Origin of the sequence: Labrys sp. KB_33_2, assembly GCF_052114505.1 — a bacterium.
Lineage (GTDB): Bacteria > Pseudomonadota > Alphaproteobacteria > Rhizobiales > Labraceae > Labrys.
Genome location: NZ_JBFREW010000021.1, coordinates 57672 through 113767, shown reverse-complemented (window position 1 = coordinate 113767; position 56096 = coordinate 57672). Strand labels below are relative to the sequence as shown.

Genomic DNA, 56096 nt, shown 5'->3' with positions numbered 1-56096 from the left:
GGATTGTCGCGGCACGAATCCAGGATCACGATCTTCACCTTCGGCGCCGCGCTGTCGACCAGTTCCAGAAGCTTGTCCAAGGACAGGGTCTGGGTATCCAGATCGAGCTCGTCCGAGATCTTGGCCGAGACCGGGACGAGGTAATTGCGCCCCTTCACCTGCACGCCATGGCCCGAATAGAACACCACCACGCTGTCGGCATGATCGGCATCGCGCAGGAACGCCCTGAGCCCGTCATTCATCGCCGACAGGTCGCCATCCTTGACCAGGGTCACCGCATAGCCGATCCGCCCCAGCGACGCCGCCATGTCGTTGGCGTCATTGGCCGGATTCACCAGCGGCGTCACCGAGCGATAGGCACTGTTGCCGATCACCAAGGCCGCCTTCTGGGCCGCCAGAGCCTCGCCCCCAACGAGCAAGCCGGCGAGCAAAAAAAGACTCCACATAAAACGTCGCATCATCATGGTCCGACCGGTCCTGCCCCACCTTGGCAGAGTATCACTTTTTGTTAACACATCGAACGCGCGAAAAGGCACATCGAGATGTGCCGGTTCCCGCCGCACAATTTTTCGGACAGATGCCTGTGGCAGGATTGTCACGCCCTCCAACCGTCTCATGATTCAAGGCAATTTCGCCGATTTCATCCTTGCAACGAAGCAGCGCTTGCGGCCATGAAGGCTGCCACCCAAGTGTTGTGTACGGGATCGGAGAGGCCGTGGATTTGCGCCAGGCAGCCGCCATTGCGAAACAATTCATGCCACGGTCGGGCAAGCCGGCCAGCCTCGCGGTTCTCGCCTTATTTGCAGCGACCGGCACGGTTCAGGCGGGCGATGAGTCCCAGCCCATGCAATTCAGCATCGTCGCTTCTGGCAAATCCTGCCCGGGATGCGTGGTGATCAACGCCTCGGGCCAGGTCGTTGACGAAACTTCGCGAAATTTCTCTGTCTTCCTCTCGCAGAACCGCCTGAGCGGCGTCCTGCCGGCGGAACCTGCGGACGGGCAATTGCCGCCCGCCGATGCGCCGAAGGTGGTCATTGCCTTCGAATCGATCGGCGGCAAGGTGCAGCCTGCCTTGATCATGGGACGCCGCATCCGCAAGGCCGGGTGGACGACCGTGATCGGCCAGGCACGCCTTCAGCGCGGTCAGGCTATCTTCAATCAGGCGGGCTGCTTCTCAGCCTGCACCATGGTGATGCTTGGCGGCACGGCGCGTTTCGTCGTGCCCGGCTCGAAGGTGGGCGTGCATCAATTCTCGCCGCAATTCACCGACGGCGAGAGCTTTGATGCCCGCGAAATGGGGCAGATCGTGCGCGACTATGGCCGAGAGGTCGTCAGCGTCTATGATTTCGTCAAGAATATGGGGGTGAACGAAGCCTTCTTCACCACCACCCTGCGCACCCCGTTCAACAGCCTCGACGTCCTGCCCGAAAGCCAGTGGATCCCGGTCGGGGTCGCCACGGCTCTGCTGCCGGCCTCCGATGAACCTGTCACGACTTCCAGCCTCCTTGGTGGCGGCGGGACCGACCAGCCCATGGCCGCCGTCGCCAAGCCGAGCGTGGGGCTCAAGACCTCGCCCGGCACCCCGTCGGCCAACCATGGCCGCTGGACCCTCATCCAGGCCGTGGGCCTGCCGGCAACCGCGGAATTTGCCAGCGAGCAATTCCGTGTCGCCCTCGCCTGCCGCGACAACAAGACGGCACGTCTCGAACTCTCCTTCAAGGCGCTGGCGCCACTCGATCTCGAGCGCATGCGTGCCGCTGCCGTGTCGGCCCGCTCGCTGAGGATTGCCGGACGCCAGATTGCAATCGACAGCGTTGGGGCCGCCGGAAATGGCGAACAGAGCGTTGCCGCTCTGCTCGCCGCCAAGGATGTCAAGGATCTGCCTAGAAGCGGCAATCTCACCGTTGCCGTGCTCAACAAGGCCGGTGAGCCCGTCGGCCGTTCCGAGGCAGTCCCCACCGAGGGCGCCTCGAAGACGCTCGACGACGCCATGGCTGCCTGCGGCGCTTGAATAGCGATGCGCGGACGCATGGGCGCCCGCTATCTCAGGACGCCAAATCCTCTCGGAGCCTCGGCTCAAGCTTCAATGTAGCTTGTCGGCATCCCAGGCTGCCCGCATGGCATCGTCAACCGAGGCGAAATGCGACGGTACGTCGGCAGTCTCCTGGGCGGTCTCCTCGGCATGCGGCTTCTCTTCACGAATGACCAGCACCGAGCAACCGGAATGGCGGACGATGGCGCTCGCATTGCAGCCGAGCAGGTAGGTCGCCACACTGGGTTGATGCGAACCGACCACCACGAGATCGGCATGCTGCTCCTCGGCAATTGCCAGCACTTCGTGATAGATACCGCCGATCCGCACAACGCTCTGCACCTGGCCACCCGGCAGCAACACCGTGCGGGCCAGATCGGCGAGGGATCCCTTTGCCTTTTCGGCGACTTCGCCTTCAAAGCTCACGGGCACCGTATCCAGCATCATCAAGGGCATGATCGGCACGACATGGACCAGGGTCAGCGTCGCGCCGGCGGTATCGGCAAGTTTCACTGCACTGTCGATGGCGAGTCTGGCCAATTTCAGATCCGCAATATCGACAGGAACAACGATCGACTTGAACATCTTGTCTACTCCCGTTGGCCGAGCATGACGCACAGAACAGAATAGATGCTATGGCGTCACGCCTCAGTTGAAAGAGCACGCCCCGACCGTCATCGGACGGCTGTACCTAGAGCAAAGCGCGTTTTGGTAGAAACCCGCTTTTACTCCAGTTCTTTGGTTCGACGCGTCTTTGCGATTTGAAATGCCTCCGTCAAATAGCAAAACGCTATGAATCGATATAGCGCCCCCTGACGAAATGCAAACGCCTGGGATGCCGAAAAGTTCAGAGCACGCCGAGTTTTTTCTGCAGGGAAGAGGATGAGGTTGTGTATTGGAAGGTCAGGCGTTTCTCCGGGTAGATGTAGCGGAAGGCCTTCTGCGCCATCAACGCGCCTTCATGGAAGCCCGAGAGGATGAGCTTGAGCTTACCGGGATACCAGTTGATGTCGCCGATGGCGAAAATGCCCGGCTGCGAAGTCTCGAAGGTCTCGGTGGAGACCAGCACCAATTCCTCGTTGTGCAGGTCGAGCCCCCAATCCGACACCGGCCCGAGCTTCATGGTCAGGCCGAAGAAGGGCAGCATATGCTCGACCGGCAAGGTATAGAGGTTGCCGGTATCCTCCTTGACCACGGCGCCCGAGAGCTGGCCATCCGCCCCTTCCAGGCCAACGACCTGCCCGAATTTCAGGTCCATTGCACCGGCCGCCGCCAGGGCCCGCATCTTCTCCACCGAGTGGGGAGCGGCTCGGAAGGCGTCGCGGCGGTGCATCAGCGTCACGCGCTTGGCGATGGGCTGCAGGTTCAGCGTCCAGTCGAGGGCGGAATCGCCGCCGCCGACGATGAGCACGGAGCGGCCGCGCAAAGCCTCCATCTGCCGCACGGCATAGGAGACCGACTTGCCCTCATAGGCTTCGATGCCCTCGATCGGCGGCTTCTTGGGTTGGAAGGAGCCGCCACCGGCAGCGATCACCACGGTCTTGGTCTCGAAGACGTCGCCGGCATCGGTGGTGACCCGGAACAGCGGATCACCGATGCGCTCGATCGTCGAGATCATGCGCGAGAGATGGAAGACAGGCGAGAAAGGCTCGATCTGCTTGAGCAGATTGTCGACCAGTTCCTGTCCTGTGACGATCGGGAAGCCAGGAATGTCGTAGATCGGCTTTTCCGGATAGAGCTCGGCGCACTGGCCGCCGATCTTGTCGAGAATGTCGACCACATGCACCCTGATATCGAGCAGACCGAGTTCGAATACGGAGAACAGGCCGACAGGCCCGGCGCCGACAATGAGCACGTCGGTCTTGATAATCTCAGTCATGATCTGTCCGATGGGTGGTTTAGCGCCTGCTATGGGGCAGCAAGGCTGACCAAAGTCAACGAAGCGCATCGCCTCGTCAACTCCGCAATTGCGATCAAATCAGCGCAGCTAGGGTGAGGCCACCGGAGACAGATCATGACCCGACACGAAACCAGCCTCGCTTATGCCGCTCGTATCGAGCGGGTGATGAGCCATATCGCCGAGCATCTCGACGATCGGCTCGAACTCGACGATTTGAGCGATATTGCCTGCTTCTCGTCCTATCACTTCCACCGCATCTTCGTCGCGGTCACGGGAGAGACGGTGGCGGAGGCTGTGCGGCGGTTGCGCCTGCATCGTGCCGCCGTCGAGCTCAACCGCTCGCAGCATACGCTGGCGCGCATCGCCACGCGGGCCGGCTATGGCTCGGTGGCGGCGTTCACCCGCGCCTTCTCGACGGCCTATGGCTCGCCGCCAGCCGCCTATCGGCGTGACGGCCAGGATCTGCGCCCGGTCCTCCAGCAATCAGGATCTCAAGCCATGACCCGTGCCACCGCCTTGCGCGAAGCCCTGCATTACAACGTCGCCATCGAGGATATTCCGAAACTCAGGCTGGTCACCCTGCCCCATCGTGGCGACTATCAGAAGATCGGCGCAAGCTTCGAGCGCCTGTTCGCCTGGGCCGGCGGCAACGGCCTGCTGCGATCGGGAGCGCGGATGATCGGCATCTATTATGACGATCCCGACAGCAAGCCTCTCGCCGAATTGCGCTCCGAGGCCGGCTTGGCCGTGCCGGAAGACAGCCCGCTCGGCCCCGACATGGCCTGGCGCGAGGTCGGCGGCGGCCCGGTGGCACGGCTGGTGCACAAGGGGCCCTATGCCGATCTCGATGTCGCCTATGCCTATCTTTATCACAGCTGGCTGCCGCATTCCGGGCGTCAGCCGGGCGATGCGCCCTGCTTCGAGGAGTATCTCAACGATCCCCGCGGCGCACCGCCTTCCGAATGGCTGACGGCCGTGAACCTGCCCTTGAGATAGTGCCCTCCTGGCTCAGAGCAGCTCGAAAAGGCTGTAGACTGGCCCTCCCGGCCGCCGGTCGCCGACACCCACGGCAAGGATACGGTTGAGCCAATCGTAGTTCGGCGTAGCGGTTTCGAATGCCGCGCTGATGCGGAAATAGTAGTCGGCCGGGTCAACCCGGCCGCCCTTGGCCAGTTCAGCCATCAAGGCAGAAGGACCGTGCCGCAGCCCACGATAGGACATGCCGATCAGGGCTCCATCGGTGGTCTTGAGGATCAATCGCACGTCCAGTGTCGTGCAGCCGTCCTGCCGCATGATCTGCCAGTCGCTGCCGCCCTCGAGCACCTCACCGGACAATCGCTCGCCTTCGAAACGGCCGCCAGCGACGACACCGACACGCCGATCGCCGTTCGGCGTCGTCCCGAAACCGATCGGCTTTGCTACGTCGAGCTCGATCACGAAAAGGGGCTTGGTTCGGATGCCTTTCAGCGCATCGGGCAGTCCGTCGAAGGATGGAAAGGACATTTCGAACCACTCCTTGCCAAAGCGTCTTGCCACTTGCCGGAAGCACTTCAAATCGCAAAGACGCGTGAAAATATTGAGTTAGAGAAAAGTGGGGCTCGGAAAAACCGCGCCTCGCTCGTGGGAAGCAACGGATCGCCCGCCTTTGAGGCGTGGCCATTCTCAGGGGAGATGTCCGGCGGAAACAAGCCGTCGCCCGCTCACCCCTCGTAGCTCACGACGATCTCGCCGATCCCCTCGCAGCTGCCGCGCAGAGTGTCGCCGGGTTTCACCGAGCTGACGCCGGCGGGCGTGCCTGTCATCAGGAGGTCGCCGGGCGCCAGCGCCACATAGCGCGACAGATAGGCGATGGCCTCCGGCACCGACCAGATCATCTGCGACAGGTCTCCCGATTGCTGCACCTTGCCATTGACCGTCACCTCGATCCTGCCCTTGCCGGGGTGGCCGATGCGCGCAGCTGGCACGATGGCGCTGATCGGGCACGACTGGTCGAAGCCCTTGGCAAGTTCCCAGGGCCTGGACAGTTTCTTCGCCTCGGCCTGGATGTCCCGGCGGGTCATATCGAGGCCGACGGCATAGCCATAGACATGGTCGAGCGCCCATTCGACGGGAACGTCCCGTCCCGCCTGTCCGATGGCCACCACCAGTTCGATTTCGTGATGCAGGTCCGCGGTCTGGCTCGGAAACGGCAGCAGGCCGCCCGGATTGACGGTGTCGGCAGGCTTGGCGAAGAAGAAGGGCGGCTCGCGCGTGGGATCAGCGCCCATCTCGCGGGCATGGTCGGCGTAGTTACGCCCCACACACCAGATGCGGCGCACCGGAAAGACGGCGGTTTCACCGGAGACCGCAACGAAGGCCTGTGGTGGCGGTTCAATGACATAGTCCATTGCAAAATCTTCCTGGTTTAATGAGAAAGCTCCGGCTCATCGGGCGGACGAGCGAAAGTCAGTCGAACACTTCCCTCAACCGCTTGACGATATCGGCCACACCGAACCTGACGGGGTCCGTCGTGGGCAGCCCCTCGGCTTCGGCGATATCGGCCAGGCAGGACCTCGCAGCAGCCTCGTCCAGGGCCTGGGTGTTGACGGCGATGCCGATGCATTGAATGCCCGGATTGGTGAGGTGGCCATTGGCGATGGTAGCGTCGATGACGGCGCGAATGCTCGGCAAGGCGGCAGGCACGCCGCGCATGGTCCTGCGGGTCGGTTCATGGCAGACGACGAAGGCGTCGGGCTGGGCACCATGCAGCAGCCCAAGGGTCACACCGGCGAAGGAGGGGTGAAACAAGCTGCCCTGCCCTTCGATCACGTCCCAATGATGGGGATCGGCATCCGGACTGATCCATTCGGCGGCACCGGAGATGAAATCGGCCACCACCGCGTCCACGGCAACGCCGCGCCCTGAAATCAGGATACCGGTCTGGCCCGTAGCGCGGAAATCGGCGTCGAGCCCTTGGGCCCGCATCTCCCGCTCCAGCGCGAGGGCGGTGTACTTCTTACCCACCGAACAATCGGTACCGACGGTGAGCAGCCGCAGGCCGCTGCGCTTGGTGCCCTTGCCGGTGGCGAAACTCCGGCTCGGGATACGCACGTCGTGGAGCTGCCGGCCATGACGCCGGGCGGCTTCGGCAATCTGCGGAAACTCCTCCAGCCTGCGATGCAGGCCCGAGGCGACATCGAGCCCGGCCTCGAGCGCCTCGACGATCACGCTGATCCAGTGCTCCGGCAGGACGCCACCGGCATTGACCACGCCGATCACCAGGGTCTGGGCACCACGCCCGACGCCCTCGGCAATGCCGAGGTCCTCCAGTCCCAGATCCGCCCGGCACCCGGGCAGGCGCAACTGGCCGACACACCAATCCCGGCGCCAGTCGACGATACCCGCCGCAGTCTTGGCGGCAAGCTGATCGGCCACGTCGCCGACGAACATCAGATAGGGCTTTTCGATTTGCATGGGACGGCGACCTTCCTGAAGACCTGCGCGCAGTGGTTGCCGGGTCGCACTCTCACACGCTATCCTGTTGACTGCACAGAAATATTGGCAAAGCGACACGGGGCTTTTTGCGCATCATGCCTGAGAGATTAGTATGACCTGCAGTGATTCCCCCGCAAGAGCCCGTTTCCTAACTTGAAGCCCGAGTCGGACATAGACAACAGCGATCTGACCCAGGCGGGTCCTGCCAGGCTGGCCCCGACGGGCGCCTGGGTCGCGCGCAATTCGCGGCATCTGGAAAAGCTCTCCGCCATCATGATCAAGGCCGCGCCCGCCAATACGGTGGTGGAATTCGACCTGTCCGGCGTCTCCCAGCTCGACACGCTCGGCGGTGTCGTCATCGAGAATATCCGGGCAGCCTTCGGTGCGCGCAACTCCACACTCGAGATCACCAACGCCACTAAAGAGCAGGCGATCCTGCTGGCGGAGATCGCGGCCCAGAACATCACAGCGCTCCCCCAGCCGCCGGAAGCGCATCATCTCATCGAGCTCCTGGCCGATCTCGGCCAATCCATGCGCCGGATCATGCATGACGCCGTGAACATGAACGCGTTCCTCGGCGAGACCATGCGCGCGATCGGGCGCCTGATCGCGGCGCGTACGCGCTTTCGCGGGGCCGCGGTGGTGAACCAGATCGAGCTGATCGGCCTGCGCGGCGTGCCGATCATCGCCCTGATCTCCTTTCTGGTCGGTGCCATCCTGTCCCAGCAGATGATCCTGCAGCTGAGCTATTATGGCGCACAGCTCTACGTGGTCCCCGCCCTGGCCGCGTTGATGTTCCGCGAGGTCGGCCTGTTGCTCGCAGCCATCATGGTGGCGGGGCGCTCGGGTTCGGCGATCACGGCCGAACTCGGCTCCATGAAGATGCGCGAGGAGATCGACGCCATGCACGTCATGGGCATCGATCCCATGGAGGTCCTGGTCATTCCGCGCATCCTCGCCTTGATCATAGCCCTGCCGATGCTGACGTTTCTGGCGGCAATGGCGGGTACATTCGGCGGCGCGTTGGTGGCCTGGGGGTATGGCGGCATCACGCCGACCACCTTTCTGCAGAATTTGCGAGATTCGATGACCATGCACACTTTCCTGGTCGGCCTGATCAAGGCGCCCGTCATGGCCCTGATGATCGGCATCACCGCCTGCATCGAAGGCTTCAAGGTGCAAGGATCGGCGGAATCGCTGGGACGTCAGACCACTGCCTCGGTGGTCAAGTCGATGTTCATCGTCATCGTGGTCGACGGCATCTTCGCCATGTTCTTCACTTCGATCAACTTCTGACCATGGCCCCCCCCGATCCCCCCGGCCAGACCATCATCTCCGCCCGCGACGTGCGGGTGACCTTTGGCACCCGCTTCATCCTCGACGGCCTCAGCCTCGACGTCTATCGCGGCGAGATCCTCGGCGTCGTCGGCGCCTCGGGTACCGGCAAATCCGTGCTGATGCGCACCATCATCGGCCTGGCGCCACTCTATTCGGGCGAGATCGAGGTGTTCGGCCAGGACTATCTCGGCTTGCGCCCACGCGACCAGCAACGTATTGCCCGGCGCTGGGGGGTGCTGTTCCAGCAAGGCGCCCTGTTCTCCTCCCTGACAGTGAAGCAGAACATCCAGGTGCCGATGCGCGAATATCTCAAGCTCTCGCCCAAGCTCCTGGACGAGCTTGCCATGCTGAAGATCGCGCTGGTCGGGTTGAAGCCGGATGCCGCGGACAAAAGACCATCCGAACTATCCGGCGGCATGATCAAGCGCGCGGCGCTGGCGCGCGCCCTCGCTCTCGATCCCGATCTGGTTTTTCTCGACGAACCAACCTCCGGCCTTGATCCCATCGGCGCCGGTGAATTCGACGAATTGATCGCCACGCTCAGGCAGACACTCGGCCTCACCGTCTATATGGTGACGCACGACCTCGACAGCCTCCACACCATCTGCGATCGCATCGTGGCGGTTGGCGAGGGCCGCGTGTTGGCTCAAGGCCCGATGGAGACCATGCTCGCTTCCGACCACCCCTGGCTGCGTGCCTATTTTCATGGCCCCCGAGCCCGCGCAGCCCTGGCGACTGCCAGCAATGGCGCCAAGAATCCGAGCTGAACATGGAAACACGCGCTCACAATGCCCTGATCGGCCTGTTCACCCTGGCAGTCGTCGCCGCGGCACTCGGCTTCGTGATCTGGTTCGCCCGTATCAGCGAGAGCCAGACCGTCAGGCGTTTCCAGGTGGATTTCGCCGGCTCCGTCACCGGCCTCACCGTCGGGTCGAGCGTCACCTTCAATGGCATCCGGGTCGGACAGGTCGAAACGCTTGAGATCAACCCCAACAATCCCTCGGGTGTGATCGCCGTCATCAGCGTGCGCGACAAGACCCCGGTGAAAGTGGACACCTCGGCACGGCTGGAATTCACCGGCATCACTGGTGGCGCCAATATCCAGCTCTATGGTGGCAAGCCAGATACGGAGGATCTCAAGCCCAAGGAAGGTCAGCAATATGCCGTGATCCAGGCCCAGCGCTCGGAATTGCAGAATCTGGTGGACGGCGCGCGCGACACCATCACCCAGGCAGCTTCGACCATGAACCGGCTGGATGGCTGGATCAGCCAAAACGAGGCCAACGCCACGGCGACCATCCAGAACGTCCAGACCTTCACCAAGGCGCTTGCCGACAATTCGGCCAATGTTTCCGAATTCCTGCACAGCACCGGCGAAGCCGCCAAGAGCATCAAGCGCGTGGCTGACAATCTCAACGGCATGTCATCCGACCTGCAGGCCTTGATCAAGGCGGTCTCGCCCGAGAAGATCGATCATATCGTCACCAATATATCTCAGGCGTCCGACCAGCTGACCGCCTTCACGCGGGCCTTCGACGCCGCCAAGGCGCAGGCTGCCGTCGACAATATTACCGCCTTCACCAAGACGCTGGCCGACAGCCGCGAGCCGCTGCAGGCCTTCGCCACCAACGCCTCCTCGTTGACGGCGCAGCTCAATGCGATGGCACCCAAGCTCGATGCGGGCCTTGAGAACATCAACCGCATCACCGCTGCGGTCGACAGCGCGAAGGTCAACCAGGTGGTCGACAATGTCGCCGCCTTCACCGGCGCGCTCGGCCAGAACGCCGACGAAATCACGGCCTTCGTCAAGGATGCCCGCAGGATTTCCGGTGACCTCGCGGCGATGACACCCAAGCTCGCAGCCGCCTTCGACAGCTTCAACAGGGTCGCGACCGCTATCGATCCGGCCAAGATCGACGACGTCGTCACCAATGTGAACAAGTTTGCCGCCACTCTCGGCGATTCCAGCACCCAGGTCCGCCAGGTCGTCGCCGACGCCGGCGAGATCTCCAAGAAGCTCAACCGCGCGGCCGATCAACTCGACGGCATCATGAAGAACATCACCGCCATGACTTCGGGCCAGGGCGGCCAGGGCATGTTCGCCGAGATCACCGAAGCAGCCAAAGCCATTCGCCAATTTGCCACCAATCTCGACGCCCGTACCGCGGCATTGGCGAAGAATCTCGATCAGTTCACCGGCGCCGGCCTGCGGGATTATCGGCAATTGGCCGTTGACGGGCAGAAGACCCTGCAAAACCTGCAGCGGACCCTCAACGGCCTGCAGCGCAATCCACAACAGCTGATCTTCGGGCCGAAATCGAATATCCCTGATTACAAGGGTAAATGATATGCGTGGTGCCGGTATGCGTTCCCTCTTCGACTCACTGCCCGCTCATTCGGCGAAGGCCCTGGTCCTGTCAGCAGCCCTGCTCGCCGGAGGATGCTCCACGCTCGCTGGCTCGCCGCCGCCCGCAACCTATGACCTCAGTGCTCCCCGGGATGTCGAAGCGCGCGGCAACAGCCGTGCCCAGATCATGGTCGCCGAGCCCACCGCCCTTCAGGCCATCAACAGCGACCGCATCCTGGTGCATAGCGCCAACAGCCAGATCTCCTATCTGCCCGGGGCCCAGTGGGCCGATCGCCTGCCCCTTCTGGTTCAGGCCCGCCTGATCCAGACCTTCGAGAACGCCCACCGCATCGGCACGGTGGGACGGCCTGACGACAAGTTCACGCCGGATGCCCTGCTGGTTACGGAACTGCGTGATTTCCAGATCGATACCGGCGCTTCGCCTATTGCCGTGGTGACTGTTGCCGCTCGCGTGGTCAGCCAGAAATCGGGGCGCATCGTCGCCGCCAATCTGTTTTCCGCCCGCGTCCCCGCCGCCGGCCTGAGCGGTCAGCAGGCTTCCGGCACTCTCGATCAGGCGTTGCGCAAAGTGCTGGTCGAGATTGTGGCCTGGACGACGAGCAAGGCATCCTTGGCTTCATAATTTAAGTTAAACTTCAATCGCAACCGATTGAAATAAAAAACTTATCCAAAAATCACCCAATACTCTGCCCCCATCTCGCAACATGCGAGGGCAAGATTCAGCTGAACAGGGCCGCCTTCTTGATGAAAGGCATGGCCTCGATTTCGCCAAGGGTCACACGGGGCGCGAGTTCCCGTGGCTGCGCTGCGGCGGCGGGCTTGTGTGCGACGACCATGACTTCGTGGTCGATCGTCGCCTCCGGCTCGAGCCTGAGAGGAGCGGTGAAGATCGACTGTTCCTCCTCCACAGGTTCCTCATCGATGAAGGTCACCAGGCCAGAGGGAGGCGCCGGCTCGAGCGCTTCCTCCACTACGGCCACCATATCGAGTACCTTGTCCTGATCGCCTTCCCCTGTCGAGAAACCGGCTGCGATTTCGCTCTTGCCTGAGATCGCAGCCCATTTGTCGAGACGATGCCGGGCTGTCTCCTCCCCGGCCGCCAATTCCTTGTGCCAGCGCTGGGTGGCAAGGTGATTGGCCGGCAAGATCAGTTCCTGGCGCGGCACGTCCAGCGTCAGCAGCGCCTCGGTTGCCTCCTCGTCGAGCTCAAGGATCGGAAAGAGTTCGCCAGGCTCCGCCTCACCGACGCCGGACGCGAAAACAACCTCGCTTTGCATCGTGGCAGCGGTCGGGACCTCGGGCTCAACCTGCTCGTCGGTGACCTGCGCGAACGAGACATCCGTGCTGTCCTGGCTCGCCAGTTCCGGCGGCAGTCCCAACGCTGCGATCTCGGTCGCCGCGAGTTCGAGCCTTTCCCAACCCCGATCGATTCCGGCGACTTCAGGCTCGGCGGCATCAGACCCGACTTCGGAATCGGCTTCGATGCCGTCGTCTATTGTTGATGCATCATTCTTGCCGAAAATCGGCGTCGACATTTCGGAATGATGCTCCAGCCTCTCATCCGCCTCAATCGAACCCGGTTCGGTAGATGAAAATGCCACCGCCGCGGGGGCTGTTTCCTCGACTGTCAAGACAGGCTTGGAAGCGCCAATCCCCGGCTCACCTTGCACGGGCTCGGCAATCGTCCGGGGGGAAAGGTCGACCGCATCCGATCCGATTTGGGGCTCGGATACGTTGCCGTCGGTCATTATTGTCGCATCGTTTTCCCCGAAAATCGGGGCCCTCTTTTCGGCATGATGCTCCAGCGTTGTGGGCAAAGGTTGCGCTGACGCCGATGCCGCCTTGGAGGCGGCATCCACGGTCGCCGGTGCCGATTGGGCGGCCGCGATTGCCTGCGCGATGTCGGCCATACCACGTGTAACCTCGTCGCGCGCATCCAGAGCTACGGAGCTCTGGACAAGGCGTTCGAGACGGCGGATTGCCGTCAGCACGGCTTCGGTGTCGGCGTTGCGGTTGCGGCGAGCATATTCGGCCAGGAACCAGCGCCCCCGCGCTGTCTCCATCACGGCCGCTTCGATGGCGCCGTAATCCTCTTCGCTGAGCAGCGGTTCGGGCGAAAGCGATTGCATCAAATGGCCCTCGTCAACTGGCACAGGCGGGCGTAAGAGAATCAACGAATCGTCGTTCTCTTGATTCTTCCCCCATATAAGCCAAAGCGCCCGCCGGGAGCCAATCCTGAGCGGTGTTTTCCCCCGATGTCGCTGATTTCCTTCAAGGATTGGAGCGCCTCACGCAAATCTGCGATTGCAGCCAGCGTGACCTACGCTCTCTTGCTCGCCGGACCTGGCGTCTACACGCCCTTCTTTCCGCTCTGGCTGGTCGAGCGCGGCTTCAATGCCAGCGATATGGGCCTGCTTCTGGCCATCCCCATGCTGATGCGGGTGAGCTCGGCTCCCTTCGCCTGGATCGGCGATGGCCCGCTTGGCCCGCGCCGCACCTTTCTGTTCATGGTCTGCTGCGCGGCCTTCGGCTATGCCGGCCTCACCTTCGCCGAAAGCTTCACCGCGGTTGCCATCAATCTGGCCATCGCCTTTGCCTTCGTCGCCGCCACCACGCCTTTGCTCGACACCATCGTTCTCGGCGGCGTCAGCCTGCATGGCCATAAATATGGCCAGATCCGGCAATGGGGCTCACTCGCCTGGCTCGTCTCCGGCCTCACCGCCGGCCTGGTGCTGAAACATCTGCCGATCACTACCGTGCCGCCGATCCTGGCGATCCTGGCGGCGCTCACGGTTTTCGCGGGCCTGTCGCTACCGGACGACCGTAGCCGCGGTCGGCGGCTGATCATGCGCCCTGCGTCCGATGGGACATCGCCGCCGCTCCAGTTGATGATCGTCTTCGTCGCCGGCATCGCCTGCCTGCAGGGCGCTCACGCTTTTCTCTATAGCTTCGGCACGCTGATCTGGCAGGACCAGGGCTTTTCCTCCTTGCAGATCGGCGTGCTCTGGGCCATCGGCGTAGTGCTGGAGACCAGCATCTTCCTATTCGGGAGCAATATTGCCGGGCGGCTCGGTCCCTACCGGCTGATCCTGTTCGGTGGCGTCATCGGCATCATGCGCTGGATACTGCTGGGCCTTGCCCCCGCCAACGGCTTCGCCGTGGCGGGACTTCAGGCCCTGCACGGCTTTTCCTTCGCCTGCGTACATCTGGCCACCATGGGCTGGGTCGCACGCTTTACGCGCAATCCCTCGGCGCGCCAGGGCGTGGTCGCCTCGGTCATCGGCATCGGCCTCACCCTCGGCACCGTGCTGTCGGGCGAGCTATACGGGCTGTTCTCGGCCCATGGCTATTTTGCCATGGCCCTGATCGCCATGATCGGCACGGGCCTGGTGGTCTTCGCCGGCGCGATCGAGCGCAAAGGAACTGATCGCCAAGGCGCTCAGCCCCAGAGCCCGGCCTCGGGCGGATAGACGGTGCTGCCGTCATAGCGCAGACCGGGCTCCCGGTCGCCGGCGAGCAATAGCGGTCCGTCGAGATCAACGACAACAGCCTGGCCGGCGAGCAGCAGTGCCGGCGCCATGGCCAGGGACGTACCGACCATGCAGCCGATCATCAGGTCGAGGTCCAGGGAACGGGCCTGCTCGGCCAGCGCGATGGCTTCGGTGAGGCCGCCCGTCTTGTCGAGCTTGATGTTGATGGCGTCATAACGCCCCTTGAGCCCCGACAGCGATGCGCGATCATGCAAGGATTCATCGGCGCAAACGGGCACGATCCGCTCCACCTGCGCGAGGGCGCCGTCATCGCCGGCCGGCAAGGGTTGCTCGATCAGGGTGACGCCGGCTTGCGCACAGGCGCGCAGATTGGCAACCAGATTGTCGGCCCGCCAGCCTTCATTGGCATCGATGATCAATTGTGACCGCGGGGCATAGCGACGGACGGCGCCGATGCGCGCGGCGTCATCGGTGGTGCCGAGCTTGACCTTGAGCAAAGGCCGATGGGCTGCCTTGGCCGCGGCCTCCGCCATCGCCTCCGGCTCGCCCAGCGAAATCGTATAAGCCGTGGTCACCGGGCCGGGCTCGGTCAGGCCCGCCATGCGCCAGGCCGGCTTGCCGGCAAGCTTGGCCTCCAGATCCCACAAGGCGCAGTCAATGGCGTTGCGGGCGGCGCCGGCCGGAACGAGATCCTGGAGAGCGGCACGCGACAGTCCGGCCTCGATCGCCGGACGCTGTGCCTCGATGGCCTGAACCACGCCTTCCACCGTTTCGCCATAGCGTGCATAGGGCACGCATTCCCCGCGTCCTAACAGGCCATCACGGGCGATCTCCACGACGACCACAACGGCCTCGGTCTTGGATCCACGGGCGATGGTGAAGACATTGGCGAGCGGCCAGCGCTCGACGGCGAGGGAAAGACGCGTGGCCATGGTGAGCGTCAGGCCTGCTTCTCGGGGGTGTTCACGATCAAACCATCGAGATTGTCGCGAACGCGGATCTGGCAGGAAAGCCTGGAGGTCGGGCGCACGTCGAAGGCAAAGTCCAGCATGTCTTCCTCCATCGGCTCGGGTTCACCGACCAGAGGCATGAAGGCCTCGTCGACATAGACATGGCAGGTGGCACAGGCGCAGGCTCCGCCGCATTCGGCCACGATGCCCGGAATGCCGTTGCGGATCGCCGCTTCCATCACCGTCGAGCCCGGCTCGGCCTCAACTTCCCGGCCTGCACCGGTGTGATCTCGGAATATGATTTTGACCATCGTCCATCTCAGCTTTCTGACAAGCGTTCTATATAGAGCGCATTGGCAAGGTTCCAGTCCGACACTGTCCGGATCGCTCCCGAACCGCGCTTTCCGGACGCGCCACTTTTGGCTCGCGCCATCTCAATCCCGGTAAAATCTCGAATTTGCCTCATTTTCGCGCGATTTCGACGTGGTAAAAAAGTCGTTAACGATGCTGCTGGAAAGCGTGCCGAAGCGGTTCCCATTCCCCTCCGTGCAGGATAGGATTTCAAGCTGGCAGCATTGTCCTTCGCATAGGCGGACCGATGCGAAACCCATTTCGCCTGAAATGGGGGGCTGAAACAGGTGCAGCGAATTCTGCCTGGGGTCGTCCGGATCCCAGGCGGGCGGCGTTGAATTGAGTAGCGTGAGGCGGATTATGGCGAACAAATCGAAGATGCAGGATCCGGCGGACGCCGCCCTGTCTGCAATCGAGGAAGCACTCAATCTGAGCACAGCTGCTTCACAAACGCCCGACAAGGAACCCGCGCAGCTTCCCAAGGCCGACGAGGGCTTCAACTTCGAGGTGGAGCCCGAGCCACAGGAGCCGCCTGCCGCTGCGCCTCGCACCGAAGACAAGCCTGCCGACCGCCCGCTCGCCCGCGAACCTCGCTCGCCCGCCAATGATGACCGCGCCAATGTCGGCCAATTGCTGCAGGCTCTCCAGCGCCGCCCTTCGCGCATGCCTTATTGGACCGCTCTCGCCCTCTCCGCTGCCTGGCTCGCCGGTGGCGCCCTGCTGCTTAGCCTCCTCGGCAACCTCACGGCGTCAAACCTGTTCCAGACCTCGACCTATCAGGCCAACCCCGGCCTGGCTCTCGGCATTCTGGCCGTGGTGTTGCCGCCCTTCTTCTTCTTTGCCGTGGCGGGCCTGGTCTGGCGCGCTCAGGAAATGCGTTTCGTCACCCGGTCGATGACGCAGGTCGCCCTGCGCCTGGCGGAGCCTGAAGGTGCCGCAGCAGAGGCCGTCACCTCCGTCGGCCAGGCCATTCGCCGCGAGGTCGCGGCCATGGGCGACGGCATCGATCGCGCTCTTGCCCGCGCCAGCGAACTCGAGATCATGGTGCACAACGAGGTCTCGATGCTCGAGCGCTCCTATACGGAGAGCGAACAGCGCATTCGCTCGCTGGTGGAGGATCTCTCGACCCAGCGCGAAGCCATCGTCGGCAATGCCGACCGGGTGCGTTCGGCGATCGTCGTCGCGCATGACGACCTGACCCTGGCGCTCGGCTCGGTTGCCGGCCGCATCTCCTCAGAGGTCTCCGAGGCCGGCCTGCAGGTTATGCGCTCTTTCGGCGAGCGCGGCAGCCAGCTTACCTCGGAACTCGCCAAGGTTGGCGATCATATGGTCGGCGCCATGGCCGATCGCGGCAATTCGCTGATCGACCGCATGACGACGACCGCCCAGGACGTCAACAAGTCGCTGTCGAGCTCGTCCGAGCAGGTGACGGAACAGCTCAACCGCCGCGTCTCCGAGATCACCGAACACCTCACATCGACCTCCAACCAGGTCAACGAGAACTTCGCCACCCGCGCCAACGAGATCAGCAGCACGCTCTCCTCGCGCGCCCTGGAGCTCAACGAGACCCTGACCACCAGCAGCCAGCGCATCGTCGACGATATCGTCGAACGCGGCACCGCGGTGAACGACACGCTGGTGCGCACCGGGTCCGGCCTGACCAATGCCTTCGCCGAGGGCACCGACGTGGTGGTCAGTTCCATCCGTGACACCGGCGCCAAGATGGTCGAGCAGATCATCGGCTCCGTGGCCGACGTCAACAGCACGCTGCGCTCGACGGGCGACGCTATTCTCGGCGACCTGCAGAGCCGCGGCATGGATGTCGCCGGCAAGCTCGAGAACACGGCCACCCAGATCGCCGAGATCATCACGACGCGTGGCGGCGACCTTGCCGACCGGCTCACCCAGACCGGCGAGCGCATCCACGAATCCATCGTGGTCGGCGGCGGCGACATCGATCGCCGGCTGGCGGCGACGGGCCAGGCCATCGTGGCCAATATCGAAAAACGCAGCACCGAAACCGAGGTCGCGGTCGCCGCGTCCGCACAGCGCCTGCAGGCCGTGCTGGAAGAGGAAGGCACGCAGCTTTCCACCCGCATCAGCACAGCTGCTCGCGACGCCTCCGGCATTCTCGCCATTGGCGGCGACACGCTGACCCGCGTCATCGGCGAGCGCAGCGCCGCCGCCGTCTCGCAGATCAATTTCGGCGTATCGCGGCTCGAGAACACCGTCGAAACCCAGACCAATGCCTTCGGCAAGGCTCTGGCCGAACGTCTCGACAACCATGAGAAGCGCAGCCAGGAGATCGCCGACGGCCTGCATTCGCGCCTCGACGAGCGCCTGTCGGGCCTGGAGACGCGCAGCCTCGACCATGCCCAGAAGGTGCATTCGGCCCTCGACGACACGCTCAAGGGCTTCGACGCCCGCTTCGCCGAAAGCGCCGGCACCATCCATACCGGGCTCGACACCCGCATGTCCGAGTTCGAGCATCGTTTCAAATCGCTTTCCACCCTCGCCCATGCCGATCTCGACCGGCGTCTGGGCGAGTTCGAGGTGCGATTCGCCACCAATATCCAGAACAACCGTTCAGGCCTCGACGACACGCTCAAGGGCTTCGAGCAGCGCTTCAACGCCAATGCCGAGCAGGCGCATGGCGCCCTCAGCCAGCGCCTCGGCGATTTCGAGCAGCGCTTCGGCACCAATGCCGAAGATATCCACGCTTCGCTCAACCAGCGTCTCGGCGATTTCGAGAAGCGTTTCGGCTCGGGTGCCGACAGCATCCACGCCTCGCTCAGCCAGCGCCTCGGTGAGTTCGAGGAGCGTTTCAGCGCCGGTGCCGAGGATATCCACACCACGCTCAATCAGCGTCTGGGCGATTTCGAGAGGCGTTTCGGCTCGGGTGCCGACAGCATCCACGCTTCGCTCAGCCAACGCCTCGGCGAATTCGAGCAGCGCTTCAGCGCCGGTGCCGAGGATATCCACACCACGCTCAACCAGCGTCTGGGCGAGTTCGAGCAACGCTTCGGCGCCGGTGCCGACGACATCCATGCCGCCCTCAGCCAGCGCCTCGGCGATTTCGAGCAACGCTTCGTGTCGGGTGCGGGGGACATCCAGAGCACCCTTTCGCAGCGTCTGGGCGATTTCGAGCAGCGCTTCATGTCGGGCGCCGGCGATATCCAGACAGCCCTCGCCCAGCGCATGAGCGAGTTCGAGCTACGCTTCGGCTCTGGCGCCCAGGGGATCGAGACCACACTCAACCAGCATCTGGGCGAGTTCGAGAAGCGTTTCGGCTCCAGCGCACGCGACATCCAGGCAACGCTCAGCCGCGAACTGGGTGGCTTCGAACAGCGCTTCGGCGCCAGCACCGATCAGGCGCAGGCTGCGATCGAGCAGCGTATCGGCGAATTCGAGCAGCGTTTCGGCGCCAGCGCGGACCAGGTCCAGGCCTCGGTCGACAAGCGACTGGGCGAGTTCGAACTGCGTTTCGGCTCCAGTGCCAATGGTGCTCAGTCCGCTCTCGACAAGCGCCTCGGCGAATTCGAAGAACGCTTCGGCGCCAGCGCCGAGAATGCGCATGGCGTGATCGACAATCGCCTCAGCCAGTTCGAGCAGTATTTCGCCGGCAGCGCCAATGATGCCCATGCCTTGCTCGATACCCGCCTGAACGATTTCGAGCGTCGCTTCCAGTTGATGGCCTCGACGGCGGCCTCGAATTTCGAGAACCGGATCAGCGACTTCCAGGCCAGCTTCAGCGATACGCTACAAGCCAACCAGGCCGATCTCGCCGCCCGTCTCGGCGACTTCCAGAGCCGCTTCAACGGCGATGTGCAGAACACCCAGGCCGCGCTCGACGACAGTCTGGCCGCCTTCGAGATGCGCTTCGCCAGCAACACGGCCCTGGTGCGCTCCTCGCTCGACCAGCGCTTCGGCTCGTTCGAGACGCACTTCCTCAACAACTCCTCCGCCTTGCAGGATGCGCTCGACGAGCGCCTGGTTACGCTGCAGGCGCAGGTCGCGGCCAATACCGACGTCATCCATGGCGCGATTGCCGACAAGCTCAGCACCTTCGAGACCAAGTTCCAGTCGAACGCGACCACCATCCACGCCACGCTGGACAATCAGCTCAAGGTCTTCGAGCAAGGCATGAGCCAGCGCATCGGCGAGGTGAACCAGTCATTGGAACGCCAGATCGCCGAGCTCGACGATATCGTCAGCAACCGCGGCCATGCCCTCGCCGCCCGTATCGGCGACGATTCCCGGGCTCTCAGCGACGACCTCGCCCAGAAGCTGCTCGGCTTCGAGAGTTCTATCCGCCTGCACGGCACCCGCCTTACCGATCAAGTGCAGGGCCACACGGCCCATGCAGCCGAACTGCTCGGCGGCAAGCTCGAGGCTTTCGATGCGCGTTTCGGCACCCACACGGCCTCCGTCGCACATACGCTGGAAGAAAAGCTGGCGGCGCTCGATGGGCAACTGGCCGATTTGGATGACCGCCTGACCACCAAGGCGAGCGACGTCGCCCAGACTATCGAAGGCCGCCTCGCCCGGATCGATCAGGGCCTGGACAGCCGGGCCCGGTCGCTCAACGAGACCCTGGCGACCCGTACGCTCGAACTCGCCAAGCTGCTTGGCGAAGGCGGCAAGGAAGTCGGTGCCACGCTGGAAGCCAAGGCCCGCGAGGCCAGCGACCTGCTCGACGGCCGCGCCGCCGCTATCGGCAGCGTGCTCGACAACCGTGCTTCCCAGATCAGCGATCTCCTGGATGGCCGAAGCAGTGCCATCGACGAGTTGCTGGGGGGCCGCGCCACGCAGATCAGCACCCTCATCGACGAGCGGACCCAGGCGATCGGCACCCTGCTCGACGGGCGGGCCCGCGAGATCACCTCGCTCATCGACGGCCGCAGCGCCACGATCACCGACACCCTGTCACGCCGCGCTGACGACATCGTCGTGGCGCTCGGCAACAAGGGTACCGATCTGACCGAAACACTTAGCGCTCGCGCAGAGGACCTGACCTCGCATATCGACAGCCGCTCTTCGCTGATGAGCAATGACCTGACGGTCAAGGCCGCCGAGATCGCAGCCCAGTTCGACAGCAAGACCACCGCCATCGCGGACACGCTGTCCAGCAAGGTCAGCGAAATCGATCGCGCCCTCAGCACGCGTGCCGACGACATCGCGCATGCCCTCGACTCGCGGATCACCCGCTTCGAGCAGGACGTTCTCGGCCGCCTCGCCGATCTCTCGGACGCCCTCGACTCGCGCGGACTGCATATCGCCGACACGCTCAGCGAGAGAGTACAGAACGTCTCGGTCGATCTCCTGCAGAATGTCGCCTCTGTCGACGCGACGCTCAGCCGCCTGTCCGGCGACGTCAGCGCCAAGCTGGGCGAGCGTGCGGACGAGATCAATGCCTTGCTCGATACCCGCACCAACGCCATGGCAGGCCTGCTCAGCGAGCGTGGTCAGCAGTTGATCGACACGCTGAACCAGATCTCGGGCGATGTCAGCACCCAGTTGCGTGACAAGACCAGCGCCCTCGCCAGCCTGCTGGGCGCCCGCTCCGGCGAGATCGCCAGGATTCTCGACGAGCGCGGCCAGTTCCTGGTCGAGACGCTGTCCACGCGCAGCACCAGCATGTCCAGCGAACTCGGCGATATCGCCCAGACGGTGGCCAAGGCGCTCGACGAGCGGGCAGGAGAGCTTGCCGACCTGATCGGCAAGAAGGGCGGCGACCTGGTCGAGGCCCTCTCGACCAAGCGTTCCGAACTGAGCCAGGCGCTGGAGGCCTCTTCGCTGGCCCTCTCCTCCTCCATCGAAACCAAGGCCAGCCAGGCGATCGGTGACCTCGGCTCGCTGCAGGCACGACTGCGTGAGGAAATCAGCGGACTGCTGGATCGGGTCGCCGGCACCAACACCGCCCTGCACGAGTCACTCGACAGTTCCACCAAGGCACTTGATGCCATCGAGGGAGGCCTGGCCGATCGCATGCGCGATTTCCAGTCGACCATGCTGAGCCTGGCCGATCAGACCAGCGGCGCGACCGATCGTGTCGGCGATCAGGTCTCGACGCTGCGCGACCTTGCCTCTCACGTCATCAGCGATGTCGGCACCATGGCCGACCGCCTGGAGGAACAAAGCAATCACCTCACCAGCGCCGCTGCAGTCCTGACCGATACGCAGACGCGTGTCGACCAGGCTCTCGATGAACGTCGCGCCACCCTGGAGGCCCTGGTCACCACTGTGGGCGGCAAGGTCGAGGCAATGGAAGCGATGATGAAATCCTTCGCCGAGGTGATCGAGGAAAAGCTCGCCAATGCCGAAAGCAAGGCGCGCCAGACCAGTGGCCTGCTCGCCGATAACGCCAACACCACGGCGCAGGCCATTGCGGATCAGTTCGAACTCATCCGTGCCACTACCGGCAAGGAGCGCGATCGCACCTCCACCGCCCTCAAGTCGACCTATGAGCAGGCAGTGCAGGAAATCTCCGGCCTGTTCGGCAACGCCACCGAGCGTTTTGCCGAAGTGGCCCAGGAGATGCGTGGCATGACCCAGACCGTGAAGCAGGAGCTGGAAGCCACCCGCTCCGAGCTCAAGCGCGGCCTGCTGGAGATCCCGAAGGAGACGTCGGACTCCACCGCCACCATGCGCCGCGTCGTGGCCGAGCAGATCCAGGCCCTGAACGACCTCGCCGATATCGTCAGCCGCTCCAGCCGCTCGCTCGATATAGCCGAGCCGACGGACCGGCCGATCCCTGCCCCGCTCCGGTTGCGCGAGCGCGCCGAGGTGACACCCGAAACCTCTGCCCGCCGGACGGAAATGCCGCGCGCCGGCACGCTGCCCCCGGTGCCCGACCTGAAGCCGGCTGCTCCGGCTCGCGGAACCGCCGTGGCAGCACCTGCCTCGCGAGGCGAGCGGCGCGGCACTGGCTGGCTCTCGGAAGTGCTGGCGCGCGCCTCGCGTGACGAGCCCGAAGCGGCCCCCCAGGCCAACACGCCGGCGGTCATGGCATCCTCCCTCGACACGCTCTCGGTCGACATCGCCAAGATGGTCGAACATGACGCTGTCGCCGAGGTCTGGGATCGCTACCGTCGCGGCGAGCGCAACGCCTTCTCGCGCCGGCTCTACACACTGCAGGGCCAGCAGGCCTTCGAGGAAATCCGCCGGCGCTATCGCCGCGATGCGGAGTTCCAGGCGACGGTGGACCGCTATGTCCAGGAGTTCGAGCAGCTCATTGCCGAAGTGGACCGCGAGGACCGCAGCGGCAACATGGCAAGGACCTATCTCACCGCCGATTCCGGCAAGGTCTATACAATCCTGGCGCATGCGGCCGGCAAGCTCACCTGAGCACCGCCGCAAACAGGCAGTCCGCGACCGTTTGGTTGAGAATGAAAAAGGCCCCGAGTTTTCGGGGCCTTTTTCCTTGGGCCGACGACATTGCTGCCGCGCCGAACCCGCGCTTGCGCGGAAGCCTTGTACCGCTATTGTCAGTCAATTATTTGCCAACCCGCCAAAAGCCTGGCGTTTCAGTGAGACGTTCCCGATGGCTGACGCCCTGTTTCATCAATTCCATGCCTTGCTCGCCGTCTACATGGTCTACACCATCGCGGTAGCCAGCCCCGGTCCGAGCAACATGGCCATCATGGGCGTGGCCATGGGACAGGGGCGCCTGCCGGCGCTGATACTGGCGGCCGGCATCATGACGGGCTCGATGATCTGGGCCGTGCTGGCGGCCACCGGTGTTTCCACCCTTCTCGCCACCTATGCCAATGCCCTCACCGCCATCAAGATCGGCGGCGGCCTCTATCTCCTCTATCTGGCGATCAAATCGGCTCGTTCCGCCCTCAAGGCCGGCCAGGACGAGGCAAGGCAAGAACACGGCCCGATCGATTATCGCCAGCTCTATTGGCGTGGCCTGATGCTGCATCTGACCAATCCGAAGTCGATCCTTGCCTGGATCGCCATCATGTCGCTCGGCCTCAAGTCGGACGCCCCTGGGCATACAGCCTTGGCGATCATCGCCGGCTGTGCGGTGATCGGACTGACCACCTTCGGCGGTTATGCCCTGATCTTTTCCGCCCGGCCCATGGTTCGCCTCTATCAGAGGGCGCGGCGCTGGATCGAAGCCACGCTGGCGCTGTTCTTCGGCTTCGCCGGTATCCGCCTGCTGCTGTCGCGGGTATGAGCTGTTGCGATTCGGATGGGGTCGTGGCCGCGACCAATCTGCATTGAATTTGACTTGCTGGCCCATCATTGCGAGCTCAATGCTGGCCGTTATTACCGGCCTTGGGATCAGGCCGGCAGCCTGGTCTGCCCTTGCTTGACAGCTCCGGACGGCGCAGGCGTGGTCTTGGCCCGGCCGCAGGCCTCTACCACATTGGCGACGAATTGGCGGGCGCAAGCGTCCCAGGAATATTTCAGCGCCTCTGCACGCGCATCGGCGGGCTTGAGCTCGAGACACGCCAGCGCCGCCAGAGCGAGGTCGTTGTCGAGGATACCCGTTTTGCCGGTGCTGATCACGTCGATCGGCCCCGTCACCGGAAAGGCTGCCACCGGCAGGCCGCTGGCCATCGCTTCGAGCAGGACGATGCCGAATGTGTCGGTCAGGCTCGGAAACACGAAGACATCCGCCGAAGCATAGGCCTTTGCCAGGTCCTCTCCCTCCAGCATGCCGGCGAAGTGCACGTCCGGATAGCGTGAGCGCAGCATCTCGAAGGCCGGGCCGCTCCCCACCACCACTTTCGAACCAGGCAGCTTGAGACCGAGAAAGGCCTCGATATTCTTCTCGACCGCAACCCGCCCGACATAGAGGAAGATGGGTCCGGGCAGGTCGAAAACGCGCACGGGCCTGGGCCTGTACAATTCCGCATCGACCCCTCGCGACCAGCGCATCAGCCGCTTGAAGCCGCGACCCGCCAGTTCACGCTCCAGGGCCGGGGTGGAGACCATGGTACCCGCTCCGGCATTGTGGAAACGCCGGATCCAACGATAGCTCCAGTCGAGCGGCACCGGGACACGTGCGGCGAGATATTCAGGAAAACGGGTGTGATAGCTGGTGGTGAAGGGGCGGCCCTTCTTCAGGCAGACCCGGCGGGTGAGCAGGCCGATCGGCCCCTCGGTGGCGATATGGACATAGTCCGGCTTCTCGGCCTCGATATGCCTTTCGATGGCGCCGAGCGGCGGCATGGCGAGACGAATCTCCGGATAGGAGGGCATCGGCACCGACCAGAAGCGGTCCGGCGCCAGGAATTCTATCTCAACGCCCTGCCGCGAGGCTGCCGCAGCCGTCTGTTCCAGGGACCGGACAACGCCGTTGACCTGCGGACGCCAGGCGTCGGTGGCAATCAGGATCTTCACGGGACCGGCTCAGGCGGCACGCTGAGGGACCAGCGTCTCGCCTTGGAGTTCCGGCGGCTTGTTGGCCTGACGAACGAGTTCGCTCCAGCGCACCAGTTCGAAACGACCATCGAAATGCTCGACGATAGCCGTGCAGCTTTCGACCCAATCGCCGGAGTTGATGTAGGTGACGCCATCGAGATCGCGTAGCGTGGCGTGATGGATGTGGCCGCAGATGACCCCGTCGCAGTTCAGCCGCTTGGCTTCCTTGGCCAAGGTCTCTTCGAAATGGCCGATGAAACTGACGGCGTTCTTCACCTTGAGCTTGGCCCAGGCGGACAGCGACCAATAGGATAGGCCGAGGCGCCGGCGAATGGCGTTCAGCCAGGTATTGACACCCAAGGCCGTGACATAGGCCCAGTCGCCAAGCAAGGCCAGCCACTTGGCGTGGCGCACCACCACGTCGAAGGCATCGCCATGCATCACCAGATAGCGCTTGCCGTCAGCAGCCACATGCACTGTCTGCTCGATCACCTCGATGCCACCGAAATGATGCCCGGGGAAATCACGCAGGAACTCGTCGTGATTACCGGGAATATAGACCATGCGCGCGCCCTTGCGGGCCTTGCGCAGCAGCTTCTGCACCACATCGTTATGCGCCTGCGGCCAGTACCAACCACTTTTCAGCTGCCAGGCGTCGACAATGTCGCCGACCAGATAGATCGTCTCGGCGTCATAGGCGCGCAGGAAGTCGAGCAGCATATCGGCCTGACAACCACGCGTCCCAAGATGCACATCCGAGATAAAGAGCGCTCGATAGCGCGTGCCTTCGCTTTCGCTGTTCATGGCACCATCCTCAACCGGCCCAAAACGTATCGTCGAAACAAGCAAGAGAGCATAGAGCGCTTGCTTTGATGCGCTTTGCTGCAGACATCAGCGAAATCGACGACGCATCCTGATTGTCACAAACACGATTCAGTTCATGGTTTTATGACAGGCGATATGTCCGATGGGACATCGATGCTCTTTCGTCCCCTTTTCTCTTACGGCGTCTTGCGCGGAGGCTGAATCACCTCAAATGGCATAGACGCTCCGAAACAAAGAACTAGAGCAAACAAGCGTTCACTCATGAACGCCCCCTACTCTAGTGATAGGCGACCCACAGCACGACGGCACCGAGCAAGATGCGGTAGATGGTGAAAGGCCAGGTCGAAAAGCGCTCGAGGATACGCATCAGCCCCCACAGGGCCGCGAAGGACGAAATCGTTCCGACCACCAGGCCGACCAGCAAGATCAGCCAGCCCTCCGTGGAGAGGTGAGCCCGCAAAAGCGTGGTGATTTCGTGCAGGCCGGCCAAGGCAATGGCGGGAATGCCGAGAAGGAAGGAAAAGCGCGCGGCCTCCTCCCGCGAGAAGCCGCGAAACAGCGAGGCGGTCAGGGTCGAGCCGGACCGGGACACACCGGGGATCAGCGCGCCGACCTGCGCAAGCCCGACGATCAGGGCATCGCGCAACCGCATGTCTTCGACCCTGCGCTCATGACGGGCCATGAGTTCCGCCGCGGCGAGCAGGCCGCCCATGACAAGGCAGGCAAAACCGATCACCGGCAGGGCGCGCAAGGGGCTGTCGCACCGGTTGAGAAGTGGTGCAAGCAGCAAGCCAGCCACCACGATCGGGATAGTGCCCAGCACCACGCCCACCGCCAGGCGAAATTTCGGCGACATCCAATCCCCTGTCCGCACGGCCGCCAGCGATCCGCTGGTGATCGATCGGATATCCCTCCAGAAATAGCTGACCACGGCGCACAAGGCCGCAAGTTGCATGGCCGCGGAGAAGGCTGATCCCGGATCCTGCCAACCAAGAAGGGCCGGCACCAGTCTCATATGGGCCGTCGAGGAAATCGGCATCAGCTCGGTGATACCCTGGACGACGCCGAGGAAAGCGACCTTTGCCACCCCCAAAGTCATAAAGCCTGTGTCGACGCCTTCGGTGCAAGCGCCACTCATTCCACACCTCAAGGATTGCGCCCGGCCCAGCACGCACTCCCACAGAGCTTTCGATCGCGGCAACTTTGCGGCAGACCATCGCCGCCAAATGAATTTGCCAGGCAATGAATGGGACGGGGCCGTCGCTGCTGCGACGATCGCCAAGATTAAATCGGACACAACTTCGGCTTGTACCCTTGAAGCCGCCCCTCGCCACCCCCAATTGCTCGATTGCTGGGTTGCAACATGGGAGAGGATAATGACCTCTTGTTCTACACGTGGCCGCTGGCATCCGCTGCATGTCGTGGCGGTGATCGCCGGGTTTCTGATCTGGTGGCCGCTTGGCCTGGCGGCGCTGGCCTATTTCATCTGGGGCGACCGTTTCCCTAGGGAAAAGGTACGTGAGGGCTTCGAGCGAGCCAAGGCCGAATTCGCCGGTTTCGGCCGCGATCAGCGTAGCTATGCCGGCCATGGCTGGTCAGCCACGGGCAATGCCGCTTTCGACGACTATCGCCGCGAGACGCTGCGACGCCTGGAAGAGGAACGTCGACGCCTCGAGGAAGAAGGCCGCGCCTTCGGCGAATTCGTCACCAATCTGCGCCGCGCCCGCGACAAGGAAGAGTTCGATCGCTTCATGGCCGAGCGCAACACCGCTCGCAACGGCGGCGACAGCCATTCCGCCTGATAGGCCAGGCGTCCTTTCCACGAATAATGACGAGGCCCGCGCAGCTCGATCTGCGCGGGCTTTCTTATTGCCGGGTGCGCAGGCATCTTACCCATAGGCGCTAACTTTTGCGAATGGAGGCGCAGGTAGCGTGGAGGGTCGATCTCCACAGCTCCATCAATTGATGGAGCGAGATCGACCACCTTTGTCCTCTATCTGGCTCGACATTTCCAAGATGGTCGATCTGGAGATCGACCCTCCAATCTGGTGCCACCACCCAAAGTTAGCGCTCATAGGCTGGAAGCCTGCTCTTGGAAGGGCACCATTGGAAGAAGGAAGAGTGGGCAAGACGCCAGCGCACCCGTGAAACAATCACGCGCATTTCTCAGACAATACTTGCGATAGGTCCCCTCGTTCGGGCATGATCCGCCCCGGCTGGTCGAGGGTGCACGCCCGATACAGACCGGCCTTCATGATCGATGATTTCAAGGACAGCCCGAAGGGCTGCAGCTCTCGACCAAAGGACTCCACTATGAAGCTGGTACGGTATGGCAAGCCGGGCTCGGAAAAGCCCGGCCTGATCGATGCGGATGGCAAGATCAGGGACTTGTCGGCGCATATCGCCGATTGGAAGGGCGATGCCCTGTCTCCACAGTCTTTGGCCCGGATCGCCGCTCTCTCGCCAGCCTCGCTGCCGGAAGTCACCGGCAATCCTCGCCTGGGCTCCTGCGTCGGCCAGCCCGGCAACTTCATCGCAGTCGGCCTGAACTATGCCGACCACGCCGCCGAGAGCAACATGCCGATCCCCCAGGAGCCGGTGCTGTTCAACAAGGCACCGTCCTGCGTGGTCGGCCCCAATGACGATGTCGTCATTCCGCGCGGCTCGGAGAAGACGGACTGGGAAGTGGAGCTTGCCATCATCATCGGCAGCCGTGCTTCCTATGTCGAGGAGAAGGATGCCCTCTCCTACGTCGCCGGCTATGCCGTCTGCAACGACGTCTCCGAGCGCGCCTATCAGATCGAGCGCTCCGGCCAATGGATGAAGGGCAAGGGCTGCCCGACCTTCGGTCCGCTCGGCCCCTGGCTGGTCACGCCCGACGAGGTCGGCGACGTGCAGAACCTTTCGATGTGGCTCGATGTCGACGGCCAGCGTGTGCAGACCGGCTCGACCAAGACGATGATCTTCGGTGTCGCCCACATCGTGCACTACATTTCGCAGTTCCTGATCCTGGAACCCGGCGACGTCATCACCACCGGCACGCCTCCGGGCGTCGGCATGGGCATGAAGCCGCCACGCTACCTCAAGCCCGGTAATGTCATGACGCTCGGCATCGAGAAGCTCGGCGATCAGCGCCAAACCACCGTGGCCTGGAGCGCCTGAGACTTTTCAACCGGCTAGAAGAAATGCCCGGCGCCCTTCGCTGCCCGACAAGACGAAGGGCGCCGGGATGTCAAAGCCGTAAACTGCAGCACGACGCAAAAAAGCCTTCGCGCCGGTCGGACCCTGCGCGAAGGCTTTTTATTGACGTACCCGTGTCTTACTTGAAGATACCCGGCCGGTTGGGTTCGCTCGGATCATCCCAGCGATAGGTCAAGCTGGCCGAGACGATGTCGACCGAGGCGTCGACATTGCCAAAGAAGCGAACCGGTACCCGCGGGTTCCAATGCGTATTGTTGGGATCGAGCTTGATATCGCCGTTCACCGCAAACAGGTGCGAGTAGGCAAAATCGACCGATAGCTTGTTGTTGATCTTATAGCCAAGGCCAACCGACGCATGGATACGATCGCTGTCGGGCAGACGCACGTCGCGATTGCGATCCGAAATCGGAGACCACTCATAGCCGAGGCCCGCGCGCAGCGTCAGTTCCGGGCTCCAAGAATACTCCGCACCGATGGAAGCAAAATAGCCATCGTCATATTGAAACGGCAAGCTGGTGACCTGTTGGCCTGCCGCTACACTCGATTTTCCGATAACCGGAATTACGCCAAGATTGCTCCATTTCGTCCATTCAAAGCCCGCTGAGAGCGTAAGGTCAGGCGTCACGGTCTGCCGGATGCCGATTGTGATCTGGTCCGGAAGGGTCAAATCCGCGTTGATCTTGTAGCGGCCAGGCGGCAATACACTTCCCGGAGGAGCACCAGGAACATTGGGAAAATCCAAGGTGCCGTCCAAATCCTGCTTTACGGCAGAACGATAGCCAATACCGATGGTCGTTCCTTCCATGGGCGTGATCATGACACCTGCTGTCAGGCCGTACCCCCAGCTGTCGCCTTTGAGGATAGCACTGGATGCGCCCGGAGCTGGAGCTGATGTGAGGCGTGTCTTGAAATACATGGCCTGGAATCCGAGGCCGATCGAGAGCCAATCCGTCACCTTATAGGCGATGGTCGGATTGATGTCGAAAGACATGACCTTGGAGCTACGCCCATAGGTCTGAGCCGGCGACCCATAGGGATCCTTGGTGACCAAGCCGAAAGGCGTGTTGGTGGCAAGGCCGATCCACAGCCGATCGTTGACCTGATAAGAGGTATATCCCGCTGCGATTATGCCATCTTGGCCGATGTCGCCAAACGATGCCCTACCAGGCAAGGTCGTTCCGGTCGTCGGCGTGATGTCGACTTGAGGGAAAATGCCGCTCACCGACCACTGGGACTGCCAGCCGGGGATGGCGGTCATCGTGGCGGGGTTCCAATACATGGAGCTGAGACCGCCCGATCCTGCCGCGACACCTGCAAAGCCCTGGCCAAGACCAATAGTGCTCTGCTCGCGTAGGGCGAAGGAGCCGGCATAGGCCTGGCTCGCCGTAAGCGAAACGCCGGCCATGAGCAGGAATGCGAGTTGGGTCTTTCTTTGCATTCGTTCCCCCATATCATTACCCGCCGTTAGGGCAGGTCGGGCTGTGTAATCTCAGCCGCCTTTTGCTTTTGTCAGACCACGAGCAAGTAAGCACTGCTTGCGGATGGCTCATTAGAACTCATGATTCTTCGTACCAGAATATTGACCCCTTCGTAACGGCCAACGCCGCCGTTTCATCGCGATTCTGTCACGCCGATGTCTCAATTCAGCAAGGTTGTTGCGTTCCTGTAACAGTGGGTTTTTACGTCAACTCAAGATCGAGACATGGTTTACCAGGTACAAAACCTTACCCATGCAAGATCCTCCCGACCGCCGCCTGGCCGCGGCCGCTCTATTTGCGGTCGCGGGGCTTTGAAGCCCGGTAACAAGATTGCCGGATGACAATGCGTGCGAAAGCCTGAATACTTTCGGCGATCGTTCTCAGGGGGGCCCATGAGCGTCATCCCTTTCCCACGCGCCGGCCTGCCGGAAAGCAAGCGGGCAACGCTTGCACCCATTCCGATTTTCGACGCGCGCGAGGGCGGTCCCGTCGCCCATGCCCGGGCTCGCCCGGAAGCGATGCGGGGCTTGCTTCGATCCTGTCTGGTCTCGATCCCGGCCGCCGCCCATGGCGAGGTGGATCTGCTCGACCATGCGGCACGCGCTTGGCTGCTCGCCAGCCCCTCGCCCTATGTCGGCGAGATCGAGACGATCGCCGCGCTCCTGCCGATGCCCGGCGCTTTCTTGATCAACGCAGCCTATGAATGGGGCTGCACCACGCTGGCAGCGGCGGCGCCGGACGGACGCAGCGCCCGGCTGCTACGGACGCTCGATTGGGATTTTGACGGCCTCGGCCGTTTTGTCGAAGTCGTGCGGCAGCGTGGTCCCGCTGGTGAGTTCCTCAATGTGACCTGGCCGGGCGCCGTGGGCGTGCTGACGGCCTTGGCGCCAGGCCGCTTTGCGGCCTCGATCAACAAGGGCCCAGCGCCGGCCGGCGCGGCAAGCGCCAGCGGCGCCACCGTGCCAGATCTGTCCGGTGTGCGGCGTGGCCTGATGCCCGCCATGCACCTGCTCCGACGCGCCTTCGAGGAGGCTCCCGATTTCGCCACCGCGCGGGACCTGCTGGAACGCATACCGATCGCCGCCGAGACGATCTTCACGCTGACCGGCCTTTCGCCCGCCGAGACTTGCGTGATCGAACGCAGACCAGAGGCTTTCGTCACGCAGTCCGGCCCAGTGGCGGCCGCCAATGATTGGGCCAACGCGCCCAGCTGGAACAATGGTGCGCTGTCCGAAAGCGACAGTCCCAGCCGCCGCCTGGCGATCGCTGCCCATGCCGGCCGGGCCATGGCGCCCTTTGCCTGGGTGGAGCCGCCCCTGCGCAACGCCATCACCCGCCTTGCCGTCGAAGCCGACGCTCGCCAGGGCAGCCTGCGTGTGCGCGGCTATGAAGCAACACTCGATCGCAGCGACGCCACCCCTATCACGGCAGACCTGGAATTGCAGGTCTGAGGATCATCCCGTGACGAACGAACGCGTAGCGTCTTTGTCATAAAAAAGGGCGGACCACCGGCCCGCCCCTTTCCTGTCTTGTCGGTCGAGCAATCTCAGGCCGCGGCGGCCACCGTTTGCGGCACGTCGTCACCGCTCAGCGCGGCCGCGAGCTGGGCCTTGTCGAGTTCGCCCTCCCAGCGGGCCACCACGATGGTGGCGACGGCGTTGCCGACCAGGTTGGTGAGCGCGCGGCATTCGGACATGAAGCGGTCGATGCCGAGGATGAGCGCCATGCCGGCAACCGGAACGGCGGGCACCACGGCCAGCGTCGCCGCCAGGGTAATGAAGCCGGCGCCGGTGATGCCGGCCGCGCCCTTCGAGCTCAGCATGGCAACGAGGAGCAGCAGGATCTGGTCGCCCCAGCTCAGCTGGATACCGGTGGCCTGCGCGATGAACAGCGCCGCCAGGGTCATGTAGATGTTGGTGCCGTCGAGGTTGAAAGAATAGCCGGTGGGAATGACGATGCCCACCACCGACTTGCGGCAGCCGGCCCGCTCCATCTTGTCCATCAAGCTGGGGAGAGCTGCTTCGGAAGAGGAAGTGCCGAGCACCAGCAGCAGTTCTTCCTTGATGTAGCGGATCAAGGCGAGGATCGAGAAGCCGTTATACCAGGCGACCGTACCCAACACGACCAGTACGAAAAGCAGCGAGGTCAGATAGAAGGTGCCGATCAGCATCAGGAGATTGGCGACCGAGCCGATGCCATACGCGCCGATGGTGAAGGCCATGGCGCCGAAGGCACCGATGGGCGCGGCCTTCATCAGAATGGCGACCAGCCGGAACATGCCCCGCGAGACCGAGTTCAGCACGACCATCAGCGGTTCGGCTGCACTGCCGATCTGGGCCAGCGCAATACCGAACACCACCGAGAAGAACAGCACCTGCAACACGTCCCCACCCGCCAGCGCGCTGATCGGGTTGTTGGGGATGATGTTCATCAGGAAGCCGGTGATGGTCTGGTCGTGCGCCTTGGCGGCATAATCCGCCACCGCCTTGGGATCCAGCGTGGCCGGATTGATGTTCAGACCCGCGCCCGGCTGCACGATATTGCCGACCAGCAGGCCGATGATCAGGGCCAGGGTGGAGAAGGTAAGAAAATAGATGAAGGCCTTGCCGACGACGCGGCCGAGCTTCTTGAGATCGCTCATGCCGGCAATGCCGGTGATCACGGTGAGAGCGATCACCGGGGTGATCACCATCTTCACCAGCTTGATGAAGGCGTCACCCAGCGGCTTCAGAGACTTGCCGAGATCGGGGTAGAAATGACCGAGCAGGATACCCAGCGCGATCGCGACAAGGACCTGGAAGTAGAGGTTTGCATAGAAAGGGCGCTTGCGCGGAGCTTCCGCCTTGGGCATCTCGCTGAGGGAGATCATCTGTTCCTCCGTGGGGCCTTGGCAAGCGGCCTGGCCCAAAGGTTTCCTCGACGCCGCATTCTGCTAGCGGCTGCTCAATAGACAGCAAGTCTCGTGCCAAGATCTTATGCTATTGATATTGCTTGATTTCATAGTTCGCGTCCAGTGGCATCGCCAGAGCACCCTGAGCGGAGGTCCGCACAGCGGCCTTGCCCATGTGCGGATTTCCGCACATGCTTGACTTTGAACGATGGCAGCAGGAGACCGATGAGCGGAGCAACACACAGACGGCAGAGGCGACGGATCGAATGGCTGATTTTCGCCGGCCTGAGCCTGGTAAGCCTGGCGCTCGCCGTCTGGTTCGCCGGCAATTACGGCACGCGCCAGGCGGCCGAGGCGCTCAGGGCCCAGGCCGCCGGCAGCGCCACGCTGGATATCGCCGTGCTGCGCAGCGAACTGGAAAAGCAGCGCACGCTCTCCCTGGTGCTGTCGCGTGATCCTGATGTGCTCGCCACCCTGAGCGCGCCGGATGCGTCCCATATTGGCGCCATGAATGCCAAGCTCGAAAGCCTGAATGCCGGCGCGCGCTCGGCCGTGATCTATCTGATCGACCGCACGGGCCTGGCGATCGCCTCTTCCAACTGGAAAGAGGACATCAGTTTCGTCGGAACCAATTACGCTTTCCGCCCCTATTTCACCGAGGCAGTGGCCAAGGGAGACACCGAGCACTTCGCTCTCGGCACGGTCAGTCAGCGCCCCGGCCTCTACATCGCCCGCCGCATCGAAGGGCCGGGCAGCATGCAGGGCGTGATCGTGGTCAAGGTGGAGTTCTTCTCGGTCGAGGAGGACTGGCATCGCTCAGGCGCCATCGTCTACGTCACCGACCCTCGCGGCATCGTGCTGCTGACCAGCCAACCGGAATGGCGTTTCATGGCGCAGGCTTCAATCCCCGCCGAGGAAGCAGCAAACATTCGCACTTCGCTGCAATTCGGCGACTCGCCACTGGCCGTACTGCCGATCCGGCGCGGCCAGGCCACGCCGGGCGCGGACTTCGTCTCCCTGCGCGGCAGCGGGCTGCATCTTGCCAGCGTAAGCGAGGTTCCTTCAACGAATTGGCAGCTGCACCTGCTCCAGCCGGCCGCGCGCGCCCTCGCCGCGGGTGCCGCGACCTTGCGCTCCATCACCTTCGCCTTGGTCGGCGCCACGCTGGTTCTGCTCGGTATTCTCCTGCACCGGCGCCAGCGCGCGATCGCGCGCACCGCCGAACTCACCGAGGCCCAGATCGAACTGGAGCATCGCGTCGAGGCGCGCACGCTCGACCTCAGCCAGAGCAACGCTCTCCTCTCCGCTGAGATCGACGAACGCCGCAAGGTCGAGGCTAAGCTGCAAACCGCGCGAGACGAACTCACGCAGGCCAACCGCCTCGCCTTGCTCGGCCAGATCACGGCCGGCCTGGCCCATGAGGTGAACCAGCCGGTCGCCGCCATACGCAGTTTCGCCGACAACGCCGCCATCTTTCTTGATCGCAGCGAACCGGTGCCGGCGCGCCAGAACCTTGCGACCATTGCCGGGCTGACCGAGAAGATCGCCGACATCATCGCGCAATTGCGCCGCTTCGCCCGCAAGGCCAGCGGTGATATCGGTCCCGTCGCCCTGCGCGACGTGCTCGATGGTGCGCTTTTGCTGGTCGGCATCCGGGCTCGGCGCCAGGGCACCGAGATCGAGGTCGATCCGGTTGTGGACGGTCTGCAGGTGGCAGCCAATCGCGTGCGGCTCGAGCAGGTGCTGGTCAATCTCCTCCAGAACGCCCTGGAAGCAATGGAAGAGCAACCTGACCAGGCTATCCATATCGGCATAACCGGCGAAGGGGAGCTGGTCCGGCTTTCCGTCTCCGACAACGGCCCCGGACTCGCACCAGAGGTGACGGCCGCCCTATTCACGCCCTTCACCACCACCAAGCCTGGCGGTCTTGGCCTCGGCCTGGTGATTTCCAAGGATATCGTGGAGGAATTCGGCGGCCGCCTTGAGGTCGAAAGCCAGCCTGGCCAGGGCTGCCGCTTCCTGGTGACACTGAAGCGCGCGGAGAAAGAAGGATGAACGGCATGGGCAACGCTTCGGTATTCCACTTCGTTCGGCCTCCGCCCCCCATCATTGCGGGCCTTCTCTCGGCGAGGGACGGGCCATGAGTGTCAGCTCGACCCCACCCGTTGCTTTCGTCGACGACGACGCCGTCCTGCGCGAAGCCAATGCGCAGACGCTGCGGCTTGCCGGTTTCGAGCCTTTCCTGTTCGAATCCGCCGTTGCAGCCCTCAAGGCCATCGACGAACGCTTTCCGGGTGTGGTGATCACCGATCTGCGCATGCCGCGTATCGACGGCATGGAGTTGTTCCGCACGCTGCGCGCCCGCGATCCCGACCTGCCCGTGATCATGATCACCGGCCATGGCGACATCGCCACCGCCGTCGAGGCGATGCGCGAGGGAGCCTATGATTTCCTGCCCAAGCCCTTCGCCTCCGACAGGTTGATCCAGAGCGTGAGGCGCGCCACCGAAAAGCGGGCGCTGGTGATGGAAAACCGGCGTCTGCGCCAGGCCGCGGAGGAGGCCCACGCTCCCTCTCCTCTGCTCGGCGATGCCCCCGCGATGGAGCGCCTGCGTGAAACGCTGAGGGCCGTGGCCGATGCCGATGTCGACGTGATGATCGTGGGCGAAACCGGTACCGGCAAGGAATTGGTGGCCGACCAGCTCCATCATCTCGGCCGCCGGCGTAGCGGGCGCCTGGTCGCCCTCAATTGCGGCGCCCTGCCCGAGACGGTGCTGGAAAGCGAGCTGTTCGGCCATGAGAGCGGCGCCTTCACCGGTGCGTTGAAGAAGCGCGTCGGCCTGATCGAGCATTCGAGCGGCGGCACCCTGTTCCTGGACGAGATCGAGAGCATGCCGCTCAGCGCCCAGGCCCGCCTGCTGCGCGTTTTGGAGCAGCGCGAGATCACCCCGCTCGGCTCCAACACGGCCCGGCAGGTCGACCTGCGCGTAGTCGCCGCCGCTAAGAGCGACCTCGGGTCCCCCGCGCACCGGGGAAGCTTCCGCGAGGACCTGTTCCATCGCCTCAATGTGGTGACCTTGCGCCTGCCGCCACTGCGCGAACGGCGCGAGGACGTCCCCCTGCTGTTCGCCGTCTATCTCGACCGGGCCTGCCGGCGCTTCCAGCGCGAGGCGCCGATGCTGACGCCGGCCATGCGCCAGCACCTCGCCAGCCATGACTGGCCGGGCAATGTGCGCGAGATCGTGCATTTCGCCGAAAGGGTGGCGCTGGGCCTGGCCGAAATCGATCTGGCCGCCAGCCGACCCGCTATGCCGTCTCCGGCTGGCGAGACCGCCTCCCTGCCCGAACGCCTCGATCGCTACGAGGCCGAGTTGATCCGCGAGGCTCTCGCCAAGCACAAAGGCGACGTGCGGACCACGCTGGAAACCCTCGGCATCCCGCGCAAGACCTTTTACGACAAGCTGCAGAAATACGGCATCAACCGCGCAAGTTTCGAGGCGGGAGATACTTAGGTTACGATAGGTGCAAGCGCCTGCTGTCCCACCTTTCTGTCCGGCGCTCGAAAAGGAAGTCGCCTCCATATGTCCCCGTTCCACCGCCGAGACGTTCTCAAAGCAGGATTTGGCATCGGGTGCGGCATCGCGGGTATTGCCGCCATGCCGGCGGAGGCAACGGAACGATTGCCCGACATCCCGCTTTTCGATGCCCGCGACGGTGGGCCGGTCGAACATGCGCGGGCGCACGTCGAGACCATGCGCAAATTGTTGCAGACCTGTCTTGCCTCATTGCCCGTAACGGCGCGGTGGGGCGCCTCGGGGATCGATTCGGCCGCGCGCTCCTGGTTGCGCGCCAGCGGCTCTCCCTATGTCGGCGAGTTGGATGCCATTGCCGCGCTCCTGAAGGAGAGTGGTGTCTATATGCTCAACACCTCCTATGAATAGGGCTGCACCACGCTGGCCGCTCCATCACCGGACGGGCGCCATGCTCATCTGCTGCGGACTCTCGACTGGAATCTCGATGGGCTAGGCCGACATGTCGAGGTGGTCCGGCAGCGCGGGCCCGCCGGCGAGTTCTACAACGTGACCTGGCCCGGCGCCGTCGGCGTTCTCACGGCCATGGCGCCGGGGCGCTTCGCCGCCTCCATCAACAAGGGCCCGTCGACGGATGGCTGGGGCGGCATGGGCCTACCGAATTTCGCTGCATTGGGCGGCGGCTTGCCGCCCCCGATGCATGTGCTGCGCCAAGTATTCGAAACGGCGGCGGATTTCGACACGGCGCGGCGCGAGCTGGAAAAGGCCCCCATCGCGGCCGAGACCATCTTCACCCTTGTCGGCCCGGCGGCCGGGCAGACCTGCGTGATCGAGCGCAAGCATCGCGACTTCGTCACCCATCTTGGCCCGAGCACCGCGGCCAATACCTGGAATTACGGCGCCACAGCCAAGAACTGGGGCGCAAACGAGGATGAGGATACGCGCCAGGACAGCACAGAGCGCCGCGCCTCGATCGCCTCCTTCGCTGGCGCGAGCACCGCTCCCTTCGGCTGGGTGAAGCCGCCGCTACGCTACGACATCACCCGTCTGGCCGTGGAGGCCAATCCGGCCATCGGGCTCCTGCGCGTGCGGGGCTACGAGGCGAGCCAGGATCGCGAGGACGCCGTGCCGGTCACCGCCGATTTCGAGTGGCAAGGCTGAGCCTTCTGCGCCGCAACTCCCGTTTCGGCCCACAGTCCGGGTGACCACGGCATTGCCAGTATCAACAACAGCAAAAAGCCTCGACCGATGGGATCGGCCGAGGCTTGTGCTTGTTTTCAGGCTTAGAACTGCGCCGTTTCGGTCGAATGCTCCATCGCGGTCGTCGAACTCTGGCCTTCGCCGAGGATGGTGGCGATGGCGTCGAAATAGGAGGTGCCGACTTCGCGCTGGTGGCGCGTCGCGGTGAAGCCTTGGGCCTCGGCGGCGAACTCGGCCTGCTGGAGCTGTGAATAGGCGGCCATGCCGTCCTGCTTGTAGCGGCGGGCGAGGTCGAAGGTGGTGAAGCTGGTGTTGTGGAAACCGGCCAGCGTGATGAACTGGTACTTGTAGCCCATCGCACCCAGCTCGCGCTGGAAGGCCTTCATCGCCGCCGGATCCATATGCTTGGCCCAGTTGAACGAGGGCGAGCAATTATAGGCCAGCATCTGGTCGGGATGCTCCTTGCGCACGGCTTCAGCGAAACGCTTGGCGTCGGGCAGGCTCGGCGTCGAGGTCTCGCACCAGATCAGGTCGGCATAGGGCGCATAGGCAATGCCGCGGGCGATCGCCGCCTCGAAGCCGCCCTTGAGCACATAGAAGCCTTCCGGCGTGCGCTCTCCGGTGATGAAGGGCCGGTCGGCCTCGTCGACATCGGAGGTGATCAGGCGGGCGGCCTCGGCGTCGGTGCGGGCCATGATCAGCGTGGGCACACCCATCACGTCAGCCGCAAGGCGCGCCGCGTTCAGCGTCTTGATGAAGGTGCGCGTCGGCACCAGCACCTTGCCGCCGAGATGGCCGCACTTCTTCTCCGAGGCGAGCTGGTCCTCGAAATGCACCGCGGCGGCGCCGGCCTCGATCATCGCCTTCATCAATTCATAGGCGTTGAGCTGGCCGCCAAAGCCGGCTTCGGCATCGGCGATGACAGGCACGAAATAATCGAGCTGCTCGCCACCCTTGCCGTCGACGCGCTCCATGGTCTGGATCTGGTCGGCACGCTGCAGGGCCTTGTTGATACGGCGCACCACCGAGGGCACGCTGTCGACCGGGTAAAGGCTCTGGTCGGGATACATGTTGCCCGAGGTGTTGGCGTCAGCCGCCACCTGCCAGCCGGACAGGTAGATCGCCTCGAGGCCGGCCTTGACCTGCTGCACGGCCTGGTTGCCGGTGAAGGTGCCCAGCGTCGGCACATAGTCACGCTTATGCAGGAGTTCCCACAGGCGCCTGGCGCCATTCTCGGCCAGCGTGTTGCGGATCGGCAGGGACCCGGCGAGCCGCTCCACGTCGCGCGGCGTGTAGTTGCGGCGGACGTTGCGCCAGCGATCCGGCGCCCATTCGGGGGCGGGGAAGGTCTCGGCGGGGCGGTTCTTCTGGGTATCGAGCATCACAAAATTCCTAACGTGTAGACGTGTAAAGACATTGACGGCGGCAGCATCCTTGATTGCTGTGGTGCTGCCTCACCTGTTGGCAAGGAAAGCCCGGCTGTCGCTACGACCATCCGCGGGCGTGACTGCGATGCCGGCGATCCCACGGCTCAATTGCGCCGGCTGCGGGTGAAGGTGGCGGCGATCATCGACTGGCCGTCGAACATGTGTTCGGAAGCGCCGCCACCCACGCGGGTGAAGCGATGCCGGCCAATCTTGTGCACGATCGAAAAGTCCCGGTCTGCCAGGCCCTGAGCGTGGTACTCGGCGTTGATCTCGGCCATGCTGGCGCCGATGATGGTGATGAATTCGTCGTGATCGTTGCTTTGGCGCATCTGGTCCATAACACGTTCCTCCGTGCCGCGTTTCGTGTTAAGTCAATGATTGACACCGCGGCGCAATAAAGCAAGGCGTATCGCATTTCCGGGGCGTCAACCGGAAAAGCGCTGTAAAGAAAATTTTGTAATGTTGTAAATCGTGTAAAGATTTACAAAGCGACGAGACCGGAAACGAACCATGACAGGCGCCATGCAAGAGGCCGACCCGCGTATCGGCGGCAAGATTCAGAGGCTGCGCCGGCAGAGCCGGATTTCACAGGCGCAACTCGCCAGCTCGCTCGGCATTTCGGCGAGCTATCTCAACCTGATCGAGCACAATCGCAGGCGCATGACAGTGCCCCTGCTGTTGAAGACGGCCAGCTATTTCGGCGTCGACGCCACCGAGCTCGCCGAGAACGACGATTCGCGCCTGGCTGGCGACCTGATGGAATTGTTCGGCGACGATCTCTTTGCCGACAGCGACGTCACCAATCAGGACGTGCGCGATCTCGCCAGCTCCAACCCGCAGATCGGGCGGGCCATCGTGCATCTGTTCGATCGCTTCCGTTCGCTGCGCAATGCCAACCAGGGCGCCACGTCCGCCCAGGAAGCGGGCTATCACGTCGCCACCGATGCGGTCTCCGATTTCCTGCAGGCCAACGCCAACTACTTCCCGGCACTGGAGGCCCAGGCCGAGCGCATTCGCGGCGAGATCGACAATCTCTCCGATTCCTTCGAGCCCGGCCTCAAGCTCTACCTCTCCAACGTGTTCGGCGTGCAATGGCGGCTGGCTCCCCTGCCCCAGGGCCTGGCCGGGCGCCTCGGCAGGGACGAGGAAACCTTCGAGACCGCGGACGTACTTTCACCCGAAAGCGCCACCTTCACGGCGGCCCACCGCCTGGGCCTGCTCGCCGCCTCGCGCGAGATCGAGCATCTTATCACCGAAGGCGCCTTGCCGGCCGATGCCCCGGCCCTGGCCCGCCATGCCCTGGCCGCCTATTTCGCCGGCGCAGTGATCATGCCCTATCAGCCTTTCCTCGCCGCCTGCCGCGAGACGCGCTATGACATCGACAGGATCGCCCGGCGCTTCAAGACCAGCTTCGAGCAGGTGTGTCACCGCATGACCACGCTGCAGCGCCCCGGCGCCAGCGGCATCCCGCTGCACCTGATCCGTACCGACATCGCCGGCAACATCTCCAAGCGTTTCTCGCTCTCGGGCATTCACATTCCGCGCCATTCCGGCGCCTGCCCGCGCTGGAACGTTTACGCCGCCTTCCTGCTGCCGGGCCAGATCAACATCCAGATCAGCCAGATGCCGGAAGGCACACGCTATTTCTGCATTGCAAAGTCATTGACAAAGGGTGGCCATCGCCACAATGCCCCACGACGCCATCTGTCGATCGGCCTGGGTTGCCACATCTCCCACGCCGCCGAGATGGTCTATTCGGATGGCATGGACGTTTCCAATGCCGGCCAGGCCGTAGCAATCGGCGTAGGCTGCCGCATCTGCCCGCGCCTCGACTGCGGGCAGCGCGCCCACCCCCCGGCTGAGCACAAGCTGGTGCTGAATGAACACGAACACGCCGAGAGCCTCTATTCTCGGATCTGAGAATAACCGTCGCGACTATCCCAGGCATGCCACCCGCCGCCCATGCGGGCGGCCGGCGACAATGGGCTATCGTCACGCAAGGGGGTCACCGAACCATCGCGCCATGGCCCTGGCAGCTTCCTCATGGTCCGAGGCGGCCTCGGTGGCCCAAGCGACGACGCCGTCGGGGCGCACCAGCACGGCGCTCAACCCGAGCCGGTCATTGGCGTCCCCAGCGACATAGGTGATCCGATCGCTCCAACGAGATGCAAGCGCTCGACGCTGCGGCTGGGAATCGAAGTCCAGGAATACGCCTTTGCCCATCCTGAGAAGCTCGGCGAACTTTGTCGCGTCGGCCAATTCGAAGTCCGGAGCGCTAAGCCCCGCCAGCTGGTGGTTCTCGTCAAGATCGTAGCGCAGCGACACGCCCCACACCCGCTCGGCAAAATAGGTGGCACCGTCGCGGGTATCGATGAGATCACGGATGATGGCTTCGAGCGCGCGCGTACTGGCGGTCGGCCGCATGATCGCCACCTGGGCACGTGACCAGTCGAGGATCTGCGCGCCCACAGGATGCCGCTCGCTGAAATAGCTGTCGATCAGACCGGCCGGCGCGCTGCCCCGGATCGTGGACGCCAGCTTCCAGCCAAGATTCATCACATCCCCAAACCCGAGATTGAGCCCCTGGCCGCCCAGCGGAGAATGGATATGCGCAGCATCACCCGCAAGCAGCACCCGCCCCTTGCGGTACGCGGTCGCCTGATAGGCGCGATCCGTCCAGGTCGCAGCAAGTTTGAGAGTGGTCAGGGTAACGTCCGTGCCGGAGATATGACGCAATACTGCCTGCACATGCTCGAGCGTGATCGCCTGGGTCCGATGAAAAGCGCCCCCGTCGAAATCGACCATCGCGATCGTCCCGGGGGACGAATAGGTATACATGCCCGTCGGCGTGTGGTGACGGCCCGGGCGGAGCTTGTGCGTATCGGCCATATCCGCTTCAACGGAATAGCCTGTGAACTCAGGATGGGTTCCGGCGAACCCGAAACCACCGACCTTGCGCACCGTGCTGCGGCCGCCATCGCAACCGACGAGCCAGCGCCCGCGAAAAGTCGAGGTGCCGGCACGAATCGTCACGTCTTCGTCCGATTGCTCGAAACCCTCGACGCCGAGGCCCCGCCTGATTTCCACACCCATGGCCTGAGCGCGGGCGGCCAGGACCGATTCCAGATGCTCCATCGTGACCGGAATGCCGGCGACGGCGGAGCTCGGCAAGCGATAGGGCCACTTCGAAGGATCGATATTGTCGTGGAAGAACTGGATGCCGGCGAAATGACCGCCGGGGCGACGCGACTGTTGCATCCAGTGCGCAGCACTCGAGACACCACCACCCGAATCGTCTTTCGCGCGTTGCGGCGGCGCGATGTCATCCAGCAAGCCGCGACGATGGAAAGCCTCGACAGTGGGCACCAATAGGCCGCGCAAGCCGAAGGGAAGCCGCTTCAGGGGGGAATGCGGATCTTCGTTCTGCTCCAGCACCAACACGGATAGATCCGCAAGGCGCAGTTCACAAGCCAGGAACAGGCCGACCGGCCCTGCGCCGGCAATCACGACATCATACAGCAAAGGACAAATCCTCCATCGTCCTCGTCAACATCGGTGTCGGCGGCATCGTCGCCTTGCCGAAAGGCTCGGTAACGGGCCCAATCATCGCTTGAGGCATATTGCCAATCTCGTTATAAAATCGCACTGAGTGCGATTTATTATTACACCCAGTGTAATTTTGCAAGAGACGCCTATGGAACCGTCGGTATGAAGGACGTCTTGGAAAGGCCGCAAGGGCTGCGGGAACGCAAACGGCGTGAGACGTCCGAGCGGATCATCGATGAGGGTTTGAAACTGTTCGTGAAGCACGGCTACGAAGGCACGACGCTCGACGCGATCGCGCAGGCAGCCGGCATTTCACGTCGGACCTTCTTCTATTATTTCAAGTCCAAGGAGGATGTTTTGCTGTCCGCGCGTGACGGTGGCTTCCGGGAGGCATTGAAGCCGGCAATGCTCGAAGAGTCGCCTGACCAAGCCCCTCTCGCAGCCGTTCAAAACTGCCTGATTAAGCTTGCCTCACGGCGAGAGACCAAGGAGTCCATCGTTTTCGATCGCCTGATGCAATCGACCGAAGCCCTGCGGGCGCGCAAGGAGGCCGGTTTCGTCGAGACCGAGCGGATTCTGCTGGAAGCGATGTGTGAGCTTTGGCCATCGCCGGAGCGGCGGGACGGGCTTCGGCTGGTCGCGATGGTGGCGATGGGTACGCTGCGCCTGGCCCTGGAGCGATGGAAACAGAACGAGGCGGCACATCCCCTCGCCCACTATGTCGATGAGAGTTTCAGGCTCCTGGCGCAAGAGTTCTGAAGGTGTCCGCCTTTCCCTATTGTGCCGTCAGAGCCAGGCTTGCGCCTCAGCCAGCCTCCCCATAATCACCGCAGCTCTGCTAACCTAGATCCATGTCCGCCCCCATCCGCAAGATCATCCATATCGACATGGATGCCTTCTACGCCTCCGTCGAGCAGCGCGACGATCCCGGGTTGCGGGGACGGCCGCTGGCCGTAGGTTATTCGGAAAAACGCGGCGTGGTCGCCGCGGCGAGCTATGAGGCGCGAGCCTTCGGCGTGCGTTCGGCCATGCCCTCCTCGACTGCGCTGCGCAATTGTCCCGACCTCATCTTCGTCAGGCCGCGTTTCGAGGTTTATCGCGCCGTCTCCCGCCAGATTCATGCCGTCTTCACCGAGTTCACGCCGCTGATCGAGCCCCTGTCGCTGGACGAGGCCTATCTCGACGTCACCGCAAATTTACAGGGCCTGCCCTCGGCGGCGGCCACGGCCGAGGCCATTCGTGCCCGTATCCTCGAGGAGACCGGCCTTACCGCCTCGGCCGGCATCTCCTACAACAAATTCCTGGCCAAGCTCGCGTCCGACCATCGCAAGCCCAATGGCCAGTTCGTCATCACTCCAGCCATGGGACCGGCTTTTGTCGAGACGCTGGCGGTGGCCAAGTTCCACGGTGTCGGCCCGGTCACCGCGGAAAAGATGAATCGGCTCGGCATTTTCACAGGAGCCGACCTCAAGGCACGGCCGCTGGAGTATCTCATCCGCCATTTCGGCAAGGCCGGCGCCTGGTATCACACGATCGCGCGGGGCGAAGACGACCGGCCGGTGGAGCCGGACCGCCCGCGCAAATCCGCCGGCTCGGAGACGACGTTCTCCGACGACCTGACGAAGCCTGAGGATATCGAAACGGGTGTCCTCGCCATGGCGGACGAAGTCTGGGCCTGGTGCGAGAAAACCCAAGCCTTCGGCCGCACCGTGACGGTGAAGATCAAATATGCCGATTTCCAGCAGGCCACCCGCAGCCGTACCCTGACCGCGCCGGTCCATACCCAGGAAACCCTGCGGGCCGTCAGCCTGGAACTCATCCGCAGCGTGTTTCCGCCGGCAAAAGGCATCCGCCTGCTCGGTGTCACCATGTCCGGCTTCGCCTCGGAAGAGCCTTCGGACGGCACGCAGCTCGAACTCGGCCTGGACGGTTGATTCCCCCGACAAATCTGCCTGATCGAACCGCTATGGCAGTCGGACCGAGGTCATAATGTCCTGGGATCGATCTATCCCTATCTCGACATATCGCTTGACTTAAAGTTCACTTGAACTTGTATCAAAACTCCCTGAGTGATTCAGGGAGCTTCGATCGATGACGGTTCATACCGATCTCAAAGGCCTGCGTGCGGCGGTTACCGGCGGCACCTCCGGGCTTGGGCTGGCCCTCGTGCAGACGCTGGGCGAGCGGGGCGCTCAGGTGGCCTTCGTCGCCCGCACCAGCGATGCCGTGACGCGCGTGGCTGCCGAAACCGGTGCGCTCGGCATTGTCGGCGATGTCGGACGCAAGACCGACATCCATGCCATTGCCCTGCAGATTACCGGCAACCTTGGCGGTCTCGATCTCCTCGTCAACAATGCCTCCAGCCTTGGGCCTGTGCCTCTCGCCTTGCTGGCCGACACGCAATGCGAGGAGTTGGAGGCAGCCCTCGCCACCAACCTGGTCGGCCCCTTCCGCCTGACCAAGGCTCTGTACGGCGCCCTCGCTGCCTCGGCGCAGCAGGGACGTAAGGCCAGCGTGGTCAACATCAGCAGCGACGCAGCCGTCAACGCCTATGCCGGTTGGGGCGCCTATGGCGCCAGCAAGGCCGCGCTGCAGCATCTCACCGCTATCTGGGCCGAGGAAGCCCGCGAAGAAGGCATTCGCTTCCTCGCCGTCGATCCCGGCGACATGGACACCCCCCTGCATGCGCAAGCCATTCCGGAGGCCGACAGATCCTCGCTCAAGCGTCCCGAGGAAGCGGCATCCGAGATCATTCGCAGCCTGGGCCTGGATGAGCCGCGCCTCGCTCTGACCGTGGAGATCCGGCCATGATCGCCGCTGCCAATCCGGAGCCTGGCGCCGCCCGGCTGCTCGCCGTCTCGGGCACGGGCAAGATCCGCCATCTGCCGCGCAGCGCTTTGTCTCTGCTATTCAGCCCCGGCGACCTCATCGTCGCCAATGACGCAGCTACCCTGCCCGCCAGCCTTGCCGGCATCCATGCCGAAAGCGGCAGGCCGATCGAAGTCAGACTGGCCGCCTGGGTCGCGGCCGGTGATCCCCGTCACTTCATCGCCATCGTCTTCGGGGCGGGCGATCACCGCATGCGCACGGAAGACCGTCCCGCGCCACCGCAGCTTCTCGCCGGCGACAAGCTCGAACTTGGCCCACTCACGGCCATGGTCGAGCGCTTGCATGGCTATCCTCGCCTGGTATCGCTGCGTTTCCCCGGCCCCCCGGAACAGATCTTCGCCGGGCTGGCGCAGCATGGGCGGCCGATCCAATACGCTCACGTGCCCGAGCCTCTCGCTCTTTGGGACATGTGGACAGCAATGGCGGCCGAGCCGCTCGCCTTCGAACCACCCTCGGCCGGTTTCGCGCTCGACTGGCGCACGATCGCCGCCTGGCGACGCCGCGGCGTGGGTTTTGCCAGCCTGACGCATGCCGCCGGAATTTCCTCGACGGGCGACGCGGTGATGGATCTGCGCCTTCCCTTCGACGAGCCCTACCGCCTCCCGGCGGCGACGGCAGCTGGGATCACCCGCACCAAGGCGGTCGGGGGACGCGTGATCGCCATCGGCACCAGCGTGGTGCGGGCTCTCGAACACGCCGCCTCGCTCCCCGGTGGCCTCAGAGTCGGCGATGGCTTGGCACAGGGGCGAATCGGGCCGAAATCAAAGCTTCGTCTCGTCGATGCCGTTCTGAGCGGCGTCCATCTGCCGGGCGAGAGCCATTTCGAATTGCTGCGCGCCTTTGCCGGCGATCGCATTCTCGACCGGATCTCGCTCATGCTGGAAGCGTGGAACTACCGAGCCCACGAGTTCGGTGATTCCGTGCTGATCGAGCGCCAGGCACCAGCGCAGGAGGATTACATCGAACCACCGCCAGGCATCACGGCAACCTCCATATGGGCAGGGGCGGCCCCTACTCCATGAGGGCCGCCTTCATGAAGCAAACCATGGTGGCGTGAACGGGCTCGTCGCCGACCACGCGGATGGCGTGCTGGCGGTCGCAGCGATAGCGCAGCGTCTCGCCAGGCTCAGCCCGTTCGAGCACGCCGGCCACGTCGACCTCGACCACGCCGGCTAGGATCGACAGGCACTCGACCGAGCCGCGCTGATGGGCGTCGCTTTCAAGCACGCCGCCCGGCTCGGCCCGAAAATCATACCATTGCAACCATTCCACCGTCTTCAGCCAGCCGACCACCGCCAGACGGCACTTGCCGTCGTCGGAAATGATCACGGGCGTATCGACACGGGTGGTCTTTTCGATGAAGGCCTCGTCCTCGCTCGAACCCAGTACCCTTTCGATCGAAACGTCGAGGGCTTGGGACAGGCGCCAGATCGTCGCCAAGGTGGGGTTGGTTTCGTTACGCTCGATCTGGCTGATGATCGACTTGGCAACCCCGGATTGCTCGGCCAACTCCGACAATGAAAGATTATAGGCCTTGCGCAGACGCTGGACCGTCTTGCCGAGTTGCCCCGATAGCGCGACCGCGCCCGCATCGAGTTCACCCCGCCTTTCCAATCCGCTCATTACCAGCCTTCCGTTTGTTATGACGAACGATCGTTTGTTCTGGCGGACAATACGGCCAAGCTGAGCGAGAGAAAAGCCTTTTGATGGAAGCAAGGCAGGATCGAACACATGTCCGTCGCGTGATGGCCTTACATGACACCAGTACCATCGAAACCCGATGGCAAGACCTGGCACAAGACTCCCTCTGCACGGCAGATCGTCCTATGATCGCAGCCTCGACCGTGCCGCTCGAACGCGGTCGGGCTATGGGATTTGACCGGGATTCGCGATGGGGCATGGACAAAAGAGTTCGAGCGAGCCGGTTTTCTGGTACCGGAGCCCGGCGCCGCGCTTGAACATGCTGGTCAGCGGGATCTACGGCTATCGGGAGAACGGTGCTGCCATGCAGGGCCTCACCGAGACCGCCTCGCTGACCGTGCCGCTGATCGTCAATTTCGGCAGCCCGTTCCGCATCGGCCTCGGCAGGCCCCCAGCCCTTGCAGACAGTTATGGCAGCTTTGCCGCTGGTTTGTTTGCCGGCCCGATCGTCATGGATTCGGATGGCGCGGCCGAGTGTATCCAGATCAATTTCACGCCGCTTGGCGGGCGGCTGTTCTTCGGGCTGCCGATGAGCGAGCTGGCCGACCGCATGGTTGCGCTGGATGACCTCGCCGACTGTGACATCGATCAATTCGCCCGGCGGCTCGCCGAACTGAACTCCTGGGAGTCCCGCCTCGATCTCGCCGAGCATTTCATCGCAATCCGCCTCGACCGCGCCCCGCAGGCCAATCCCTCGATCGGCTGGGCCTTCTCCCAGCTCATGCTCAAAGGCGGCGACGTGCGCATCGGCGCACTGGCGGAAAAACTCGACTGGAGCCGCAGGCGCCTGGTCGCAAGCTTCCGCGAAGAGATCGGCTTGCCTCCGAAATCCGTCTCCCGCATCATCCGCTTCAATGCCGCGCAGGCTCTCGCCGCCAAGGGCACGGCGGCAGGATGGGCCGATATCGCAGCGGCCTGCGGCTATGCCGATCAGGCGCATCTCACCCGCGAATTCACCTCGCTGGCAGGATGCGCACCGACCGCCTGGCGCCCAGCCAAGTAATCCCAGACCTCATGGCGCATTTCAGGTTTGAGCACCCGGCAGTTTTCGACACCAAATCAAAGATTTGGCGAAAATCGCCAGAAGGAGCCGAGAGTCATGGAAAATGACTCTCGGTATAACATTTCTTCAAGACCACCCGCCGCCCTTGGAGCCACAGTCCACTCCGGTTCACAAACGGAGACATGTTCCATGGTACTATCGTCGACTGAAGCCCCCCGCCTCTACCCGGCCCTGCGCTATGCCAATGCGCGCGCCATGATCGACTGGCTGCAGGAAGCCTTCGGCTTCACCTTGCATGCCTGCTACGGCAATGGCGACGTCGTCGATCACGCCCAGCTCGCCCTCGGCTCTTCGATGATCATGCTCGGCTCGGCTCGCGACGACACTTTCTGCAAGATCGTCGGCTCGCCTGGATCAGGAGGTGGCAAGTCGATCTATATCGCCGTCGACGATGCCGATGCCGCCTATCAGCGCGCCAAGGCCGCCGGTGCGATAATCGAGCAAGAGCTCGTCGATCGCGACTATGGCAGCCGCGAATTCATCTGCCGTGATCCGGAAGGCAATATCTGGGCTTTCGGTACTTATTGGCCGAAGGCGGCCGAACCGTCGACGCCCTGAAAAGCTGTACGGCAATGGTGGCTCAAGCAACCGGAGCGTCGCTGCAAAACCGATACCGATCTTCGGGAAGAACGATGCGAAAGGACCTGCAGCATCTTGTTCCCATCGACACACCGGCGCCACGCCCTTGAGGCTACGGATACCCCCAGTAGAGACGGCGTGACGAGAATGAGCCCATGGTCAGCAGGTTCCTTGCAATCTTCACATGCATCGCCAAGAGCGAATGCTCCCGCAGGCATTCCGCCGGCACCTGGGAAAAGGAACTTGAGAGGCTCACGCCCGGCTGGCAGCTCGGCAAGCTCAGCCTCTCAGAACGCCGCTTCCTGTTCGAAGCCCTGTCTACCGGCAAATAGACCGGTGGGCCGCCAGACCAGGAGCAGAGGAAACAAGGCCTGGCTGCCCTCCCCCGACTGGTGAAGGCAGCCAGGCACCGCACTCTTGCTATTCGGCCGCCAGCTTTCTCGCCTGCGCGTCCTGGATGGTGCGCCACACCACCTCGGGGGTCGCAGGCATATCGAGCTTGGTGACGCCGACGCCGCGCCTGAGAGCATCGATCACCGCGTTCATCACCGCCGGGGCGGCGCCGATGGTGCCGGCCTCGCCGGCGCCCTTGACGCCGAGCGGATTGTTCTTGCAGGGGATGTTGCGCGTCTCGAAATGGATGAAGGGCAGATCGTCTGCACGCGGCAGCGCATAATCGGTGAGAGATGCCGTCAGCAACTGGCCGTCTTCCGAATAGACCGTACGCTCAAGCAAGGCCTGGCCGATGCCCTGGACTACACCGCCATGCACCTGGCCTTCCAGCAGCATCGGGTTCACCACCATGCCGAAATCGTCGACGATGGTGTAACCGAGGATGCCGGTGACCCCGGTCTGAGGATCGATCTCCACCTCGCAGATATGCGTGCCGTTCGGATAGGTCGCCTCGCCCGGCTGATAGTCAGTCTCGGCGCTGAGCAGTTCAGGCGTCGCCTTGGGCAGGCGGGCGAGCGCGGCAAAATCGATCGCCTTGTCGGTGCCGACCACGCGCACTCGGCCGTCCACGATTTCGAGATCGGCGATGCCGGCCTCTAGTTCGTCGGAAGCGAGCGTCTTGAGCTTCTCGGCCAGAGTCTGGCTGGCCCGGGCCACGGAAGCCCCGCCCACCGGGATCGAGCGCGAGCCGCCGGTGCCGCCTCCCGTCTTGATGCGATCGGAATCGCCCTGGATGACGTTGATGCGCTCGAGCGGCAGGTCGAGATATTGCGAGACGAACTGCGCATAGGCCGTCAGATGCCCCTGCCCGTTGGTCTGCGTGCCGATCAGCACGGTCGCGGTGCCATCTTTTTCGAGCGTGACGCTGGCCACTTCCTTGGGCCCGTCGGCGCAGGCCTCGATATAGGTGGACATGCCGATGCCGCGGAACTTGCCGGCCTTCTTGGAGGCCTGCCAACGGCCCTTGAAATCACCCCAGCCGGCGACATCCATGGCCTTGCGCATATGACCCTCGAACTCGCCGGAATCATAGGTCCGGCCGGTCGGCGCCTTGAACGGCATCTGCTCGGGCCTGACGAAATTGCGCGTGCGTACCGTGTCGACGGAAAGCCCGGTCTCGAAGGCGATGGCATCCATCAGCCGCTCGATGAGATAGGCGGCCTCCGGCCGGCCGGCGCCCCGATAGGCATCGACGGGCAGCGTGTTGGTGAAGACGCCGCGCACCCTGACATCCATGGCACCGATCGCATAGGCGCCAGTCGCCATCAACGCGCCGAGCCAGGGGATGAAGGGACCGAACTGCGACAGATAGGCGCCGAGATCGCCGATGATGTCGATCTTGACCGCCAGGATGCGCGAACGGCGATCGAGCGCCGCCTCGATACGACTGATATTGTCGCGTCCCTGGGTATCGGCCAGGAAATGCTCGGCCCGGTCGGCAAACCACTTCACCGGCTTGCCCAGACGGCGCGCCGCCTCCAGCGAGAGCGGATATTCACGATACATGAAGGCCTTGGTGCCGAAGCCGCCGCCGACATCGCCAGTCTTCACATGCACCCTGTCGGGCTCCACCTTGAAGACATGGTTGGCGAGCGTGTCGCGGATGGAATGCACGCCCTGGCTACCGACAGTCAGGGTGAAACGCTTGCCGTCCCATTCGGCAAGGCAGCCGCGGGTTTCCAAATAGTTGGCAACCAGACGGTTGTTGACGACGTCCAGGGACACCACGCGGGCGGCCTTGTCGAAGGCCTTGGCCACTTTCCTGGCATCGCCGATCTGGGCATCAAAGGCGAGGTTCGAGCCATGCTCGGGCCAGACCAGCGGCGCGCCGGGTTCCAGGGCCGACACGGAACCGACGATGGCGTCGAGCGATTCGTAGTCGACCGGGATCGCCTCGGCGGCGTCACGCGCCTCGATCAGCGAATCGGCGACCACGAAGGCGACCGCATCGCCGACATGGCGCACCACGTCGCGCGCCAGCAGCGGATAAGGCTGTGGGCGCTGCGGCGAGCCGTCGGCATTCTTCATCAAGGCGAGACAGGGAAGATCGCCGAGGTCATCGAGATCGGCAGCCGTCAGAATCAGCTTTACGCCCGGCATCGCCGCGGCATCGGTAAGATCGCCAATGCTGAAACGGGCATGGGCATAGGGAGAGCGCAGCACATAGGCCCGCAGCACGCCGGAACGCGATTCGTCATCGACATAACGGCCCGTGCCGGTGATGAAGGACTGGTCCTCCTTGCGACGCACAGCTTGGCCAACGCCAAATTTGGTAGGCGGCATCAGGAACCTCCGGCAATTTAATGAATGGCGCTTCTGAATATAGCCTTCGAATAGCACGGAGGAAGCCGATTTCAAAAAACCTGAAGAATTTTTCCGTCACACGCTGGACACACACAAAGAGCTTTGCTACATCGCGGCCATCGAACGCGGCACCGCGTCGCGCTTCGGTGGTTTCGATGGGCGCATAGCTCAGTTGGTAGAGCAGCTGACTCTTAATCAGCGGGTCCTAGGTTCGAGCCCTAGTGCGCCCACCATCGAAATCCCTGATATCGCTGAAGAAAAGCAAGGCGCCCTTCGAGGCGCCTTCTTTTGTTTCAGGGCGAAGCGCCATCCTGTTGCCGGTTTGAACACCTCCCTGCCATGCGAGACCGGCAGAGACTTGAGCAATGATCGCAACCCCCGTGTGACTCGAACGAGCATCTTGGATGTAGAAGAGCCTGTCGGCGAGCTCTGCCGTCTTGAGTTCATCCAGGTAGTGCCAGGCATCCCGCGCGAGACAGACGTCGTCACAGCCCTGGATATTTGCCTGAAAAGATCCCTCGCACATGGCGTGGCGCTTAGGGCACCCGCAGTTTTGGCTGAACCAATTCGCATCTAAATCTATGGGCGCCAGCAACGGCCATGCGGTGCCGTTTGGTTAGGTCTATCGATTGGGATTTGGGCAATGTCGATGCCTGAATTGTCGAAAACCTTTCATTCTTGAAATAACTTTCTCTCGAAAAAACAGTCATCAAACAATTCTCTTCAGATTTCGATATGAGTAGGACATACGCTCTCCTAAAGAGTTAGTATTTTCAACACTCCTACTCCTTATAAAAATGTCTCCCGGTGATATCATCAGCATTAATGGACTGTGGGGCATTCCAGAGAGAGCGAGTTATTCGTCATGAACATCGCCTTCGCAAACAAAATAGAAAGAGAGTCGAATTCAAGTTCCAGAAAAATTGAAAACATACTCGATACGAACAAGCAAATATTTAAAGAAAATTACAACATTAGACCCTTCAAGCTTCACCATACACTTTGTCGAAGTGGCTTATTCGAGGTGCCCGAGATCGTTAAAACTGCTCGCAGCATAATCGCGAGCGGCAATGCCGCCGACTTTCTCGCTCTTGATTTGAAAAAAGTATCGATCAGCAGTAAATTCACCGAGGCCACGCAGCATGACCGGCCGACCGAGTTGATCGAGCGGCTTGGCGAGGGCGGCTCCTGGATCAGGCTTTCACGTACACAGAATTACAATCCCGATTACGCCCGGGTTCTCGCGATGCTCATCGATGAAATCGGGACATATGCCGATCGCCCATTCCGCCAGGAGGTGACTTGGGCAACCCTGACCGTGATTCTGTCTTCGCCCGGGATCTCCACCCCCTTCCATATCGACCACGAATCCAACTTCCTGTTCCAGATTCAGGGCGAGAAGGATGTCTGCCTGTTCGATCCCAAGGATCGCGAAGTCCTGCCGGAAATCGAACTCGAACGCTTCTATGCCAGCAGCTACAATACACCGCGCTATAGGCCCGAATTACAGAGCCATGGCGAGATCTACAGACTGACACCCGGCGAAGCCGTGCACCATCCGCCCTTAGCGCCACACTGGGTCAAGAACGGCAGCGACATCTCGGTGAGCCTGAGCATTTCCTTCTGCATGCGCGCTCTGGAGCAACGGGCCAGGGTCTATCAGGCCAACTTCATGCTGCGCCAACTCAGGCTGAAACCGCGACCGCCCGGCTTTTCACCGGCGCGGGATGCTCTCAAGGCAAAACTGGTTTCCGCCCTCGAAATGCCCAATCCCAAGACCTTCCAGGATATCGTCTACTCGCCGATGATGCGGCTGAAATCACCAATGCAGTTCATCAGGAAGGTTTCCAGACATCGAAGCGTCACCTGAAAAGACGATATGCCTGCCGGCCGCGCGCGCGATGGGTGGGATGAGAGTGAGACAGGTCCCCGCTTGTCGTCGCTGCCAGATCGCGGTCGAGCGCCGTTCGACCGAACGATCGGGCTGCAAAAGAAAACCCGGCGCTGTCGGAACGCCGGGCCAAGGAGGTTGCTGTCCCGCTGAATCGCTGGACGCCGTGATAAATTCCATATCACGTGATACGATCGTGACGTGTGAGCCATCTGAATGCTCCAGCTCCGATCTTGCCCCCTCGCGGACAAGAAAAAGCCCGGCGTTACGCAACGTGCCGGGCCAAGATCGGATGCGACGTATCGGACCGGTATTGGAAACGGCCGACAACGCACGATGATTAGACCAAATGGTGTGACGGGGGCGTGATAAAACCCAGCTCACCATCGCATCGATATTCGCCACGTCCGAATCTCGATGCAGAACGCGGGCCTACGCCATCTCCATTAGCAGTGCCCCCCAATGGCTGTCATGACTTCGACAGGCGTTTCACATTGGAACGAACCTTGCGTCGATAGTCTCGAACGACGGTGCCAGGCGCCGTGCCCGTCATGAGCTTGCCTGCGGCTTTCTGCGCGGCTGTGACTTTCTCGCTGATCATCAGCTTGGCCTCGCGCTCGGCGCGGCTTCCGCCCTGAGCCAGCCGAAGCGTACGCAGTAAAATGGCTTGCTGTGATTCAAAAGCGAGCATCGACATATCGTAAAATAATTTAAACATCCGGTCTCCTATACCGCAACGTAACATAGTCCGATGTTTGCGACATGGCTATGTCGTTCGAAAGAGCCCGGCCTCGTGCTCGCCGCTCAGCCTTAATTGCCCCCGTCCCTCCGTCAATCTCATCGACGAGGACCATCTTCACGCCTCCCCTGCAGCCACCGCACCGCAGGGGCATCGTGCGATCCCACTTTTCAGAACGCGCCGGTCGCGTCCTTGCGCATCTTCTTCACGACGGGGTTGGCTCCCATCCACAGGGACAGGCGGGTCAGCACGACGAAGAACAGGAACAACCCGCCGAGTACCAGCGGCACCAGCCATTGCTCCCCGCCGCGTAGGCGGAGAGATCCGAGACCACCCAACTCCTGCCACGAGTTGGTCAACGCGACGAAGCCAAAGATCACAGCCAGGTTAAAAATCAACGAGATGACGAAGCCGACGAGCGCTATCGACCATGCCTTGCCGCCTTTCGGCTTCATGCCGGTGCGGGAGGCATAGTATTTCCCGGTCCCCGTGCCTGCAGACAGCAAAGGCAGGACGCCCAGGAAGGAGTTCTTGCTCATGTCGATGTGTAAGAATGCCTCCAGCAGGAATGCAATGACCACGACGGCGATCGCGGTCAGAATATACAACCATGAAAAGCGGAAAATGGCCGCTCCGAATGAAACGGTGTTGGTCGTTGGAATGTAACTATCCACTTAGAAGCCCCCCAAAGGCTCAAACAAAATCGAGCAGGCCGCGCTCAACCAGCTTTCGATCGTCTCTCTAGCCGATTCCTTGCGCCATTATGAGTTGTACATCCGGACTATGCAGTTTCATGCGAGACTCATCATCATAGCGGCTGCTTCAAGAAGGAACGCTGCGCCGCGGCATTCCAAGAGCGTTTTGGAAGCCCTGCAACTGCGATCATGTATCCGGCAGCTCGCCGTACCTGCCATCTATGATCCGGTCGCGGATATATCGTGGCAGAAGAATTGAATCACGAATTGACGGCGGCCTGGCGGGAACACTCAGCCGGAATTTATCTGCATTCTGATGTTACCCAAAGTACACCGAGATCAAAGATACCGATTATACCAAAGTATGTATTGGTGACACCTATGTATAATCCTGTTACGCTGAA

46 protein-coding genes and 1 tRNA gene are annotated in these 56096 nt (G+C 62.9%); 26 read left to right on the top strand and 21 right to left on the bottom strand.

The features are described from left to right. Nucleotides 1–431: caspase family protein (locus AB4037_RS29830; protein WP_441773971.1), on the bottom strand; the 431-nt coding region annotated here is incomplete at its 3' end. 323 nt (nucleotides 432–754) lie between these two features. On the opposite strand from AB4037_RS29830, the gene AB4037_RS29825 reads away from it, so the two are divergent. Further along, nucleotides 755–2011 carry a hypothetical protein gene (locus AB4037_RS29825; protein WP_441773970.1) on the top strand — a complete coding sequence of 419 codons (1257 nt, stop codon included), beginning with the start codon at nucleotides 755–757 and terminating at the stop codon, nucleotides 2009–2011. A 72-nt stretch (nucleotides 2012–2083) separates the two neighbouring features. On the opposite strand, the gene AB4037_RS29820 is transcribed toward AB4037_RS29825, so the two are convergent. Further along, a complete protein-coding gene (locus tag AB4037_RS29820) occupies nucleotides 2084–2617 on the bottom strand; it encodes a universal stress protein (protein ID WP_441773969.1) in 534 nt (177 codons plus the stop codon). 262 nt (nucleotides 2618–2879) lie between these two features. After that, nucleotides 2880–3911 (bottom strand): NAD(P)/FAD-dependent oxidoreductase, encoded by a 1032-nt coding sequence (locus tag AB4037_RS29815; protein ID WP_441773968.1) that lies wholly within the window; start codon nucleotides 3909–3911, stop codon nucleotides 2880–2882. A gap of 135 nt (nucleotides 3912–4046) precedes the next feature. On the opposite strand from AB4037_RS29815, the gene AB4037_RS29810 reads away from it, so the two are divergent. After that, the gene (locus tag AB4037_RS29810) at nucleotides 4047–4928 is read left to right on the top strand and encodes an AraC family transcriptional regulator (RefSeq protein ID WP_441773967.1); all 882 of its coding nucleotides are present in this window, start codon (nucleotides 4047–4049) and stop codon (nucleotides 4926–4928) included. Between the two features lie 12 nt (nucleotides 4929–4940). Here the strand turns inward: AB4037_RS29810 and AB4037_RS29805 are convergent, their stop codons facing one another. The 3 genes from AB4037_RS29805 to dgcN all read right to left on the bottom strand — a co-directional run bounded on the left by AB4037_RS29805 (nucleotide 4941) and on the right by dgcN (nucleotide 7385). Continuing rightward, nucleotides 4941–5435, bottom strand: coding sequence for a DUF3237 domain-containing protein (locus AB4037_RS29805; RefSeq protein WP_441773966.1), 495 nt, complete (start codon nucleotides 5433–5435; stop codon nucleotides 4941–4943). 197 nt (nucleotides 5436–5632) lie between these two features. Next, entirely contained in the window at nucleotides 5633–6319 is a 687-nt protein-coding gene (locus tag AB4037_RS29800) for a fumarylacetoacetate hydrolase family protein (protein ID WP_441773965.1), read from the bottom strand. A 58-nt stretch (nucleotides 6320–6377) separates the two neighbouring features. Then, the gene (gene dgcN, locus AB4037_RS29795) at nucleotides 6378–7385 is read right to left on the bottom strand and encodes an N-acetyltransferase DgcN (RefSeq protein WP_434956725.1); all 1008 of its coding nucleotides are present in this window, start codon (nucleotides 7383–7385) and stop codon (nucleotides 6378–6380) included. Nucleotides 7386–7559: 174 nt separating this feature from the next. On the opposite strand from dgcN, the gene AB4037_RS29790 reads away from it, so the two are divergent. Genes AB4037_RS29790 through AB4037_RS29775 form a run of 4 tightly spaced genes read left to right on the top strand, consistent with a single transcriptional unit; the run spans nucleotide 7560 to nucleotide 11734 of the window. Further along, nucleotides 7560–8702: an MlaE family ABC transporter permease gene (locus AB4037_RS29790; protein ID WP_441773964.1), complete on the top strand. Its 1143-nt coding sequence runs from the start codon at nucleotides 7560–7562 to the stop codon at nucleotides 8700–8702. Between the two features lie 2 nt (nucleotides 8703–8704). Beyond that, nucleotides 8705–9511 carry an ABC transporter ATP-binding protein gene (locus AB4037_RS29785; protein WP_441773963.1) on the top strand — a complete coding sequence of 269 codons (807 nt, stop codon included), beginning with the start codon at nucleotides 8705–8707 and terminating at the stop codon, nucleotides 9509–9511. Nucleotides 9512–9513: 2 nt separating this feature from the next. Then, nucleotides 9514–11091 (top strand): MlaD family protein, encoded by a 1578-nt coding sequence (locus AB4037_RS29780; protein WP_441773962.1) that lies wholly within the window; start codon nucleotides 9514–9516, stop codon nucleotides 11089–11091. 1 nt (nucleotide 11092) lies between these two features. After that, complete coding sequence (locus AB4037_RS29775) at nucleotides 11093–11734, top strand: ABC-type transport auxiliary lipoprotein family protein (protein ID WP_434956729.1); 642 nt, start codon at nucleotides 11093–11095, stop codon at nucleotides 11732–11734. Nucleotides 11735–11831: 97 nt separating this feature from the next. Here the strand turns inward: AB4037_RS29775 and AB4037_RS29770 are convergent, their stop codons facing one another. Continuing rightward, nucleotides 11832–13241, bottom strand: a complete 1410-nt coding sequence (locus AB4037_RS29770) for a hypothetical protein (protein WP_441773961.1) — start codon at nucleotides 13239–13241, stop codon at nucleotides 11832–11834. 126 nt (nucleotides 13242–13367) lie between these two features. On the opposite strand from AB4037_RS29770, the gene AB4037_RS29765 reads away from it, so the two are divergent. Next, the gene (locus tag AB4037_RS29765) at nucleotides 13368–14582 is read left to right on the top strand and encodes an MFS transporter (protein ID WP_441773960.1); all 1215 of its coding nucleotides are present in this window, start codon (nucleotides 13368–13370) and stop codon (nucleotides 14580–14582) included. Here AB4037_RS29765 and dgcA read toward each other — a convergent pair. After that, on the bottom strand, nucleotides 14552–15535 hold the full coding sequence (gene dgcA / locus AB4037_RS29760) for an N-acetyl-D-Glu racemase DgcA (RefSeq protein WP_441773959.1): 984 nt from the start codon (nucleotides 15533–15535) through the stop codon (nucleotides 14552–14554). The two genes, AB4037_RS29765 and dgcA, sit on opposite strands and share 31 nt — an antisense overlap. Nucleotides 15536–15543: 8 nt before the next feature. Then, nucleotides 15544–15864, bottom strand: coding sequence for a 2Fe-2S iron-sulfur cluster-binding protein (locus AB4037_RS29755; RefSeq protein ID WP_434956733.1), 321 nt, complete (start codon nucleotides 15862–15864; stop codon nucleotides 15544–15546). 400 nt (nucleotides 15865–16264) lie between these two features. Here AB4037_RS29755 and AB4037_RS29750 point away from each other — a divergent pair, with 400 nt between their 5' ends. Beyond that, on the top strand, nucleotides 16265–23251 hold the full coding sequence (locus tag AB4037_RS29750; RefSeq protein ID WP_441773958.1) for a hypothetical protein: 6987 nt from the start codon (nucleotides 16265–16267) through the stop codon (nucleotides 23249–23251). Between the two features lie 196 nt (nucleotides 23252–23447). After that, nucleotides 23448–24089, top strand: coding sequence for a LysE family translocator (locus tag AB4037_RS29745; RefSeq protein WP_441773957.1), 642 nt, complete (start codon nucleotides 23448–23450; stop codon nucleotides 24087–24089). 107 nt (nucleotides 24090–24196) lie between these two features. Here the strand turns inward: AB4037_RS29745 and AB4037_RS29740 are convergent, their stop codons facing one another. The 3 genes from AB4037_RS29740 to AB4037_RS29730 all read right to left on the bottom strand — a co-directional run bounded on the left by AB4037_RS29740 (nucleotide 24197) and on the right by AB4037_RS29730 (nucleotide 27245). Continuing rightward, complete coding sequence (locus tag AB4037_RS29740; RefSeq protein WP_441773956.1) at nucleotides 24197–25261, bottom strand: glycosyltransferase family 4 protein; 1065 nt, start codon at nucleotides 25259–25261, stop codon at nucleotides 24197–24199. A gap of 9 nt (nucleotides 25262–25270) precedes the next feature. After that, nucleotides 25271–26086 (bottom strand): UDP-2,3-diacylglucosamine diphosphatase, encoded by an 816-nt coding sequence (locus AB4037_RS29735; protein WP_434956737.1) that lies wholly within the window; start codon nucleotides 26084–26086, stop codon nucleotides 25271–25273. A gap of 298 nt (nucleotides 26087–26384) precedes the next feature. Further along, complete coding sequence (locus AB4037_RS29730) at nucleotides 26385–27245, bottom strand: undecaprenyl-diphosphate phosphatase (RefSeq protein ID WP_441773955.1); 861 nt, start codon at nucleotides 27243–27245, stop codon at nucleotides 26385–26387. A 238-nt stretch (nucleotides 27246–27483) separates the two neighbouring features. Between AB4037_RS29730 and AB4037_RS29725 the strand changes: the two genes are divergently transcribed. Together AB4037_RS29725 and AB4037_RS29720 are read left to right on the top strand one after the other, a co-directional pair. Beyond that, nucleotides 27484–27909, top strand: coding sequence for a DUF2852 domain-containing protein (locus tag AB4037_RS29725; protein WP_434956739.1), 426 nt, complete (start codon nucleotides 27484–27486; stop codon nucleotides 27907–27909). Between the two features lie 511 nt (nucleotides 27910–28420). Continuing rightward, nucleotides 28421–29269: a fumarylacetoacetate hydrolase family protein gene (locus AB4037_RS29720; protein WP_441773954.1), complete on the top strand. Its 849-nt coding sequence runs from the start codon at nucleotides 28421–28423 to the stop codon at nucleotides 29267–29269. 157 nt (nucleotides 29270–29426) lie between these two features. Here the strand turns inward: AB4037_RS29720 and AB4037_RS29715 are convergent, their stop codons facing one another. Continuing rightward, a complete protein-coding gene (locus AB4037_RS29715) occupies nucleotides 29427–30746 on the bottom strand; it encodes an OmpP1/FadL family transporter (RefSeq protein WP_441773953.1) in 1320 nt (439 codons plus the stop codon). 432 nt (nucleotides 30747–31178) lie between these two features. Here AB4037_RS29715 and AB4037_RS29710 point away from each other — a divergent pair, with 432 nt between their 5' ends. Then, nucleotides 31179–32237 carry a hypothetical protein gene (locus tag AB4037_RS29710; protein WP_441773952.1) on the top strand — a complete coding sequence of 353 codons (1059 nt, stop codon included), beginning with the start codon at nucleotides 31179–31181 and terminating at the stop codon, nucleotides 32235–32237. Nucleotides 32238–32332: 95 nt separating this feature from the next. Here the strand turns inward: AB4037_RS29710 and AB4037_RS29705 are convergent, their stop codons facing one another. Then, nucleotides 32333–33655, bottom strand: coding sequence for a dicarboxylate/amino acid:cation symporter (locus AB4037_RS29705; RefSeq protein ID WP_434956743.1), 1323 nt, complete (start codon nucleotides 33653–33655; stop codon nucleotides 32333–32335). Nucleotides 33656–33901: 246 nt separating this feature from the next. Here AB4037_RS29705 and AB4037_RS29700 point away from each other — a divergent pair, with 246 nt between their 5' ends. The 4 genes from AB4037_RS29700 to AB4037_RS29685 all read left to right on the top strand — a co-directional run bounded on the left by AB4037_RS29700 (nucleotide 33902) and on the right by AB4037_RS29685 (nucleotide 38366). Continuing rightward, complete coding sequence (locus AB4037_RS29700) at nucleotides 33902–35731, top strand: sensor histidine kinase (protein WP_441773951.1); 1830 nt, start codon at nucleotides 33902–33904, stop codon at nucleotides 35729–35731. An 85-nt stretch (nucleotides 35732–35816) separates the two neighbouring features. Then, nucleotides 35817–37187 carry a sigma-54-dependent transcriptional regulator gene (locus AB4037_RS29695; protein ID WP_441773950.1) on the top strand — a complete coding sequence of 457 codons (1371 nt, stop codon included), beginning with the start codon at nucleotides 35817–35819 and terminating at the stop codon, nucleotides 37185–37187. Between the two features lie 69 nt (nucleotides 37188–37256). Beyond that, nucleotides 37257–37616: a hypothetical protein gene (locus AB4037_RS29690; RefSeq protein WP_441773949.1), complete on the top strand. Its 360-nt coding sequence runs from the start codon at nucleotides 37257–37259 to the stop codon at nucleotides 37614–37616. A 99-nt stretch (nucleotides 37617–37715) separates the two neighbouring features. After that, nucleotides 37716–38366 carry a hypothetical protein gene (locus AB4037_RS29685; protein ID WP_441773948.1) on the top strand — a complete coding sequence of 217 codons (651 nt, stop codon included), beginning with the start codon at nucleotides 37716–37718 and terminating at the stop codon, nucleotides 38364–38366. A gap of 122 nt (nucleotides 38367–38488) precedes the next feature. Here AB4037_RS29685 and aceA read toward each other — a convergent pair whose 3' ends face one another. Both aceA and AB4037_RS29675 read right to left on the bottom strand, forming a co-directional pair. Further along, the gene (gene aceA / locus AB4037_RS29680; protein WP_434956746.1) at nucleotides 38489–39787 is read right to left on the bottom strand and encodes an isocitrate lyase; all 1299 of its coding nucleotides are present in this window, start codon (nucleotides 39785–39787) and stop codon (nucleotides 38489–38491) included. A 149-nt stretch (nucleotides 39788–39936) separates the two neighbouring features. Beyond that, nucleotides 39937–40170 (bottom strand): hypothetical protein, encoded by a 234-nt coding sequence (locus tag AB4037_RS29675; protein ID WP_149254922.1) that lies wholly within the window; start codon nucleotides 40168–40170, stop codon nucleotides 39937–39939. Between the two features lie 172 nt (nucleotides 40171–40342). Between AB4037_RS29675 and AB4037_RS29670 the strand changes: the two genes are divergently transcribed. Beyond that, entirely contained in the window at nucleotides 40343–41752 is a 1410-nt protein-coding gene (locus AB4037_RS29670) for a helix-turn-helix domain-containing protein (protein WP_434956747.1), read from the top strand. Nucleotides 41753–41824: 72 nt separating this feature from the next. Here the strand turns inward: AB4037_RS29670 and AB4037_RS29665 are convergent, their stop codons facing one another. After that, nucleotides 41825–43354 carry an FAD-dependent monooxygenase gene (locus AB4037_RS29665; RefSeq protein WP_441773947.1) on the bottom strand — a complete coding sequence of 510 codons (1530 nt, stop codon included), beginning with the start codon at nucleotides 43352–43354 and terminating at the stop codon, nucleotides 41825–41827. 186 nt (nucleotides 43355–43540) lie between these two features. On the opposite strand from AB4037_RS29665, the gene AB4037_RS29660 reads away from it, so the two are divergent. From AB4037_RS29660 to AB4037_RS29645, 4 genes are all read left to right on the top strand, one after another. Continuing rightward, entirely contained in the window at nucleotides 43541–44137 is a 597-nt protein-coding gene (locus AB4037_RS29660; protein ID WP_441773946.1) for a TetR/AcrR family transcriptional regulator, read from the top strand. A 92-nt stretch (nucleotides 44138–44229) separates the two neighbouring features. Continuing rightward, complete coding sequence (dinB, locus tag AB4037_RS29655; RefSeq protein WP_441773945.1) at nucleotides 44230–45312, top strand: DNA polymerase IV; 1083 nt, start codon at nucleotides 44230–44232, stop codon at nucleotides 45310–45312. Between the two features lie 157 nt (nucleotides 45313–45469). After that, nucleotides 45470–46189, top strand: coding sequence for an SDR family NAD(P)-dependent oxidoreductase (locus AB4037_RS29650; protein ID WP_441773944.1), 720 nt, complete (start codon nucleotides 45470–45472; stop codon nucleotides 46187–46189). Beyond that, nucleotides 46186–47289 (top strand): S-adenosylmethionine:tRNA ribosyltransferase-isomerase, encoded by a 1104-nt coding sequence (locus AB4037_RS29645; RefSeq protein WP_441773943.1) that lies wholly within the window; start codon nucleotides 46186–46188, stop codon nucleotides 47287–47289. Before AB4037_RS29650 ends, AB4037_RS29645 begins: the two co-directional genes overlap by 4 nt. Here the strand turns inward: AB4037_RS29645 and AB4037_RS29640 are convergent. After that, the gene (locus AB4037_RS29640; protein WP_434956753.1) at nucleotides 47279–47890 is read right to left on the bottom strand and encodes a helix-turn-helix domain-containing protein; all 612 of its coding nucleotides are present in this window, start codon (nucleotides 47888–47890) and stop codon (nucleotides 47279–47281) included. The two genes, AB4037_RS29645 and AB4037_RS29640, sit on opposite strands and share 11 nt — an antisense overlap. Before the next feature lie 268 nt (nucleotides 47891–48158). Here AB4037_RS29640 and AB4037_RS29635 point away from each other — a divergent pair, with 268 nt between their 5' ends. The 3 genes from AB4037_RS29635 (at nucleotide 48159) to AB4037_RS29625 (ending at nucleotide 49942) form a co-directional block, all read left to right on the top strand. Further along, nucleotides 48159–48971: a helix-turn-helix domain-containing protein gene (locus AB4037_RS29635; protein WP_441773942.1), complete on the top strand. Its 813-nt coding sequence runs from the start codon at nucleotides 48159–48161 to the stop codon at nucleotides 48969–48971. Between the two features lie 189 nt (nucleotides 48972–49160). Continuing rightward, nucleotides 49161–49589 (top strand): VOC family protein, encoded by a 429-nt coding sequence (locus AB4037_RS29630; RefSeq protein WP_434956755.1) that lies wholly within the window; start codon nucleotides 49161–49163, stop codon nucleotides 49587–49589. A 176-nt stretch (nucleotides 49590–49765) separates the two neighbouring features. Then, complete coding sequence (locus AB4037_RS29625) at nucleotides 49766–49942, top strand: hypothetical protein (protein ID WP_441773941.1); 177 nt, start codon at nucleotides 49766–49768, stop codon at nucleotides 49940–49942. Between the two features lie 88 nt (nucleotides 49943–50030). On the opposite strand, the gene AB4037_RS29620 is transcribed toward AB4037_RS29625, so the two are convergent. Next, nucleotides 50031–52346, bottom strand: coding sequence for a xanthine dehydrogenase family protein molybdopterin-binding subunit (locus AB4037_RS29620; protein ID WP_441773940.1), 2316 nt, complete (start codon nucleotides 52344–52346; stop codon nucleotides 50031–50033). Nucleotides 52347–52524: 178 nt separating this feature from the next. On the opposite strand from AB4037_RS29620, the gene AB4037_RS29615 reads away from it, so the two are divergent. Beyond that, nucleotides 52525–52600: transfer RNA gene (locus AB4037_RS29615), tRNA-Lys, on the top strand. Between the two features lie 632 nt (nucleotides 52601–53232). Beyond that, nucleotides 53233–54237: a cupin-like domain-containing protein gene (locus tag AB4037_RS29610; protein WP_441773939.1), complete on the top strand. Its 1005-nt coding sequence runs from the start codon at nucleotides 53233–53235 to the stop codon at nucleotides 54235–54237. Nucleotides 54238–54727: 490 nt separating this feature from the next. Here AB4037_RS29610 and AB4037_RS29605 read toward each other — a convergent pair whose 3' ends face one another. Both AB4037_RS29605 and AB4037_RS29600 read right to left on the bottom strand, forming a co-directional pair. Further along, nucleotides 54728–54976, bottom strand: coding sequence for a hypothetical protein (locus AB4037_RS29605; RefSeq protein WP_434956759.1), 249 nt, complete (start codon nucleotides 54974–54976; stop codon nucleotides 54728–54730). A gap of 191 nt (nucleotides 54977–55167) precedes the next feature. Further along, nucleotides 55168–55671: an ABZJ_00895 family protein gene (locus AB4037_RS29600; RefSeq protein ID WP_434956760.1), complete on the bottom strand. Its 504-nt coding sequence runs from the start codon at nucleotides 55669–55671 to the stop codon at nucleotides 55168–55170. Between the last annotated feature and the right edge of the window lie 425 nt (nucleotides 55672–56096).

Bases quoted from the DNA above. Each gene is read 5' to 3' on its own strand.
- AB4037_RS29765 (WP_441773960.1), top strand. From the start codon at position 13,368: ATGTCGCTGATTTCCTTCAAGGATTGGAGCGCCTCACGCAAATCTGCG.
- AB4037_RS29780 (WP_441773962.1), top strand. From the start codon at position 9,514: ATGGAAACACGCGCTCACAATGCCCTGATCGGCCTGTTCACCCTGGCA.
- AB4037_RS29710 (WP_441773952.1), top strand. From the start codon at position 31,179: ATGAGCGTCATCCCTTTCCCACGCGCCGGCCTGCCGGAAAGCAAGCGG.
- aceA (WP_434956746.1), bottom strand. From the start codon at position 39,787: ATGCTCGATACCCAGAAGAACCGCCCCGCCGAGACCTTCCCCGCCCCC.
- AB4037_RS29800 (WP_441773965.1), bottom strand. From the start codon at position 6,319: ATGGACTATGTCATTGAACCGCCACCACAGGCCTTCGTTGCGGTCTCC.
- AB4037_RS29725 (WP_434956739.1), top strand. From the start codon at position 27,484: ATGACCTCTTGTTCTACACGTGGCCGCTGGCATCCGCTGCATGTCGTG.
- AB4037_RS29730 (WP_441773955.1), bottom strand. From the start codon at position 27,245: ATGAGTGGCGCTTGCACCGAAGGCGTCGACACAGGCTTTATGACTTTG.
- AB4037_RS29645 (WP_441773943.1), top strand. From the start codon at position 46,186: ATGATCGCCGCTGCCAATCCGGAGCCTGGCGCCGCCCGGCTGCTCGCC.
- AB4037_RS29695 (WP_441773950.1), top strand. From the start codon at position 35,817: ATGAGTGTCAGCTCGACCCCACCCGTTGCTTTCGTCGACGACGACGCC.
- AB4037_RS29715 (WP_441773953.1), bottom strand. From the start codon at position 30,746: ATGCAAAGAAAGACCCAACTCGCATTCCTGCTCATGGCCGGCGTTTCG.
- dinB (WP_441773945.1), top strand. From the start codon at position 44,230: ATGTCCGCCCCCATCCGCAAGATCATCCATATCGACATGGATGCCTTC.
- AB4037_RS29755 (WP_434956733.1), bottom strand. From the start codon at position 15,864: ATGGTCAAAATCATATTCCGAGATCACACCGGTGCAGGCCGGGAAGTT.
- AB4037_RS29625 (WP_441773941.1), top strand. From the start codon at position 49,766: ATGGTCAGCAGGTTCCTTGCAATCTTCACATGCATCGCCAAGAGCGAA.
- AB4037_RS29635 (WP_441773942.1), top strand. From the start codon at position 48,159: ATGGGGCATGGACAAAAGAGTTCGAGCGAGCCGGTTTTCTGGTACCGG.
- AB4037_RS29690 (WP_441773949.1), top strand. From the start codon at position 37,257: ATGTCCCCGTTCCACCGCCGAGACGTTCTCAAAGCAGGATTTGGCATC.
- AB4037_RS29670 (WP_434956747.1), top strand. From the start codon at position 40,343: ATGACAGGCGCCATGCAAGAGGCCGACCCGCGTATCGGCGGCAAGATT.
- AB4037_RS29640 (WP_434956753.1), bottom strand. From the start codon at position 47,890: ATGAGCGGATTGGAAAGGCGGGGTGAACTCGATGCGGGCGCGGTCGCG.
- AB4037_RS29745 (WP_441773957.1), top strand. From the start codon at position 23,448: ATGGCTGACGCCCTGTTTCATCAATTCCATGCCTTGCTCGCCGTCTAC.
- AB4037_RS29650 (WP_441773944.1), top strand. From the start codon at position 45,470: ATGACGGTTCATACCGATCTCAAAGGCCTGCGTGCGGCGGTTACCGGC.
- AB4037_RS29700 (WP_441773951.1), top strand. From the start codon at position 33,902: ATGAGCGGAGCAACACACAGACGGCAGAGGCGACGGATCGAATGGCTG.
- AB4037_RS29735 (WP_434956737.1), bottom strand. From the start codon at position 26,086: ATGAACAGCGAAAGCGAAGGCACGCGCTATCGAGCGCTCTTTATCTCG.
- AB4037_RS29720 (WP_441773954.1), top strand. From the start codon at position 28,421: ATGAAGCTGGTACGGTATGGCAAGCCGGGCTCGGAAAAGCCCGGCCTG.
- AB4037_RS29785 (WP_441773963.1), top strand. From the start codon at position 8,705: ATGGCCCCCCCCGATCCCCCCGGCCAGACCATCATCTCCGCCCGCGAC.
- AB4037_RS29810 (WP_441773967.1), top strand. From the start codon at position 4,047: ATGACCCGACACGAAACCAGCCTCGCTTATGCCGCTCGTATCGAGCGG.
- AB4037_RS29815 (WP_441773968.1), bottom strand. From the start codon at position 3,911: ATGACTGAGATTATCAAGACCGACGTGCTCATTGTCGGCGCCGGGCCT.
- AB4037_RS29775 (WP_434956729.1), top strand. From the start codon at position 11,093: ATGCGTGGTGCCGGTATGCGTTCCCTCTTCGACTCACTGCCCGCTCAT.
- AB4037_RS29620 (WP_441773940.1), bottom strand. From the start codon at position 52,346: ATGCCGCCTACCAAATTTGGCGTTGGCCAAGCTGTGCGTCGCAAGGAG.
- AB4037_RS29610 (WP_441773939.1), top strand. From the start codon at position 53,233: ATGAACATCGCCTTCGCAAACAAAATAGAAAGAGAGTCGAATTCAAGT.
- AB4037_RS29825 (WP_441773970.1), top strand. From the start codon at position 755: ATGCCACGGTCGGGCAAGCCGGCCAGCCTCGCGGTTCTCGCCTTATTT.
- AB4037_RS29660 (WP_441773946.1), top strand. From the start codon at position 43,541: ATGAAGGACGTCTTGGAAAGGCCGCAAGGGCTGCGGGAACGCAAACGG.
- AB4037_RS29630 (WP_434956755.1), top strand. From the start codon at position 49,161: ATGGTACTATCGTCGACTGAAGCCCCCCGCCTCTACCCGGCCCTGCGC.
- AB4037_RS29770 (WP_441773961.1), bottom strand. From the start codon at position 13,241: ATGCAATCGCTTTCGCCCGAACCGCTGCTCAGCGAAGAGGATTACGGC.
- AB4037_RS29675 (WP_149254922.1), bottom strand. From the start codon at position 40,170: ATGGACCAGATGCGCCAAAGCAACGATCACGACGAATTCATCACCATC.
- AB4037_RS29750 (WP_441773958.1), top strand. From the start codon at position 16,265: ATGGCGAACAAATCGAAGATGCAGGATCCGGCGGACGCCGCCCTGTCT.
- AB4037_RS29705 (WP_434956743.1), bottom strand. From the start codon at position 33,655: ATGATCTCCCTCAGCGAGATGCCCAAGGCGGAAGCTCCGCGCAAGCGC.
- AB4037_RS29805 (WP_441773966.1), bottom strand. From the start codon at position 5,435: ATGTCCTTTCCATCCTTCGACGGACTGCCCGATGCGCTGAAAGGCATC.
- AB4037_RS29605 (WP_434956759.1), bottom strand. From the start codon at position 54,976: ATGTTTAAATTATTTTACGATATGTCGATGCTCGCTTTTGAATCACAG.
- dgcA (WP_441773959.1), bottom strand. From the start codon at position 15,535: ATGGCCACGCGTCTTTCCCTCGCCGTCGAGCGCTGGCCGCTCGCCAAT.
- dgcN (WP_434956725.1), bottom strand. From the start codon at position 7,385: ATGCAAATCGAAAAGCCCTATCTGATGTTCGTCGGCGACGTGGCCGAT.
- AB4037_RS29820 (WP_441773969.1), bottom strand. From the start codon at position 2,617: ATGTTCAAGTCGATCGTTGTTCCTGTCGATATTGCGGATCTGAAATTG.